The 57,671-nt window shown below is 71.8% G+C and carries 48 protein-coding genes (1 of these 48 only partly in view); 29 read left to right on the top strand and 19 right to left on the bottom strand.

Going from position 1 to position 57,671, the window contains the following annotated elements:
* From ACIRQ7_RS15530 to coxB, 4 genes are all read right to left on the bottom strand, one after another.
* Positions 1–622 carry the 5' portion of an Ig-like domain-containing protein gene (locus ACIRQ7_RS15530; RefSeq protein WP_401476074.1) on the bottom strand. Its footprint begins 653 nt before the window's first position, so 622 of the gene's 1,275 nt are visible here — the first part of the coding sequence; it begins with the start codon at positions 620–622; its stop codon lies off the left edge, out of view.
* A gap of 135 nt (positions 623–757) precedes the next feature.
* Positions 758–1,156 carry a cytochrome c oxidase subunit 4 gene (locus ACIRQ7_RS15525; RefSeq protein WP_401476077.1) on the bottom strand — a complete coding sequence of 133 codons (399 nt, stop codon included), beginning with the start codon at positions 1,154–1,156 and terminating at the stop codon, positions 758–760.
* The gene (gene ctaD / locus ACIRQ7_RS15520; RefSeq protein WP_401476080.1) at positions 1,153–2,889 is read right to left on the bottom strand and encodes a cytochrome c oxidase subunit I; all 1,737 of its coding nucleotides are present in this window, start codon (positions 2,887–2,889) and stop codon (positions 1,153–1,155) included. Before ctaD ends, ACIRQ7_RS15525 begins: the two co-directional genes overlap by 4 nt.
* Positions 2,886–3,848 carry a cytochrome c oxidase subunit II gene (coxB, locus tag ACIRQ7_RS15515; RefSeq protein ID WP_401476083.1) on the bottom strand — a complete coding sequence of 321 codons (963 nt, stop codon included), beginning with the start codon at positions 3,846–3,848 and terminating at the stop codon, positions 2,886–2,888. Before coxB ends, ctaD begins: the two co-directional genes overlap by 4 nt.
* A 350-nt stretch (positions 3,849–4,198) precedes the next feature.
* On the opposite strand from coxB, the gene ACIRQ7_RS15510 reads away from it, so the two are divergent.
* The gene (locus ACIRQ7_RS15510) at positions 4,199–5,611 is read left to right on the top strand and encodes a cysteine desulfurase/sulfurtransferase TusA family protein (RefSeq protein WP_404262802.1); all 1,413 of its coding nucleotides are present in this window, start codon (positions 4,199–4,201) and stop codon (positions 5,609–5,611) included.
* Positions 5,612–5,665: 54 nt separating this feature from the next.
* Here the strand turns inward: ACIRQ7_RS15510 and ACIRQ7_RS15505 are convergent, their stop codons facing one another.
* On the bottom strand, positions 5,666–6,640 hold the full coding sequence (locus ACIRQ7_RS15505; protein ID WP_401476089.1) for a carbohydrate kinase family protein: 975 nt from the start codon (positions 6,638–6,640) through the stop codon (positions 5,666–5,668).
* 141 nt (positions 6,641–6,781) lie between these two features.
* On the opposite strand from ACIRQ7_RS15505, the gene ACIRQ7_RS15500 reads away from it, so the two are divergent.
* Both ACIRQ7_RS15500 and ACIRQ7_RS15495 read left to right on the top strand, forming a co-directional pair.
* A complete protein-coding gene (locus tag ACIRQ7_RS15500; RefSeq protein ID WP_401476092.1) occupies positions 6,782–7,036 on the top strand; it encodes a hypothetical protein in 255 nt (84 codons plus the stop codon).
* A 105-nt stretch (positions 7,037–7,141) separates the two neighbouring features.
* Positions 7,142–8,668, top strand: a complete 1,527-nt coding sequence (locus ACIRQ7_RS15495) for a hypothetical protein (RefSeq protein WP_404262800.1) — start codon at positions 7,142–7,144, stop codon at positions 8,666–8,668.
* Positions 8,669–8,754: 86 nt separating this feature from the next.
* On the opposite strand, the gene ACIRQ7_RS15490 is transcribed toward ACIRQ7_RS15495, so the two are convergent.
* Positions 8,755–9,105, bottom strand: a complete 351-nt coding sequence (locus ACIRQ7_RS15490; RefSeq protein WP_401476097.1) for a HesB/IscA family protein — start codon at positions 9,103–9,105, stop codon at positions 8,755–8,757.
* Between the two features lie 300 nt (positions 9,106–9,405).
* On the opposite strand from ACIRQ7_RS15490, the gene nadA reads away from it, so the two are divergent.
* Entirely contained in the window at positions 9,406–10,593 is a 1,188-nt protein-coding gene (gene nadA, locus ACIRQ7_RS15485; RefSeq protein WP_404262798.1) for a quinolinate synthase NadA, read from the top strand.
* A gap of 205 nt (positions 10,594–10,798) precedes the next feature.
* On the opposite strand, the gene ACIRQ7_RS15480 is transcribed toward nadA, so the two are convergent.
* The 5 genes from ACIRQ7_RS15480 to ACIRQ7_RS15460 form a co-directional block, all read right to left on the bottom strand.
* Positions 10,799–14,002, bottom strand: coding sequence for an efflux RND transporter permease subunit (locus ACIRQ7_RS15480; RefSeq protein WP_404262797.1), 3,204 nt, complete (start codon positions 14,000–14,002; stop codon positions 10,799–10,801).
* 185 nt (positions 14,003–14,187) lie between these two features.
* Positions 14,188–14,874 (bottom strand): response regulator, encoded by a 687-nt coding sequence (locus tag ACIRQ7_RS15475; protein ID WP_404262795.1) that lies wholly within the window; start codon positions 14,872–14,874, stop codon positions 14,188–14,190.
* Entirely contained in the window at positions 14,871–16,163 is a 1,293-nt protein-coding gene (locus tag ACIRQ7_RS15470; RefSeq protein WP_404262794.1) for a sensor histidine kinase, read from the bottom strand. Before ACIRQ7_RS15470 ends, ACIRQ7_RS15475 begins: the two co-directional genes overlap by 4 nt.
* A gap of 95 nt (positions 16,164–16,258) precedes the next feature.
* Entirely contained in the window at positions 16,259–16,537 is a 279-nt protein-coding gene (locus tag ACIRQ7_RS15465; RefSeq protein WP_401476112.1) for a hypothetical protein, read from the bottom strand.
* A 56-nt stretch (positions 16,538–16,593) separates the two neighbouring features.
* The gene (locus ACIRQ7_RS15460) at positions 16,594–17,391 is read right to left on the bottom strand and encodes a PspA/IM30 family protein (RefSeq protein ID WP_401476115.1); all 798 of its coding nucleotides are present in this window, start codon (positions 17,389–17,391) and stop codon (positions 16,594–16,596) included.
* Between the two features lie 293 nt (positions 17,392–17,684).
* Between ACIRQ7_RS15460 and ACIRQ7_RS15455 the strand changes: the two genes are divergently transcribed.
* Positions 17,685–18,281: a DUF3043 domain-containing protein gene (locus ACIRQ7_RS15455; protein WP_401476118.1), complete on the top strand. Its 597-nt coding sequence runs from the start codon at positions 17,685–17,687 to the stop codon at positions 18,279–18,281.
* Positions 18,282–18,340: 59 nt separating this feature from the next.
* Positions 18,341–19,084, top strand: coding sequence for a class I SAM-dependent methyltransferase (locus ACIRQ7_RS15450; protein ID WP_404262793.1), 744 nt, complete (start codon positions 18,341–18,343; stop codon positions 19,082–19,084).
* Between the two features lie 76 nt (positions 19,085–19,160).
* On the opposite strand, the gene ACIRQ7_RS15445 is transcribed toward ACIRQ7_RS15450, so the two are convergent.
* Entirely contained in the window at positions 19,161–19,373 is a 213-nt protein-coding gene (locus tag ACIRQ7_RS15445) for a hypothetical protein (RefSeq protein WP_401476123.1), read from the bottom strand.
* 184 nt (positions 19,374–19,557) lie between these two features.
* Here ACIRQ7_RS15445 and ACIRQ7_RS15440 point away from each other — a divergent pair, with 184 nt between their 5' ends.
* From ACIRQ7_RS15440 to ACIRQ7_RS15420, 5 genes are all read left to right on the top strand, one after another.
* The gene (locus tag ACIRQ7_RS15440; RefSeq protein WP_404262791.1) at positions 19,558–20,829 is read left to right on the top strand and encodes a bifunctional adenosylcobinamide kinase/adenosylcobinamide-phosphate guanylyltransferase; all 1,272 of its coding nucleotides are present in this window, start codon (positions 19,558–19,560) and stop codon (positions 20,827–20,829) included.
* Between the two features lie 62 nt (positions 20,830–20,891).
* Positions 20,892–21,674: a class I SAM-dependent methyltransferase gene (locus ACIRQ7_RS15435; RefSeq protein ID WP_404262789.1), complete on the top strand. Its 783-nt coding sequence runs from the start codon at positions 20,892–20,894 to the stop codon at positions 21,672–21,674.
* A 16-nt stretch (positions 21,675–21,690) separates the two neighbouring features.
* Positions 21,691–22,737 (top strand): nicotinate-nucleotide--dimethylbenzimidazole phosphoribosyltransferase, encoded by a 1,047-nt coding sequence (cobT, locus tag ACIRQ7_RS15430; protein ID WP_404262787.1) that lies wholly within the window; start codon positions 21,691–21,693, stop codon positions 22,735–22,737.
* Between the two features lie 79 nt (positions 22,738–22,816).
* On the top strand, positions 22,817–24,568 hold the full coding sequence (locus ACIRQ7_RS15425) for a phosphatidylglycerol lysyltransferase domain-containing protein (RefSeq protein ID WP_404262785.1): 1,752 nt from the start codon (positions 22,817–22,819) through the stop codon (positions 24,566–24,568).
* The gene (locus ACIRQ7_RS15420; protein ID WP_404262784.1) at positions 24,565–25,272 is read left to right on the top strand and encodes a hypothetical protein; all 708 of its coding nucleotides are present in this window, start codon (positions 24,565–24,567) and stop codon (positions 25,270–25,272) included. The genes ACIRQ7_RS15425 and ACIRQ7_RS15420 overlap by 4 nt, the downstream gene beginning before the upstream one ends.
* Here ACIRQ7_RS15420 and ACIRQ7_RS15415 read toward each other — a convergent pair.
* Positions 25,247–25,984: a hypothetical protein gene (locus ACIRQ7_RS15415; RefSeq protein ID WP_404262782.1), complete on the bottom strand. Its 738-nt coding sequence runs from the start codon at positions 25,982–25,984 to the stop codon at positions 25,247–25,249. The two genes, ACIRQ7_RS15420 and ACIRQ7_RS15415, sit on opposite strands and share 26 nt — an antisense overlap.
* A 76-nt stretch (positions 25,985–26,060) precedes the next feature.
* Here ACIRQ7_RS15415 and ACIRQ7_RS15410 point away from each other — a divergent pair, with 76 nt between their 5' ends.
* The 7 genes from ACIRQ7_RS15410 to ACIRQ7_RS15380 all read left to right on the top strand — a co-directional run bounded on the left by ACIRQ7_RS15410 (position 26,061) and on the right by ACIRQ7_RS15380 (position 37,296).
* The gene (locus ACIRQ7_RS15410) at positions 26,061–26,864 is read left to right on the top strand and encodes an adenosylcobinamide-GDP ribazoletransferase (protein ID WP_404262780.1); all 804 of its coding nucleotides are present in this window, start codon (positions 26,061–26,063) and stop codon (positions 26,862–26,864) included.
* 325 nt (positions 26,865–27,189) lie between these two features.
* Complete coding sequence (locus tag ACIRQ7_RS15405; protein WP_401476147.1) at positions 27,190–28,728, top strand: leucyl aminopeptidase; 1,539 nt, start codon at positions 27,190–27,192, stop codon at positions 28,726–28,728.
* Between the two features lie 381 nt (positions 28,729–29,109).
* Positions 29,110–30,498, top strand: a complete 1,389-nt coding sequence (gene lpdA / locus ACIRQ7_RS15400; RefSeq protein ID WP_401476150.1) for a dihydrolipoyl dehydrogenase — start codon at positions 29,110–29,112, stop codon at positions 30,496–30,498.
* A 53-nt stretch (positions 30,499–30,551) separates the two neighbouring features.
* The gene (gene sucB / locus ACIRQ7_RS15395; RefSeq protein ID WP_404262778.1) at positions 30,552–32,285 is read left to right on the top strand and encodes a 2-oxoglutarate dehydrogenase, E2 component, dihydrolipoamide succinyltransferase; all 1,734 of its coding nucleotides are present in this window, start codon (positions 30,552–30,554) and stop codon (positions 32,283–32,285) included.
* 284 nt (positions 32,286–32,569) lie between these two features.
* A complete protein-coding gene (locus ACIRQ7_RS15390) occupies positions 32,570–33,193 on the top strand; it encodes a GntR family transcriptional regulator (protein WP_401476155.1) in 624 nt (207 codons plus the stop codon).
* 245 nt (positions 33,194–33,438) lie between these two features.
* The gene (gene aceE / locus ACIRQ7_RS15385) at positions 33,439–36,120 is read left to right on the top strand and encodes a pyruvate dehydrogenase (acetyl-transferring), homodimeric type (protein WP_404262776.1); all 2,682 of its coding nucleotides are present in this window, start codon (positions 33,439–33,441) and stop codon (positions 36,118–36,120) included.
* A 189-nt stretch (positions 36,121–36,309) separates the two neighbouring features.
* A complete protein-coding gene (locus ACIRQ7_RS15380; RefSeq protein WP_401476161.1) occupies positions 36,310–37,296 on the top strand; it encodes a helix-turn-helix transcriptional regulator in 987 nt (328 codons plus the stop codon).
* A gap of 36 nt (positions 37,297–37,332) precedes the next feature.
* On the opposite strand, the gene ACIRQ7_RS15375 is transcribed toward ACIRQ7_RS15380, so the two are convergent.
* Together ACIRQ7_RS15375 and ACIRQ7_RS15370 are read right to left on the bottom strand one after the other, a co-directional pair.
* The gene (locus tag ACIRQ7_RS15375; protein WP_404262774.1) at positions 37,333–38,280 is read right to left on the bottom strand and encodes an SDR family oxidoreductase; all 948 of its coding nucleotides are present in this window, start codon (positions 38,278–38,280) and stop codon (positions 37,333–37,335) included.
* A 180-nt stretch (positions 38,281–38,460) separates the two neighbouring features.
* Entirely contained in the window at positions 38,461–40,389 is a 1,929-nt protein-coding gene (locus ACIRQ7_RS15370) for a hypothetical protein (RefSeq protein WP_404262773.1), read from the bottom strand.
* A gap of 182 nt (positions 40,390–40,571) precedes the next feature.
* Between ACIRQ7_RS15370 and ACIRQ7_RS15365 the strand changes: the two genes are divergently transcribed.
* The 3 genes from ACIRQ7_RS15365 (at position 40,572) to ACIRQ7_RS15355 (ending at position 43,470) form a co-directional block, all read left to right on the top strand.
* Positions 40,572–41,090 carry a DUF4240 domain-containing protein gene (locus ACIRQ7_RS15365; RefSeq protein WP_401476169.1) on the top strand — a complete coding sequence of 173 codons (519 nt, stop codon included), beginning with the start codon at positions 40,572–40,574 and terminating at the stop codon, positions 41,088–41,090.
* Positions 41,091–41,157: 67 nt separating this feature from the next.
* Complete coding sequence (locus ACIRQ7_RS15360) at positions 41,158–42,045, top strand: TIGR01777 family oxidoreductase (RefSeq protein WP_404262772.1); 888 nt, start codon at positions 41,158–41,160, stop codon at positions 42,043–42,045.
* A gap of 144 nt (positions 42,046–42,189) precedes the next feature.
* Entirely contained in the window at positions 42,190–43,470 is a 1,281-nt protein-coding gene (locus tag ACIRQ7_RS15355; RefSeq protein ID WP_404262771.1) for an FAD-dependent oxidoreductase, read from the top strand.
* Positions 43,471–43,496: 26 nt separating this feature from the next.
* Here the strand turns inward: ACIRQ7_RS15355 and ACIRQ7_RS15350 are convergent, their stop codons facing one another.
* Positions 43,497–44,951 carry a regulator gene (locus ACIRQ7_RS15350; protein WP_404262769.1) on the bottom strand — a complete coding sequence of 485 codons (1,455 nt, stop codon included), beginning with the start codon at positions 44,949–44,951 and terminating at the stop codon, positions 43,497–43,499.
* Positions 44,952–45,275: 324 nt separating this feature from the next.
* Here ACIRQ7_RS15350 and lipB point away from each other — a divergent pair, with 324 nt between their 5' ends.
* The 4 genes from lipB (at position 45,276) to ACIRQ7_RS15330 (ending at position 48,361) form a co-directional block, all read left to right on the top strand.
* Positions 45,276–46,091 (top strand): lipoyl(octanoyl) transferase LipB, encoded by an 816-nt coding sequence (lipB, locus tag ACIRQ7_RS15345; protein ID WP_401476181.1) that lies wholly within the window; start codon positions 45,276–45,278, stop codon positions 46,089–46,091.
* A 164-nt stretch (positions 46,092–46,255) separates the two neighbouring features.
* Positions 46,256–47,206, top strand: coding sequence for a lipoyl synthase (gene lipA, locus ACIRQ7_RS15340; protein WP_401476184.1), 951 nt, complete (start codon positions 46,256–46,258; stop codon positions 47,204–47,206).
* Between the two features lie 215 nt (positions 47,207–47,421).
* On the top strand, positions 47,422–47,637 hold the full coding sequence (locus tag ACIRQ7_RS15335) for a hypothetical protein (protein ID WP_401476187.1): 216 nt from the start codon (positions 47,422–47,424) through the stop codon (positions 47,635–47,637).
* Positions 47,638–47,647: 10 nt separating this feature from the next.
* Complete coding sequence (locus ACIRQ7_RS15330; protein WP_404262768.1) at positions 47,648–48,361, top strand: DUF4191 domain-containing protein; 714 nt, start codon at positions 47,648–47,650, stop codon at positions 48,359–48,361.
* Positions 48,362–48,551: 190 nt separating this feature from the next.
* Here ACIRQ7_RS15330 and ACIRQ7_RS15325 read toward each other — a convergent pair whose 3' ends face one another.
* Positions 48,552–49,019, bottom strand: coding sequence for an RDD family protein (locus ACIRQ7_RS15325; protein WP_404262766.1), 468 nt, complete (start codon positions 49,017–49,019; stop codon positions 48,552–48,554).
* A gap of 248 nt (positions 49,020–49,267) precedes the next feature.
* On the opposite strand from ACIRQ7_RS15325, the gene glnA reads away from it, so the two are divergent.
* Both glnA and ACIRQ7_RS15315 read left to right on the top strand, forming a co-directional pair.
* Complete coding sequence (glnA, locus tag ACIRQ7_RS15320; protein WP_404262764.1) at positions 49,268–50,677, top strand: type I glutamate--ammonia ligase; 1,410 nt, start codon at positions 49,268–49,270, stop codon at positions 50,675–50,677.
* A gap of 183 nt (positions 50,678–50,860) precedes the next feature.
* Positions 50,861–51,727 (top strand): Fpg/Nei family DNA glycosylase, encoded by an 867-nt coding sequence (locus ACIRQ7_RS15315; RefSeq protein ID WP_404262763.1) that lies wholly within the window; start codon positions 50,861–50,863, stop codon positions 51,725–51,727.
* Positions 51,728–51,880: 153 nt separating this feature from the next.
* Here ACIRQ7_RS15315 and ACIRQ7_RS15310 read toward each other — a convergent pair whose 3' ends face one another.
* Positions 51,881–53,722, bottom strand: a complete 1,842-nt coding sequence (locus ACIRQ7_RS15310) for a choline/carnitine O-acyltransferase (RefSeq protein ID WP_404262762.1) — start codon at positions 53,720–53,722, stop codon at positions 51,881–51,883.
* A 66-nt stretch (positions 53,723–53,788) separates the two neighbouring features.
* Positions 53,789–54,658 (bottom strand): arpA protein, encoded by an 870-nt coding sequence (locus tag ACIRQ7_RS15305; RefSeq protein WP_404262760.1) that lies wholly within the window; start codon positions 54,656–54,658, stop codon positions 53,789–53,791.
* Between the two features lie 256 nt (positions 54,659–54,914).
* Between ACIRQ7_RS15305 and ACIRQ7_RS15300 the strand changes: the two genes are divergently transcribed.
* Complete coding sequence (locus tag ACIRQ7_RS15300; RefSeq protein WP_404262759.1) at positions 54,915–56,936, top strand: FAD-dependent oxidoreductase; 2,022 nt, start codon at positions 54,915–54,917, stop codon at positions 56,934–56,936.
* 62 nt (positions 56,937–56,998) lie between these two features.
* Positions 56,999–57,574 carry a PadR family transcriptional regulator gene (locus ACIRQ7_RS15295; protein WP_404262757.1) on the top strand — a complete coding sequence of 192 codons (576 nt, stop codon included), beginning with the start codon at positions 56,999–57,001 and terminating at the stop codon, positions 57,572–57,574.
* Positions 57,575–57,671 lie beyond the last annotated feature (97 nt).

Genomic DNA, 57,671 nt, shown 5'->3' with positions numbered 1-57,671 from the left:
GCGCCGGCCAGTACTCCTTCGGGCGGAAGTGCAGCGACTTGCCGTCCACCCAGTGCCAGGTGCCCTGGACCCGCGGTGTGGAGTCGACCTTGAGGGCGCTCTCGACGACGGCCCGCGCCTTCGCGTCATTGACCGGCTTGCTGAGTTCGGCGGTGACCGGCTGACCGACGCCGTACTCACCGGTTTCCGGGCCGAAGGTGACCCGCAGCCGGGAGTCCGCGTCCGTGGTGTCGACCACCAGGGTCTTGCGGCCGGGCGTGCCGTCCTCCTCCTCGGTGCTCACCCGCACCGTGTAGCGGGTGCCCGCGGCCAGCGGCACGGTGGTGTGCCACCGCTTGCCGTCGGCGGTCAGTTCGCCGCGGATGTACCGGCCGGAGGCGTCGGTGGCGGTCACGTCGGTGATCCGCGCCTCGTCACCCTTCGCGGTGACCTCAAGCGGCTTGTTGGGGTCCGCTTTCTGCTTGCCTTCGGGAATGTTGGCCGAGATCTGGTCGGCCGCGTCATAGGGCTGGGCGGAGAGCGGTTCCGACGACGAGCCCCCGCAAGCGGTGGCGCTCACCGCAAGGGGCACGAGCAGGAGGCCGCAGCTCAGCACCGTCCGGGTTCGAGGTCTGTAACTCATGCCCCAAAAATATGAAGAATCCCCCGTTTCAGCGCGCTGGAGGACTGCAAATGGGGACGGCCCCCACAACCAAAGGGGCGGGCCCGGACACCTGTTGAGGTGTCCGGGCCCGCCCCCTGAGCGCGTGGGCCGCGCTCACTGTGTGCGGTTCTCACCCCGGTAGTACTCGAAGACCCAACCGAAGAGGCCGACGAAGATGATCGGAGTCGAGAAGTAGAGCAGCCACCAGCCGAAGACGACGCCCAGGAAGGCGAGCGCGCCACCGATGGCCAGGGACAGCGGCTGCCAGCTGTGCGGGCTGAAGAAGCCCAGCTCGCCGGCGTCGTCCGAGACCTCGGCGTTCTCGTCGTCCTGTGCGCCCGCGTCGACCCGCCGGGCCGTGAAGGCCAGGTAGTAGCCGACCATGATGCACAGGCCGAACGCGAGGAACAGCGCGGTGGTACCCGCGGGCTCCTTCGACCAGACGCCATAGACGATCGCCATGGCGAGGACGAAGACAGCGAGCCAGATGAACATCTTGCCCTGGATCTTCACTTGCCCGCCTCCTTGCCGCCGGCGAGGGCCTTGTCATCCTCGGAGCCGTGGCCGTTCTGGAGTGCGTCCAGCGCGGCGATCTCCGGGTGGTGCAGATCGAATGCCGGGGATTCGGAACGAATACGCGGCAGGGTGAGGAAGTTGTGCCGCGGCGGCGGGCACGAGGTCGCCCACTCCAGCGAACGGCCATAGCCCCAGGGGTCGTCGACCTCGACCTTCTTGCCGTACTTCGCCGTCTTCCAGACGTTGTACATGAAGGGCAGGATCGACAGGCCCAGCAGGAACGAGCTGATCGTCGAGATCGTGTTCAGCGTCGTGAAACCGTCCACCGCGAGGTAGTCGGCGTAACGCCGCGGCATGCCCTCGGCGCCCAGCCAGTGCTGGACGAGGAACGTGCCGTGGAAGCCGACGAACAGCGTCCAGAACGTGATCTTGCCGAGCTTCTCGTCGAGCATCTTGCCGGTGAACTTCGGCCACCAGAAGTGGAAGCCGGCGAACATCGCGAAGACGACGGTGCCGAAGACGACGTAGTGGAAGTGCGCCACGACGAAGTACGAGTCGGAGACGTGGAAGTCCATCGGCGGCGACGCGAGGATGACGCCGGTCAGACCACCGAAGGTGAAGGTGATCAGGAAGCCGATCACCCACAGCATCGGCGTCTCGAAGGACAAGGAGCCCTTCCACATCGTGCCGATCCAGTTGAAGAACTTCACGCCTGTCGGCACCGCGATCAGGAATGTCATGAAGGAGAAGAACGGCAAGAGCACGCCGCCCGTCACATACATGTGGTGCGCCCAGACCGTCACCGAGAGACCGGCAATCGAAATCGTGGCCGCGATCAGACCGATGTAACCGAACATCGGCTTCCGGGAGAAGACCGGAATGACCTCGGAAACGATGCCGAAGAACGGCAGCGCGATGATGTACACCTCTGGATGCCCGAAGAACCAGAACAAGTGCTGCCAGAGCAACGCTCCGCCATTTGCCGCGTCGAAGACATGTGCCCCGAATTTCCGATCCGCCTCCAGCGCGAACAGCGCGGCGGCGAGCACGGGGAAGGCCAGCAGGACCAGGACACCGGTCAGCAGGACGTTCCAGGTGAAGATCGGCATCCGGAACATCGTCATGCCAGGGGCGCGCATGCAGATGATCGTGGTGATGAAGTTGACCGAACCGAGGATCGTGCCGAAGCCCGAGAAGGCCAGACCCATGATCCACATGTCGGCACCAACGCCCGGCGAACGCACCGCGTCCGAGAGCGGCGAGTACGCGAACCAGCCGAAGTCCGCCGCACCCTGCGGGGTGAGGAAGCCGGCCACGGCGATCAGCGAGCCGAAGAGGTAGAGCCAGTACGCGAACATGTTCAGCCGCGGGAACGCCACGTCGGGCGCGCCGATCTGCAGCGGCATGATCCAGTTCGCGAATCCGGCGAACAGCGGCGTCGCGAACATCAGCAGCATGATCGTGCCGTGCATCGTGAACGCCTGGTTGAACTGCTCGTTCGACATCAGCTGCGTGCCCGGACGGGCCAGCTCGGCCCGCATGAGCAGCGCCATCAGGCCGCCGATGCAGAAGAACGCGAACGACGTGACCAGATACATCGTGCCGATGGTCTTGTGGTCAGTGGTCGTGAGCCACTTCACCACAGCGATACCGGGTTGCTTCTGGCGTACGGGCGGTGCTGCCGGAGCCGTGTCGGCGGCGGCACCCTGAGGTTCGTTGAGGATGCTCACTTGTTTTTGGTCTCCGCGTTCCTGGCGTGATCCGTCTGCTTGATGCCGGACGGCAGGTAACCGGTCTGGCCCTTCTTCGCCAGGTCCTTGAGGTGCTCCCGGTACTTCTCGGGGGAGACGACCTTGACGTTGAAGAGCATCCGGGAGTGGTCGACGCCGCAGAGCTCGGCGCACTTGCCCATGAAGGTGCCCTCCTTGTTGGGAGTCACCTCGAAGACGTTGGTGTGGCCCGGAATGACGTCCTGCTTCATCAGGAACGGCACCACCCAGAAGGAGTGGATGACGTCACGCGACGTCAGGACGAACTGGACCGTCTCGCCCTTGGGCAGCCACAGGGTGGGACCCGGGTTGCCGTTCTGCGGGTTCCGTGAATTCGGCGTGCCCTGGTCGTAGACGCCGTCAGCGCCGGCCGGAGCACCCTTCTTCCACTTGTCCGGGATCCCGTCGAGAGCCGGGGAGTCGATATTCGTGGTCGACTTGCTGCCGTCCACGTTCTCCAGATAGTTGAACGCCCAGCTCCACTGGAAGCCCACCACATTCACGATGTGGTCCGGCTTTTTGGAAGTCTTGAGGATGGCGCTCTCATCACGCGCGGTGAAGTAGAAAAGCACCGCGATGATGATGAACGGGACGATCGTGTACAACGCCTCGATCGGCATGTTGTAACGCGTCTGTGCGGGTACCTCCACCTTGGTCCTGCTGCGGCGGTGGAAGATCACGCTCCAAATGATCAGGCCCCACACCAGCACGCCCGTTGCGAGGGCGGCGGCCCAGGAGCCCTGCCAAAGAGAGAGGATCCGCGGCGCCTCGTCGGTGACGGGCGTTGGCATGCCGAGGCGGGGGAAGTCCTTATATGTGCAACCAGTCGCGGTCGCCAGGACCAGGCCCGCAGCAAGCACCTGCGGCAGCTTCCGCCGCATCGGGCGCCGCGACGAGCGGTCGGAGCCGTTGGGACTCACGTAGCGCCTTCCCGAGAGTCTCGCCCGCGAGACCGGCTGCGGCCGTCTCGCTGGTCGGTCGCCGGCCCTGGCACGGGCAGGGGTTTGGATGTTTATGCGGACCAAACCCTACTGGACGCTATTTGGGGTCGCGCGGGGAGGGTGCCCAACGCGCCGCGTCGCACCCCGAAGGGGTGGCGGGAACCTCGCCGGCGACCCCTCCCGGACCCGATCGGCCGCTCCCACCTGGCATCTGACGGCGTGCCCGGCATCCTCTCCCCCGCGGCCGCCGGGCCCCTGCCGAGGACCCGGGGCCGGGCGCCGGGCCGGGGGCACCTGCGGCGCCGGCCAGGGGGGCTACCGTCTCGTACGTGCCCTACTTCGACGCCGCGTCCGCCGCCCCTCTGCACCCCGTCGCTCGGGAGGCGTTGCTCGCCTCGCTGGACGAGGGCTGGGCCGATCCGGCCCGCCTCTACCGCGAGGGGCGGCGGGCCAGGCTGCTGCTGGACGCCGCCCGGGAGGCCGCGGCGGAGGCCGTGGGCTGCCGCCCGGACGAGCTGGTTTTCACCCCGTCGGGAACGCGGGCCGTGCACACCGGAATTTTCGGCGCGCTCGCGGCACGTCGGCGTGTCGGCGGCCGGCTGCTGCACTCCTCCGTCGAGCACTCCTCCGTCCTGCACGCCGCCCAGGTGCACGAGGCGGGCGGCGGCACGGTGTCGGAGGTGGCCGTGGACCGTACGGGCCGGGTGGCGGCCGGTGCCGTCGCGGCAGCGCTCACCACGGACACCGCGCTGGCGTGTCTGCAGTCCGCCAATCACGAGGTGGGAACCGAACAGCCGGTCGAGGAAGTAGCCGCGCTGTGCCGGGAGGCCGGGGTGCCCCTGTTGGTGGACGCGGCCCAGTCGCTCCCCTGGGGTCAGGTGCCCGGCGCCTGGTCCCTGCTGACCGCGAGCGCCCACAAGTGGGGCGGACCGCCCGGCGTGGGGCTGCTGGCGATCCGTAAGGGCACCCGCTTCGCGGCCCAGGGGCCCCTGGACGAGCGGGAGTCGGGCCGTGCCCCGGGCTTTGAGGACATCCCGGCGATCGTGGCCGCCGCCGCGTCCCTGCGGGCGCTGCGCGCGGCGACGGAGAGCGGGCCGGACGAAGCGGGCCGGCTGCGGCAGCTGGTCGAGCGGATCCGCGGCCGGGTCCCGGAGCTGGTGCCGGACGTGGAGGTGGTCGGCGATCCCGTCCGCCGCCTTCCGCATCTCGTCACCTTCTCCTGTCTCTTCGCCGACGGGGAGGCCCTGCTGCACGAACTCGACCGTGCGGGCTTCTCGGTGTCGTCCGGCTCGTCCTGTACGTCCAGCACCCTGACGCCGAGCCATGTGCTGCGCGCGATGGGCGTGCTGTCCGAGGGCAATGTGCGCGTCTCGCTCCCCCTCGGTACGCCGGAGGCGGAGGTCGACCGCTTCCTGGAGGTGCTGCCGGAGGCGGTGCGTTCGGTGCGCGAGCGGCTGGGCGTGCCGGCCGGGGCGCCGGCCGCTCAGGAGCCGGCGGGGGCTGCCGGCCCGGACAGCGGGGAGCTGGTGGTCGACGCCCTCGGCAAGCGCTGCCCGCTTCCGGTCATCGAGCTGGCGAAGGTGATCGGCAGGGTGCCGGTCGGCGGCACGGTGACGGTGCTCTCCGACGACGCGGCGGCGCGGCTGGACATTCCCGCCTGGTGCGAGATGCGCGACCAGGAGTTCGTCGGCGAACGGCCCGCGCGGGAGGGCACCGCGTACGTCGTGCGGCGCCGGGCCTGAAACGGAACGGGCGGGGACGCGATGAACGCCCCCGCCCGCCGTGCATGGTGTGCGTCACGCCAGGTGGGCGCGGACCTCCTCGGCGGCGTCGTCGCCGTACGCCTTGGTGAAGCGGTCCATGAAGTGGCCGCGGCGCAGCTCGTACTCCTGGGTGCCCAGGGTCTCGATGACGAGGGTGGCGAGCATGCAGCCGAGCTGGGCGGAGCGCTCCAGGGGCAGGCCCCAGGCGCGGCCGGCCAGGAAGCCGGCGCGGAAGGCGTCGCCGACGCCGGTGGGGTCGACCTTGGCGTCCTCCTGGGGGACGCCGACCTCGACGGTCTCCTCGCCGGCCCGCTCGATGCGGACGCCCTGGGCGCCGAGGGTGGTGACGCGGGTGCCGACCTTGGCCAGGATCTCCTCGCCGCTCCAGCCGGTCTTGGACTCGATCAGGGCCTTTTCGTACTCATTGGTGAAGAGGTACGTGGCGCCCTCGATGAGGACGCGGATGTCCTCGCCCTCCATGCGCGCGAGCTGCTGGGAGGGGTCGGCGGCGAACGGGATGCCGCGCGAGCGGCACTCCTCGGTGTGCCGGATCATCGCCTCGGGGTCGTCGGCGCCGATCAGGACCAGGTCCAGGCCGCTGACGCGGTCGGCGACCGGCTGCAGCTCGATCTGGCGGGCCTCGCTCATCGCGCCGGTGTAGAAGGACGCGATCTGGTTGTGGTCACTGTCGGTGGTGCACACGAAGCGGGCGGTGTGCAGCACCTCGGAGATGCGGACCGAGGCGGTGTCGACGCCGTGCCGGTCGAGCCAGGCGCGGTATTCGGCGAAGTCGGTGCCGGCGGCGCCGACCAGGATGGGGCGCAGGCCGAGCAGGCCCATGCCGTAACAGATGTTGGGGGCGACTCCGCCCCGTCGGATGTCGAGGCCGTCGACCAGGAAGGAGAGGGAGACCGTATGCAGCTGGTCGGCGACCAGCTGGTCGGCGAAGCGGCCGGGAAAGGTCATCAGGTGGTCAGTGGCGATGGAGCCGGTGACTGCGATGCGCACGACGGGTCTGCTCCTGCGGATGGCGTAAGGGGCGGGCGGACGGTGTGCCACGCTACCCGGTCGCCCTGGAGCCTCCTACCTGGCAAATCTACCCAATAGTAGGGCTTTCTTCGCAGGCCGTGGGGTGCGTACGGTTCCGGTATGACCAAGCATGTGAAAGCCGTCACTCCCGCTTCGTCCGCCGGCAAGGCCACGTCCGGCTCCGCACGGCACCGCCCGGCGGCGGATCCGGAGTCGCTCGACCAGCTGCGCGGGGACTGCGCGCGGATGGCTCCGCACTGGAATTCCGGGCGGCAGGCGGGTCCGCCACCGGGCCGGGCGGCGGATCTGCACGGCATCAAGGTCTCGGCGTCCTCAGCTGCGCTTGTGGACGGTATGTCCGAGTACGGCGACTGAGGAATCACCCGCAGGGAACCGTAAGCACCCCCGGCCCGTCCCATCGGCGTCCACCTCACGGAGGATGGAACGTCAGATGTTCAGCGGAGCCGAAGGAGCGATGCGGTGAACACCGAGGACACCACCGACAACCCGAACCCCACGGAGCGCAGGCGGCGCACACCGTTGGTCGTCGCCTCGATGGCCGCTGCGGTACTCCTCGCCGGGGGCGGCGCGGCGTACTGGGCCTCGTCCGCGTCCAGCAGCGAGGACGCCCCGGCGGGCTCGGCGGCGAAGGGCGACCCGCCCCCGCTCGCGCTCGACGGCTACACCGGCGGCGGGATCGCCGCCGGTGAGCCCAACCCGCAGGGCGCCAGCTACCGCGCCGTGGAGAAACTGCCCCAGGGGCCGGACTCCGCGCCCGTCTACCGCCCGAAGGGGCAGATCGGCCAGGACGCGGTCATACGGCTGGCGAAGGCCCTGGATGTGGCCGGAAAGGTCCGCTCCGAGGGCAACACCTGGAAGGTCGGCGGGCTGACGCGGGACGCCCGCAGCCCCGTACTCCAGGTGAACAAGACCGGCTCGGGCTCCTGGACGTACTCGCAGTACGGCACCCCGGGCGGCACGAACTGCGCGCTGCCCGCCTCCCCGAAGGCCGGTTCGGGCAGCGCGTCCGGCGGCAACGGCCCGTCGTCGAGCAAGCCCGGCTGCCCGTCCTACCGCGGTGGCGGCGGCGACGCCTCGACCGAGGACGACGGCAGCGGCAAGGGCGCGGTGTCGCAGGAGAAGGCGAAGCAGGCGGCCGCGCCGGTCATGACGGCGCTCGGCCAGAAGGGCGCGAAGCTCGACGCGAGCGGGCTGTCCGGCGCGGTGCGGATCGTCACCGCCGACCCGGTGCTCGGCGCTCTGCCGACCTACGGCTGGCAGAGCGACCTCCAGATCGGTTCGGACGGTCAAGTGGTGGGCGGCAGCGGTCAGTTGGCGAAGCCCGTCAAGGGTGCCGTCTATCCGGTGCTGAACGCCGACAAGACGCTGGACCGGGTGAATTCGCGCGATGGCCGGAGTCCGGCGGGCGACTGCCCCTCGCCGCCGAACGGGAAGGGCGCCGACGGCAAGATCGCGCCGTGCGAGCCGTCCCCGACGAAGGCGCAGAAGCCGGCCGAGGTGACCGGCGCGGTCTTCGGGCTGGCGGTGCAGTACGTGGACGGCCGGCAGGCACTGGTGCCGTCGTGGCTGTACCAGGTGCGCCAGCCGGGCGCGGGCCAGGACACCGCGTCGACGGTCGCGCACCCTGCGGTCGACCCGAGGTTCCTGGCGCACCGGGACGGCGACAGCGCGTCGCAGAGCCCGGACCGGTCGCCGAAGAAGCCGTCCGGCAAGCCCGGGGCGATGGCGCTGGAGGCCTATGGCGTCAGTGACGGCGGCAAGAAGCTGACGCTGCACTTCTGGGGCGGCGTCTGCAGCACCTACTCGGTGAGCGCCGAGGAGTCCGGGAAGACCGTGCGGACCAAGGTCGTCGGCAAGGACAAGAAGCCGGGCCAGATCTGCGTGAAGATCGCCAAGGAGTTCACGAAGACGGTGACGCTGGACAAGCCGCTGGACGGCCGCAAGGTGGTCGATGTGTCGACCGGCGAGTCCGTGCCGAAGCAGTGAGCACGGGCGGCCCGGCGGACGCCTGAAACGACGAAGGCGGCGCTCCCCCATTCGGGGGGGCGCCGCCTTTTCGTACCCGCTGACTCTTAGCTGAAGGAGTCGCCGCAGGCGCAGGAGCCGCTGGCGTTCGGGTTGTCGATCGTGAAGCCCTGCTTCTCGATGGTGTCGACGAAGTCGATGGAGGCACCGCCCAGGTAGGGGGCGCTCATCCGGTCGGTGACGACCTTGACGCCGTCGAAGTCCTTCACGACATCGCCGTCGAGCGAGCGCTCGTCGAAGAAGAGCTGGTAGCGCAGTCCGGAGCAGCCGCCGGGCTGGACCGCCACCCGCAGCGCGAGGTCGTCACGCCCCTCCTGCTCCAGCAGGCCCTTCACCTTCGACGCGGCCGCGTCGGACAGGATGATGCCGTCGACCGTGGTCTCGTCCTGAACGCTCATCTACATCTCTCCCGGGTTGTACGGACCGCTTGTCATCGGATGCACCCTGCAACCTCAGACGTCCCGGATTAATTCCGGCTGGGCTCAACTTGTCGGGAAGCCGTCCGGTCACTGCCGACAGGCCTCTCGTACACGTTCTCTCCTCATGCTCGCACACCGGCGGCCGGACGCCGCGGGTCACCCGGAATCGCGGGGGTGCTGATGCGTCACATCGACATTATGGCCATCGTCAAAGTGACGTGAAGCGGCTATGATAGATAGCGTCAAATAGACGAGAAGGCTCCTTGCAGAAAAGAGAGGGTGCGTGTCGTGACCACCGCCCAGCCCCTGGACGTCCAGCCGAGCCCGTTGGCGCTGCTCCTGCTCGGCCGCGAGGCCGACCCCAGAAGCGAGCGCGGCGTGGAGTGCCCCGGCGACCTGCCGGCCGCGTCCGACCCCGGCCTCGTCGAGCGCGCCCGCGCGGCCAAGGAGAAGCTCGGGGAGAAGGTCTTCGTCCTCGGGCACCACTACCAGCGTGACGAGGTCATCGAGTTCGCCGATGTGACCGGCGACTCCTTCAAGCTGGCGCGGGACGCGGCCGCCCGGCCGGACGCCGAATACATCGTCTTCTGCGGTGTGCACTTCATGGCCGAGTCCGCCGACATCCTCACCGGCGACGACCAGCAGGTCATCCTCCCGGACCTGGCCGCCGGCTGCTCCATGGCCGACATGGCCAGCGCCGAGCAGGTCGCCGAGTGCTGGGACGTACTGACCGAGGCCGGCGTGGCCGAGCAGGTCGTGCCCGTCTCGTACATGAACTCCTCGGCGGACATCAAGGCGTTCACCGGCAAGCACGGCGGCACGATCTGCACCTCCTCCAACGCCAAGCGGGCCCTGGACTGGGCGTTCGAGCAGGGCGAGAAGGTGCTCTTCCTGCCCGACCAGCACCTGGGCCGCAACACCGCCGTCCGCGACCTGGGGATGTCGCTGGAGGACTGCGTCGTCTACAACCCGCACAAGCCGGGCGGCGGGCTGACCGCCGAGCAGCTGCGGAACGCCAAGATGATCCTCTGGCGCGGCCACTGCTCGGTCCACGGCCGCTTCTCGCTGGAGTCGGTCGAGGACGTACGGGCCCGGATCCCCGGCGTCAACGTCCTCGTCCACCCCGAGTGCAAGAACGAGGTCGTCGCGGCGGCCGACTACGTGGGGTCGACGGAGTACATCATCAAGGCCCTGGAGGCCGCGCCCGCCGGATCGAAGTGGGCGATCGGCACCGAGCTGAACCTCGTCCGCCGCCTGGCGAACCGTTTCGCCGCCGAGGACAAGGAAATCGTCTTCCTCGACAAGACCGTCTGCTTCTGCTCGACGATGAACCGCATCGACCTCCCCCACCTGGTGTGGACCCTGGAGTCGCTGGTGGCCGGCAAGGTCGTCAACCGCATCGAGGTCGACAAGGAGACGGAGAGCTTCGCGAAGCTCGCGCTGGAGCGGATGCTGGCGCTGCCGTAGGGCCGGCGAAGGACCGGGGCAGGGGGCCCGCACCGTGGGTGCGGGCCCCCTGCCGCGTCGGCGGGGGATGCCGCCGCTCCTTGCGCCTCCCGCTCCTTGCGCCTCTCCCGGCACGCGGGGAGCGCGCGGGCGGCGCGCACAGACGGGAGCCCCCGCAGCCGTTCTTCCGGCTGCGGGGGCTCCGTCCTGGGTACGGCGGGCCGGGTCAGACCCCCGCCGGCTCCGGTGTGCGCTCGCCGCCGGAGGTGCCGGACTCGTCCGGCGGTGCCGGGTCTTGGGCCTTCCTGGCGCGCTTGGCGGCCTTCTTCTTCGCCCGGCGCTCCTTGCGGAGTTCGATCATCGCGTAGAGCGTCGGGACGAGAAGCAGGGTCAGGAGGGTGGAGGTGATCAGACCGCCGATGACGACGACCGCGAGCGGCTGGGAGATGAAGCCGCCGTCGCCGGTGATGGACAGGGCCATCGGCAGCAGGGCGGAGATCGTCGCCAGCGCCGTCATCAGGATCGGGCGGAGGCGGTGCCGGCCGCCCTCGACGACCGCTTCGACCACGCCGTAACCCTGTGACCTGTACTGGTTGATCAGGTCGATCAGGACGATGGCGTTGGTGACCACGATGCCGATCAGCATCAGCATGCCGATCATCGCGGGGACACCCAGCGGGGTGCCCGTGGCGACCAGCAGACCGATCGCCCCGGTCGCCGCGAAGGGGATCGAGACGAGCAGGATCAGCGGCTGGATCAGCGAGCGGAACGTCGCCACCAGGAGCATGAAGACGATGGCGATGGCGGCGAGCATGGCCAGGCCGAGCGAGGAGAACGCCTCGGTCTGGTCCTGCGAGACGCCGCCGATCTCGGCGCTCGCACCGGCCGGCAGCTTCAGCGCCTTGATCTCGGACTGCAGCTTGGCGCTGACCGCGCCGGTGTTGTCGGCGGTCGGCTTGGCGGTGACGGTCGCCGAGCGCGCGCCGTCGATCCGGGTCATCTGGACCGGCCCGGGGACCGTCTTGACGGTGGCGAGGGAGCTCAGCTTGGCCGGGCCCGCCGGGGTCGCCAGGACCAGGTCCTTCAACTCGGCCTCGGTGGTCGCCGGGTGGGCCGCCTTGATGACGATGTCCCGCTCGGTGTCGTCCAGGACGGCCTTGCCGCTGGTGGTGCCGCGTATCGCCTGGGCGACGGCGCCGCCGAGCGTGGTCTGGTCGTAACCGGCGGCCGCCGCCTTGGCGTTGGGCTTGACGGAGATCCGCGGCACGCTCTGCGCGAGGTCGCTCTGGACGTCGGTGACGTCATCGAGGTCCGCGACGGTCTGCCGGACCTTCTCGGCGGCCGCCTTGAGGACGTCCGCGTCACCGGCCTTGACGACCACGCTCAGGTCCTGGCTGCCGAAGCCGCCGCCGGCGGTGACGGTGGTGTCGCCGATGCCCTTGCCGAGCTTGTCCAGGCCCGCCCGCAGGTCGTCGGTGACCTTGCCGGAGTCCGCGGCGTCCTTGAGCTTGAGCTGGTAAGAAGCCTGGTTGGCGCCGGTGCCGCCGCCGAAGGCCGCCATGAAGCCGGAGGAGCCGACGGTGACCTGGTAGTCGGCGATGTCGTCGTTGGCCGCCAGCAGCTTCTCGACCTTCCTGGCCTGGTCGTCCGCCGCGCCCAGGCTGGTGCCGGGCTTCAGTTCCTGCTTGAGGGTGAGGGTGTCCTGGTCGCCCTGGTCGAAGAAGTTGGTCTTCAGCAGCGGGCCCATGCCGAAGGTGCCGATGAGGATGACGACGGCGATGACGACGCTGGTGACCCGGCGGCGGGTGGCGAAGCGCAGCACCGGGACGTAGAGGCGCTGCAGCGGGCTGCGGGCCTCCTTCTCCTCGGCCTTGCGGCGCAGTTCCTCGACGTCGGTGCCCTCGGCGATCTTCGGGGCGCGCAGGAACCAGTAGGACAGCACCGGCACGACCGTCAGGGACACGATCAGGGAGGACAGCAGGGCGACGGTGACGGTGAGCGAGAAGGAGCCGAAGAGGGCGCCGACCATGCCGCCGACGACACCGATGGGCAGGAAGACCGCGACGGTGGTCAGGGTGGAGGAGGTGATCGCCCCGGAGACCTCCTTGACCGCGCCGATGATGGCCTCGCGGCGTTCCTCGCCGTAGCCCAGGTGCCGCTTGATGTTCTCCAGGACGACGATGGAGTCGTCGACGACGCGGCCGATGGCGATGGTCAGCGCGCCGAGGGTGAGCATGTTGAGGGAGAGGTCCTGGGTCCACAGCACGATCAGCGTGATGACGACCGAGAGCGGGATGGAGACCGCGGTCACCAGCGTCGAGCGCAGGCTCAGCAGGAACACCAGGATCACGATCACGGCCATGATCAGGCCGAGCAGACCCTCGGTGGTCAGCGACTCGATCGACTTGGAGACGGCCGGGCCCTGGTCGGAGGCGACCGTGACCGCGGTGCCCTTGCCGAGGTCCTGGCGGATCTGCGGCAGCTTGTCCTTGACCGCGTCGGAGATCGCGACGGCGCTGCCGTCCTGGTCCATCGTCACCATGACGGCGAGGCTGGGCTTGCCGTTGGTGCGGGTCAGGGAGGTCGGGGCCGCCGCCTCTTCCTTGACGGTGGCGACGTCGCCGAGCCGGACCGGCCCGGCCGTACGGCCGCCGCCCGCGTCCGCGCCCGGGGCGCCCGGCGCCGCGGCGGGGGCGAGAGGCAGGTCCCGGATCTGTCGCACGGAGGTGAAGCCCGCGCCGACCTGGACGGTCTTGCTCTGCCCGTCCTCGGCGAACGAACCTGCCGGTACGGACGTGCCGCCGGCCTGCAGCGCCTTGCCGAGTGCCTGGGCGTCGATGCCGGCCGCGGCGAGCTTCTTGGCGTCGGGGGTGACGGCCACGACGCGGTCCTGGACGCCGTCCACGGTGACCTGGCTGACGCCGTCGATGTTCTTCAGGTCCGGTACGACGCTGCGGTCCAGCTGGTCGGCGAGCGTCTGCTGGTCCTTGGACGAGGAGGAGACGGCGAGGACGACGGTGGGGATGTCGTCCGTCGAGCCGTTCACGACCTGCGGGTCGACGTCCTCGGGCAGCTTCGCGCGGGCGCGGTTCACGGCCTGCTGGACGTCGGCGACCAGGCGCTTGGAGTCATTGCCGTAGTCGAACTGGGCCATGATGACGCCCGAGCCCTCGCTCGACGTCGAGGTGACCCCCTTGATGCCGTCGACCGCCTGGATGCCGTCCTCGAGCGGCTCGATCACCTGCTTCTCGACGACATCGGGCGACGCGCCCTGATACGGCGCGATCACGGACACCATCGGGAGCTCGATGGAGGGCAGGAGCTGCTGCTTGAGCTGCGGGATCGCGATGGCGCCGAAGGCGATCGCGACGATCGACATCAGCGCTATCAGGCCCCGTTGTACGAGGCTGAGTCGGGACAGCCAGGACATGGGTGGGGTCTCTCTTCTGTTCTGAAAGGGCGGCGGAGGGCCTGTCTGGCAACGCGGACAGCCCGCGCGACCGGGTCATCAGGCCCACCTACACCTTCAGCCATGTCCTGGCCGGTTTTCCTCGCTCGCAGGTCGGTTATCCGACTCCGGTCAGTACAGCGTTCGGAGTACGGAGCCCTCCACTCTCACTGCACCCGTGGGCGTACGAGTCCGGATTCATACGCTATGACCACCAGTTGGGCGCGATCGCGGGCCCCCAGCTTGGCCATCGCGCGGTTGACGTGGGTCTTGACCGTCAGCGGGCTGACCGCCAGCTGCTCGGCGATCTCGTCGTTCGACAACCCGCCGGCCACCAGGGTCAGCACCTCGCGCTCGCGGCCGGTGAGCGTCGCCAGCTTCTCGGCGCCCCGGCCGCCGGGCCCGCCGTCGGCCGAACTGTCGCCCTGCGCGAGGAACTTGGTGATCAGGCCCTTGGTCGCGACCGGCGAGAGCAGCGCCTCACCGGCCGCCGCGATGCGGATGGCGCCCAGCATCTCGTCGGGCTCGGCCCCCTTGCCGAGGAAGCCGCCGGCACCGGCCCGCAGCGCCTGCACCACGTAGTCGTCGACCTCGAACGTGGTCAGGATGACCACCCGGACACCGGACAGTTCCGGGTCCTGGCTGATCATGCGGGTCGCGGCGAGACCGTCGACGCCCGGCATCCGGATGTCCATCAGGACGACGTCGGCGCCCGTCGTACGGCACAGCTCGTACGCCTGGGCGCCGTCGGAGGCCTCCCCGACGACCTCCATGTCGGGCTCGGAGTCGACGAGTATCCGGAACGCGCTGCGCAGCAGCGCCTGGTCGTCGGCGAGCAGCACCTTGATCGTCATGTGGTCTCCCCCGTACGGATGGCCTGGAGTGGAAGGGTGACACGCACCTGGAAGCCGCCGGCCGCGCGCGGGCCCACGACGATCGTGCCGCGCAGTGCGAAGACCCGCTCGCGCATCCCGATCAGGCCGTGGCCGCCGCCGCTGTCGGCCGCGTCGTGCTCCGCCGCGGCCCGCTCGCCGCCGCGCTGGCGGGGCACCCCGGCCCGCCCGGCGCCGTCGTCCTGCACGGTCACCGTCAGCGCGGCCTCGGACCGGACGATCCGCACCGTGGCACGCGCCCCCTCACCGGCGTGCTTGTGGACGTTGGTCAGCGCCTCCTGGACGACGCGGTACGCGGTGAGGTCGACCGAGGCGGGCAGCGCCACGGGCGTGCGCGGGGCGTCCAGATCGACGGGCAGCCCGGCCCGGACGAAACCGTCGACGAGCTGGTCGAGGTCGCCGAGGCCCGGCGCGGGTTCGGTCGGCGCACCGGGGTCGTCGGAGTGGCGCAGCAGGCCGACGGTGGTGCGGAGTTCCTCCAGCGCCGAACGGGACGCCTCACGCACATGCGCGAGCGCCTGTTTGGCCTGGTCGGGACGGTTGTCCATGACGTGCGACGCGACCCCGGCCTGGACGTTGACCAGCGCGATGTGGTGCGCGACGACGTCGTGCAGCTCGCGGGCGATCCGCATCCGCTCCTCGGCGACCCGGCGCCTGGCCTCCTCCTCGCGGGTGCGCTCGGCACGCTCGGCGCGCTCCTGGATGGCGCTGATGTAGGCGCGGCGGCTGCGGACCGCGTCGCCGGCGGCCGCCGCCATGCCCGTCCAGGCGATGATCCCGAGGTTCTCCTGCGCGTACCAGGGGCGGCTGCTGGAGAGCATCGCCGCCGCGGTCAGCACGACGATGGTCACGGCACCGATCCGCCAGGTGGTGGGCCGGTCGGTGCGGGAGGCGAGGGTGAAGAGCGCGATGACGGCGGAGGCGGCCACCGGGGCGCGCGGATCGCTGGTGCCGACGGCCAGCTCCACGATGGTCAGCGCCCCGGTGGCGGCGAGAACCGTACGGGGCAGCCGGCGGCGCAGCACCAGGACGGCACAGGCCAGGCCGGTCAGCGCCACGGTCATGGCCGACAGGTGCCTCTCGCCGAACCGCGGGGCGCCGTGCGGGCCGTGCGGATCGGCGACCGCGCCGATCAGGATCGCCATGAAGGCCGCCACCGCAAGGACCGCGTCGAACGCGAGCGGATGCGACCGGTGCCAGTGAAAGCGGCCGGTGCGGGGCGCGTCCTGTCCGGGGTCGAGGGGGGTCACAAGAGGAAACGGTAGCGCCCCGGTCCCACGAGGGGGCCGGGGCGCTACCGGTGCTGCGCTGGAGTGGAGACGTCGGTGCCGGGCGGCGGGGCGGCTCAGCCGGGGATGAGGCCGTCGTCGCTGAGCATCTCCTTGACCTCGTCGAGCGTCGCGTCCTCGGACGGCAGGATGAGTTCGGACGGCTCCAGGGAGTCGTCGGGCAGCGGCGAGCCCAGTCGGCGCACCGCCGCCAGCAGGCCGGCCAGGGTGCGCCGGAAGCCTTCTTCGTCGCCGCTCTCCATCTCGGCGAGCAGCTCGTCATCCAGCTTGTTCAGCTCGGTGAAGTGGGCATCGTCCAGCTTCACCTGCCCCTCCCCCATGATCCGTACGATCACGACGGTCTCCCTTTTGTCCGGTCCGGCGTCTCTGCGAGGCTAACCGCCGCCGGTCGTCACTGCTTGTCGAAACGCGGCTGGTCCTGCGGCGTGGACGGCTGGGCCTCGCCGCCCTGGCCGCCTTCGATGGCCTGCTTGCCGGCGGAGGGACCACCCGCGAGCTCGGCCTTCATCCGCTGCAGCTCCAGCTCGACATCGGTGCCGCCGGACAGCCGGTCCAGCTCGGCGGTGATGTCGTCCTTGGCCATGCCGGTCGGGTCGTCCAGCGCACCCGAGGCCAGCAGTTCGTCGATCGCACCGGCCCGCGCCTGCATCTGCGCGGTCTTGTCCTCGGCGCGCTCGATGGCCATGCCGACGTCGCCCATCTCCTCGGAGATGCCCGAGAAGGCCTCGCCGATCCGGGTCTGCGCCTGGGCGGCGGTGTACGTCGCCTTGATCGTCTCCTTCTTCGTGCGGAAGGCGTCGACCTTGGCCTGCAGCCGCTGCGCCGCGAGGGTGAGCTTCTCCTCCTCGCCCTGCAGCGTGGTGTGCTGCGTTTCCAGGTCGGAGACCTGCTGCTGCAGCGCGCTGCGGCGGGACAGCGCCTCGCGGGCGAGGTCCTCCCGGCCGAGCGCGAGCGCCTTGCGGCCCTGGTCCTCCAGCTTGGAGGACTGGCCCTGGAGCTGGTTGAGCTGCAGCTCCAGGCGCTTGCGGGAGGTCGCCACATCGGCGACACCGCGGCGCACCTTCTGGAGCAGCTCCAGCTGCTTCTGGTACGAGTAATCGAGGGTCTCGCGCGGATCCTCGGCCCGGTCCAGGGCCTTGTTGGCCTTCGCGCGGAAGATCAACCCCATACGCTTCATGACACCGCTCATGGGCCTCGCGCGCCCCCTTCTGACCGATTACATCGGGCGTGGACTCCAGCACATCTACAGACCCCACAGTACGGGCCCTGGTTCCATTACCGCACTGTTCGGAGCCGGATCGCTCCTCCTGCAGGACGATCCGGTGAGCCCGTCGTCTCCCGCGCAGGGAGTAGGGAGTCCGGGGAAAGCACCACCGCGCCCGTTCTGTCCTGTTACGACCCCGCTCGGGACGTGCCCCCGTTGCCGGATCGTGCCCCGTCGGGCGGCCGCTCACCCACGCCGACCCCGTACCCTTGGGTTTTGTGTTCCGAAGCCGTTCGAAGGATGAGCAGGCCGCGACCGCCAAGGTGACCGCGGACCAGCCCCAGCAGCCCCGCGACCCGCAGGCCCCCAAAGGCCGCCCGACGCCGAAGCGCAGCGACTCCCAGTCGCAGCGCCGATCGCGCGCGCATACGCCGACCAACCGCAAGGAGGCGTCGAAGGCCCAGCGTGAGGCCCGCCGCAACGACATGGCCAAGCAGCGTGCGGCCATGGCCAGCGGCGATGAGCGTTATCTGCCGATCCGCGACAAGGGGCCGGTGCGCCGCTTCGCGCGCGACTTCGTCGACTCGCGCTGGTGCGTGGCGGAATTCTTCCTGCCGATGGCCGTGGTGATCCTGGTGCTCACCATGATCCGGGTGCCGCAGCTGCAGAACATCGCGCTGCTGCTCTGGCTCGTGATCATCGTGCTGATCGTGCTCGACTCGGTGATGATCTGGGTCCGCCTCGGCAAGCAGCTGCGGGAGCGTTTCCCGAACGACAGCCACAAGGGCGTCAAGGCCTACGCGGTGATGCGCACCCTCCAGATGCGCCGGCTGCGGCTGCCCAAGCCGCAGGTCAAGCGCGGAGAGCGGCCCTGACCACGCTTCCGGCCGGCCTGTGCGGGGACACCCCGGACCGGCCGGGCGCCTCCGCCAGCGTGCGGGGCGCCGTACGCCAGGAGCTGGTCGCGCGGCAGATCGAGGAGCAGATAGCCGGGCGGTTCCCCGTCGGGCAGCGGCTGCGGGTGCTCGATGTGGGCCTCGGCCAGGGCACCCAGGCCCTGCGGCTGGCCCGCGCCGGGCACCACGTCACCGGCCTGGAGTCCGATCCGTCGATGCTGGCGGAGGTGCGCAAGGCGCTGGAGGGCGAGCCGGCCGGTATCCGTGAGCGGGTCCGGCTGATCGAGGGGGACGGCCGGGAGACCGGTGTGCACTTCCTGCCCGGCGCCTTCGACATCGTGCTCTGCCACGGCGTCCTGATGTACGTCACCGAGCCCGATCCGCTGCTGGCCGGTCTGGCGCGGGTGCTCGCCCCCGGCGGGCTGCTCTCCCTGGTCGTACGGAACGCCGACGCGCTGGCGATGCGCCCCGGCCTCTCCGGCGACTGGCGGGCGGCGCTCGCCGCCTTCGACTCCCCCGGCGAATCCGACCGTTCCGGGCAGCGGGTGCGCGCCGACCGGCTGCCGGCGCTGACCGCGACGCTGGCGGGCATCGGGGCGCCGCTGGCGAACTGGTACGGCATACGCGTCTTCACCGATCTCGCGGACGGCGCCGCCGACGCGGACGGACACCCCGCCGGAGCGGAGTGGGAGCGGCTGCTGGCCGCCGAGGACCGCGCCGGACGCACCGACCCCTACCGCGCGCTCGCGGGGCTGCTGCACCTGTGCGGCGTTCGCGGCTGAGCCCCCCGGCGACCACACACACACGGCCGCGCCCGCCGTCCCCCAGGGGGCGGCGGGCGCGGCCGTGCGTCGGGGCTCAGCCCTCGTCGGCGTGCAGGCTCATCGGGCCGGCGTAGATCTCCGTACCGTCCTCGAAGAGCCTGACCTGGTCGACGCCGCCGTCGAGCAGCGCCTTCCACTCCTCACCGACCCAGGACTCCGCGTCCCCCTGCGTCGTGAACTCCTCCGGTTCCACCGCGGGCGCCGTCTCCGTACCGTCCGCCGTCTCGAACCGCCACGTCCACGCCATGTCCGCCTCCTGGATCCCACCGGGTACGTGCCTGTGGCTCCGCGGACCGCATGCTGCGGTGGGCGGTCCGCCGGGCCGTGTTTCCGTGCTGATCCGCAGCCTAACGGGCGGGTCGGCGGCCTAACGGGTGTGTCGGGAGATCCCCCCGCGCGCCCGCCGGGCCCGGACGCGAGAAACTCGCCCTGTGGAACTGACTCTGCTGGGCACCGGAGCCCCCCAAGGACTGCCGCGACCCGGCTGCCCGTGCGCCGCCTGCGCCACCGCCGTGGGCGGCGAGGCGCGGGCGGCGACGGCGCTGCTCATCGACGGCGCGCTGCTCATCGACCTGACACCGGGTCCGGCGTTCGCCGCGGCCCGCGCCGGGCAGTCGCTCGCCGGGGTGCGGCAGGTGCTGCTGTCGCATCCGCACGACGGGCCCGCGATGGAGGTGCCGGCGGGACTGCCGCAGCCGGGCCGGGTCGCCGACGGCCGGGAGCTGGCGCTGCTCGACGGGCACCGGGTGCGGGCCATCGCGGTGGACATCCCCGGCACCGGCTACGAGGTCGGCGGCGGGGGCGGCGAGCGGCTGCTGTACCTGCCGCCGGGCGCGGCACCGGCGGGCCTCGGCAACGGGGGCGGCTACGAGGGCATGGGCGGCAGCGGCCCGTACGACCTGGTGCTGCTGGACGTCCTGGAGCGGCCGGACGCGCTGGCCAAGCTGCGCGCGAGCGGGGCCGTCGACGCGGCGACCGATGTGGTCGCCGTGCACATCGACCACACGGTGCCGCCGGGGCCCGAGCTGCACCGCAGGCTCGCGGCCGCCGGGGCGCGCACGGTGGTGGACGGCACCTCGCTGGTGGTGGGCGAGTACTCCGCCATCGCCGCTCCACCCGAACTACCGCGCCGCACCCTGGTGTTGGGCGGGGCGCGCAGCGGGAAGTCGGCGGAGGCGGAGCGGCGGCTGGCGGCCTTCCCCGATGTGCTGTACGTGGCCACCGGGGGCACCCGGGAGGGCGATACGGAGTGGGCGCAGCGGGTGTCGCTGCACCGCGAGCGGCGCCCCGGCAGCTGGCGTACCGCGGAAACCTGCGATCTGGTGCCGCTGCTGGAGGATTCCGGGCCCGGCGCCGATCCGGGCACCGGGCGTCCCGCCGACGCCTCGCCGCTGCTGATCGACTGTCTGGCGCTGTGGCTGACGCACGCCATGGACGAGGTCGGGGCCTGGGACGACGACACCTGGCAGGCCGGTGGCCGGCGGGCGCTCCAGGAGCGGGCCGACGCGCTGGTGGCCGCCGTCCGCGCGACCCGGCGGCCGGTGGTGGCGGTCAGCAACGAGGTGGGGTCGGGTGTCGTCCCGGCGACCGCGGCGGGCCGTCGGTTCCGCGATGAACTGGGGCGGCTGAACGCGGCGTTCGGCGCGGAGTGCGAGCAGCTGCTGCTGGTCGTCGCGGGGCAGGCGCTTGCGCTGCGTGGATGACACACGGCCCGTCGGGCCCGTGTCCGCTTGCCCGGGGGCGCGGTGGCGGGTGCTCTTGGAAGGTGACCGAATCCGAGCTGACCGTCATCGACGCACCGCGCGGGCCGGCCGCGGGGCCCGGCGTCGCGGTGCGCCGCACGCCGCGGGCCGCCCCGCGCAGCCGCTCCGGCCGGTGTTTCGACGCCGCCGTACGCGCCTATGTGGACCGGCATCCGGAGGCGACCGTGGTCGCGCTCGGCGAGGGCCTGGGGACCGGCTTCTGGCGGCTGGACAACGGGCGGCTGAACTGGCTGACGGTGCAGCCGCCGGAGTCCGCCGCGGTGCGCCGGATGCTGCTGCCGGACGGCTCCCGGCAGCGTACGGTGGCCCGCGCCGCGGCCGATCACGGCTGGCTGGACGCGGTGCGCGAGCCGCAGCGCGGGGTCATCGTCATGGCCTCCGGCGTGCTGATGCGGCTGCCGCCGCCGGCCGTGCGGGCGCTGCTGGCGGCCTGCGCCGAGCGCTTCCCCGGCGGGGCGCTGGTCTTCGACGCGCTGTCGCGGCGGGCGACCGCGCTGGCCCGCCGGGGCGCCGCACTGTCCGGCGGGCGGTGGCCGGCACCGGTGCGCTGGGGGCTGGACCGGTCCGATCTGCCGCGGGTGGCGAGCGCGCATCCGGGCATCGCCGGGGTGCGCGAACTGACGCTGCCGGCCCGCCCGGTGGCGTTGGTGGACCGGGTGCCGGGCGTGCGCGCGCTGACGCCGCTGGTGTGCGAGGTGCGGTTCGCCGCGCGGCAGGCGGAGTTCGACGACACCACCCGCGCCGCAGCTGATCGCGCCCGGGGCGGGTGGCCGGCACCGCGTTGACGGTAATCTGCGCCCAATGAGCGCCCTGAACCTGGATGACTTCGCCCATCTGATCGAGCGCCCCGATGGCGGTGCGCGCCGTGACGCCGAGGAGCGGCGGGCGCGGCTGGCCCTGCCGCCGGGGGCCCTCGGCCGCCTCGACGAGCTGGGCGAATGGCTGGCCGCGACCCAGCAGCAGGTGCCGGTGCGGCCCCTCGCGCGGGCACGCGTGCTGCTGTTCGCGGGCGATCACGGGGTGGCACAGCTGGGCGTCTCGGCCCGGCCGGCCGGATCCGCCAAGGACCTCGTCCGCGCCGTGCTGGACGGCGGGAGCCCGGCGGCCGTATTGGCACGGGGGCTGGGCGCGCCGCTGCGCGTGGTGGACATGGCGGTGGACTGCGACCCCGCGGAGCTGCCCGAGGACGTCACCCGGCATCGGGTGCGGCGCGGTTCGGGGCGCATCGACATCGAGGACGCGCTGAGCGCCGAGGAGGCCGAGCAGGCGTTCCGGGCGGGTATGGCCGTCGCCGACGAGGAGGCCGACGCCGGTACGGACCTGGTGGTGCTGGGCGATCTGAGCGTCGGTGGCACGACCGCGGCGAGCACCCTGATCGCGGCGCTGTGCGGGACGGACGCCTCGGTCGTCACGGGGCGCGGCGGGGCGCGGATCGACGACCTGGCGTGGATGCGCAAGTGCGCGGCGGTGCGGGACGCGCTGCGGCGGGCCCGGCCGGTGCTGGGCGACCAGCTGGAGCTGCTGGCCACGGTCGGCGGCGCGGATCTCACCGCGATGACCGGGTTCCTGCTGCAGAGCGCGGTGCGCCGGACGCCGGTGATCCTGGACGGGGTGGTCTCGGCGGCCTGTGCGCTGGTGGCGCAGCGGGTGGCGTTCCGGGCGCCGGACTGGTGGGTGGCCGGGCAGGCGAGCGGTGAGCCGGCGCAGGCGAAGGCACTGGACCGGATCGCGCTCAACCCTCTCCTCGATCACGGCGTCACTGCGGGTGAGGGGACAGGGGCGCTGCTGGCTCTGCCATTGGTGCAGGCGGCGGCGGCCCTGGCGGCAGAACTGCCCGTACGCGACTGAGCGGACCGTTCGCGGCTGAACGATTCGTTTTCCGGACCACCGGCGGCGCCCCGAGGAGCACACTCAGGGAGACGTCGTTTTGAGCCCGGATGAGAACCGCCCCCGCGGCACCTGGTCACAGCGCGGTGCCGCGTTCGGCATCTGGTATCTGCGCATCGTCACCTTCATCAATCTTCTGAGCGCGGTGTGGGTGTCGTTCGGCAACGGCATCCGGCGGCACAACGCCGCGGAGCTGCTCACCCCGTATCTGCTCACCGCGGGGTTCGCCTCCGGCGCTTTCTCGCTCTTCGTGGCGGTCACGATGCGGCGGCGCAAGCGGGCGGCGTGGATCCTGAATCTGGTGCTGTCGGGGATGTTCCTGCTGCTGAGCGGGTTCGCTTTGTGGGTGGCCCCGGAATTCCGCGGGCATCCGCAGAACTGGGCGTCGCTGGCGCTGACCGCGCTGTTCGCGGTGGCGCTGCTGGTGGGCCGCCGGGAGTTCTACGCCAAGGGCGACCGCGCCAACCCGACGCTGGCGGCGGTCACCGCCGTCGGCGGTCTGCTGCTCGCCTCGCTGCTCGCCGCGCTGCTGGTCACCGTCACCAACACCGCCCAGGACACCTCCTCGACGCTGGTGCAGCGCTGGCGTTACGGCGTGATGCGGCTGGTGTCGCTGGCGCCCGACGCCCGCGCGTTCCCCGGGATCTCCACCCCCACCTGGGTCGATGTCGCCATCAACATCCTGAGCACGCTGCTGCTGGCGGCGATCCTGTGGGCGGCGTTCCGTTCCGTGCGCAGCACCGACCCGATCACCGCGGAGGACGAGCGGAAGCTGCGCGGCCTCCTGGAGCGGCACGGCGACCGCGATTCGCTGGGCTATTTCGCGCTGCGCCGCGACAAGAGCGTCATCTTCTCCCCCAGCGGCAAGGCGGCCATCACCTACCGCGCCGTCGGCGGGGTGTCGCTGGCCTCCGCCGACCCGCTGGGGGACCCCGAGGCGTGGCCGGGCGCCATCGAGCGCTGGCTGGCCGAGGCCCGCGCGCACGGCTGGGCGCCGGCCGTGATGGGCGCGAGCGAGGAGGGCGGCACGGTCTTCGCGCGGCACGGCCTGGACGCGCTGGAGCTCGGGGACGAAGCCATCGTGGAGACCGGGGAGTTCACGCTCGGCGGGCGCGCGATGCGCACCGTCCGGCAGGCCTACCACCGCGTCGAGCGAGCCGGGTACACCGTCCGCATCCGGCGCCACGAGGACATACCGGCGGCGGAGATGGCGCGGCTGCTGGAGCTGGCCGACGACTGGCGGGACGGGGAGACCGAGCGCGGCTTCTCGATGGCGCTGGGCCGGCTCGGGGATCCCGGTGACGGGCGGTGCGTGATGCTCGAATGCACCGACGCGCAGGGGCGGCTCCGGGCGCTGCTGAGTTTCGCGCCGTGGGGCGCCAAGGGGTTGTCGCTGGACCTGATGCGGCGCGACCGGGACTCCGAGAACGGCCTGATGGAGTTCATGGTCCTGGAGATGATCCAGCGGGCGAAAGAGGTGGAGATCACGCAGATCTCGCTGAACTTCGCGATGTTCCGCTCCGTCTTCGAGCGCGGATCGCGGCTCGGCGCGGGCCCGGTGCTGCGCCTGTGGCGCTCGCTGCTCAGTTTCTTCTCCCGGTGGTGGCAGATCGAATCGCTGTATCGAGCGAATGCGAAATACCGGCCTATCTGGGAGCCGCGGTACATGCTCTTCGAAAAGAGCACGGATTTGCTGCGTATCGGCATCGCCGCAGGCCGGGCGGAAGGCTTCCTGGAAGCACCCGGTCTGCCGAAATGGCTGAACCGCAAGCACCTGGAGAACGTGAGATGAGCGAGCCGGCCCTGCTTCGCGTCGCGCGCGGCGAGTGGGGCCCTCTCCTGCGGACCGTGCGGTGCGCGCTGTCGGCGAAGAGGCTGCGCGCGATCCCGATGACGCTCACCGCGGTGTGTCTGACGCTGGCCTTCCAGGTGGTGCAGAACCAGTCCTGGGGCTACCGGACGGTCCAGAACATCGGGTCGGTGCAGGCCGATGAGCATCTGTGGCTCGCGCTGCTGCGCACCCCGCTGTCGCTCTTCGTCCCGGCGCTGGACCTGCCGGTCTGGGGGGCGCTGGCGCAGGTCCTGATCGTGTTCGGGATCGCCGAGATCTGCGTCGGCCGGTGGCAGCTGCCCGCGGTGGCGTATCTCGCCACGCTCGCCGGGACGATGTACGCCCGGATCGGCATCTGGATCGGCCCGGACAGCCCGCTGGGGCTGTCGGATGCGGACGCGTACGTCGTCGACACCGGCCCTTCGGCCGCCGTGGTGGGGCTGGCGGTGTTCGTGTGCTGGCGCTACCGCGCCTGGTTCACCTGCGCGGCGGTGGTGGTGGCGATGGTCGTCGAGGTGGTGTTCATCAAGAACAACCTGGCGGGCAAGGAGCATGTCGCCGCGGTGCTGGCGGTGCTGGTGGTGTGTGCGGTGCGGGAGGCCGTGGGGCGGCCCGCCGGCGCGGCCACCGGGCAGCGGGTCAGCGGCTCGGAGCGCCTCCGATGACGTGCTCGATCCTGCGGCGGACGCCGGTCCAGCGCTTGTCGTGGCGGTAGGCGCGGACCCGCGACCGCGCCCGCGCCTTGGGGCGACGGCGGTAGAAACGTCTGGCCCAGGGGGAGTTGGGCCGGGCCAGCCGGATGGCGCCGAAGAGCGCGACGAAGGGGATGAAGACCCCGATGACGGCGATCCGGCCCTTCCCCTTGGTGAGCGCGATCACCGCGAAGAGGAAGTTGATGCCGACGGTCCGTACGACCTGGAAGCGGTCATGGCTCTCGTTCGCGCTGAGTTCATTGACGCCGAAGGGCAGGAAGCCGCCGAGGATCAGGGCGACCAGCGCGACGGTGAGGATGACGATCTCGACGCTCTTGGTGCCCTCCTCGGTCCAGTACACGTCGTCCAGGTGCAGGATCAGCGCGAACTCGTCGAGGACCAGTCCGACGCCCATGCCGAAGAGCACGGCGGCGGTGCCCGCGCCGAATCCTCGCCGGTCGCCGGCGATCGCGATGAATCCGCCGACGACCATCAGGGCCACACCGGGGACGACGTGGTGGACGTGCATCCCGCCGGGGGTGAGGTTGCGGAACGGGCCCTTGCCCGCGCGGATGAGACGGGTGATGACCCGGGTCACCAGGAAGGTCAGGACGAAGGAGCCGAGGGCCAGCAGCAGGGGAAGTTTCCCCGGCTCGATGATGTTGCGGTACCACCAGTGACCCATCCCACGTGCTCCCGATTTGTCGCCCAAGGACACTTACCGGCAATTTACGCCGCGGGGCCCCGGATAGCCTGCCGCGGTGGACGACGACCCCGATTCCCCCGGCTCCCCCTCCCCCGCCGACGCGCTGCGTTTCGCGTTCGGCACGCTGACCGTGCTGCCCGTGCGGGTCACCCGCTGGGACCGCGGGGCGGCCCGCGGCGGGATGCTCTGCGCACCGCTCGCCGGGCTGGTCGTCGGCCTGGCCGCGGCGGCGCTCGGCGGGGCCCTGCTCCTGCTGGGCGGCGGCCCGTTGCTCGCCGCCGTCGCCACCGCCGCGGTGCCGGCGGCGCTCACCCGCGGACTCCACCTGGACGGGCTCGCCGACACCGCCGACGGACTGGGCAGCGGCAAGCCCGCCGAGGACGCACTGCGGATCATGAAGCAGTCCGACATCGGTCCCTTCGGGGTCCTCACGCTGCTGTTCACCGTGCTGGCCCAAGTGGCCGTACTGGCCGAGCTGTACGCGGCCGGCTGGGCACACGGCGCGTCGGCGGCCGCCGTCGCGGCGGTCACCGCCCGCTGCGCGCTGACCCTCGCCTCGCGCGCGGGGGTGCCGGCGGCGCGGCCCGAGGGGCTGGGCGCCGCGGTCGCGGGCGCCGTGCCGGTACGCGCGGCGCTGCTCTGCGCGGCACTGGTGACGGCACTGTGCGCGGCGGCGGGGGCGGCCTTCGGACCGTGGGGCGCCCTGCACGCCGCACTGGCCGCGCTGCTCGGACTCGGCCTGTCCGAACTGGTACTGGGCCACTGCCGGCGGCGGTTCGGCGGGGTCACCGGTGATGTGTTCGGGGCGCTCGCGGAGAGCGCCGGGCTGACGGCGCTGGTCGTCCTCGCGCTCGGCTGACCGGGCCGGGCCGCGCGAGCGCGCCGACGCACCCGGCGGGCCTGGAGGGTGACGTCGCCTCACCGGGAAGGTGTCACACGTCTCATACGGGTCGGTAAGACAGGTCGACGGGACTCTTGGTACGAAGGGTCCACCGTGCGCCGAAACGGTACAACTCCCGCCCCGGAACGGGTCGTTCAGCCGGGATGCGGGTCCGCACGCCTCGCCCTCGGGTGGTGCCGGTCGGAGAGCGGGCGGGTCCTTGCGGCGCCGCCGAGCGTAGGCTCGGCCGCAGCAGCGCCCTGGGCGCGAACGGATTCCCGGACGGAACAGGACCTTCATCACCGTGACTGCACTGACCCTCAGTACTTCTTCCGCCGCAGCGTTGCGCGCGGACGCCGTCGTCGTCGGCGTGGCCAAGGGCGCCAAGGGCGTCGTCGCGGCCCCCGGCGCCGAGGCCGTGGACAAGGCCTTCGGCGGCAAGCTCGCCGCCGTGCTGGAGACCCTCGGTGCAAGTGGTGCCGAGGGCGAGGTGACCAAGCTGCCCGCCGCCGACGGCATCAAGGCGCCGGTCGTGCTGGCGGTCGGCCTCGGCGAGGCACCGGCCAAGGACGACAGCTACACCAACGAGGCGCTGCGCCGCGCCGCGGGCAGCGCCGCCCGCGCGCTGGCCGGCACCAAGAAGGCCGCCTTCGCGCTGCCGCTGGAGGACGCCGAGGCCGCCGCCGCGGTGTCCGAGGGCGCTCTGCTGGGCGCGTACGCCTTCACCGCCTACCGCACCAACGGCGCGCAGGCCAAGGGCGGCAAGAAGAACGACGCCAAGTCGGCGCCGCTGGCGGAGGTCGCGATCCTCGGCGGCAAGCCGCGCGACAAGGAGTTCAAGGCCGCCGCCGAGCGCGCCCAGGCCCTGGCCGCGGAGATCAACCGCGCCCGCGACCTGATCAACATGCCGCCCAACGACCTCCACCCGAAGTCCTTCGCCGCCGAGGCGCAGGCCGCGGCCAAGGAGTTCGGCCTCAAGGTCGAGGTGCTCGACGAGAAGGCGCTCAAGAAGGGCGGCTACGGCGGCCTGCTGGGCGTCGGACAGGGTGCGGAGGCCCCGCCGCGGCTGGTGCGGATCGCGCACACCCACGCCAAGGCGACCAAGACCCTCGCGCTGGTCGGCAAGGGCATCACCTACGACTCGGGCGGCATCTCGCTCAAGCCGGCCGGCCACAACGAGACCATGAAGTGCGACATGAGCGGTGCCGCCGCGGTGTTCGCCGCGGTCGTGACCGCCGCCAGGCTGGGCCTGGAGGTGAACGTCACCGGCTGGCTGGCCCTCGCCGAGAACATGCCCTCCGGCTCCGCCACCCGCCCCGGCGACGTGCTGACCATGTACAGCGGCAAGACGGTCGAGGTGCTCAACACCGACGCCGAGGGCCGGCTGGTGCTGGCCGACGCGCTGACCCGCGCCTCGGAGGAGTCCCCGGACGCGATCGTGGACGTCGCGACGCTGACCGGCGCGATGGTGCTGGCGCTGGGCAACCGCACCTTCGGGATCATGGCCAACGACGACGCCTTCCGTACCTCGATCCACGAGATCGCGGACGAGGTCGGCGAGCAGTCCTGGCCGATGCCGATGCCGTCCGAGCTGCGCAAGGGCATGGACTCGCCGGTCGCCGACATCGCCAACATGGGTGAGCGGATGGGTGGCGGCCTGGTCGCCGGACTCTTCCTGAAGGAGTTCATCGGCGAGGGCATCACCTGGGCGCACCTCGACATCGCGGGCCCGGCCTTCCACGAGGGCGCACCCTTCGGCTACACCCCCAAGGGCGGCACCGGCTCCGCCGTCCGCACCCTGGTCCGGCTCGCCGAGCGGACCGCCGCGGGCGACCTCGGCTGACGTCTCTCCGCCCGCTCCTGTCATGTCCGTACGGCCCCGGGCCCGGCGCCCGGGGCCGTACGCGCGGAGGGCCGACCGGCACCGTGACACGTATCGCGTTCGCCCTCAACGAAATCCGCACAGCCGTCGCCCATCACCACCCTTCCCAGGCGACGCCTCGCACCTCCGCACATTTGTACGCACCAGTAACCCCCTTGGGGCAGCTGATCCGCCGCCCCCGAGCCCGGCCCGCCGTCCCGCCTTCGTTCAACAAGTGCGAAGATGGGTTCTCGGCAGGACAGGGCCCCCCTTACCCAGGGCCGAAGTTAAAGCGGCCGAACAACAGCCGCCGTCCGGTCATTGGAGACCGGCTCCGGCGTACCCATGCATGGAGGACGTGACGTGGCGAACGACGCCAGCACCGTTTTCGACCTAGTGATCCTCGGAGGCGGTAGCGGCGGTTACGCGGCTGCCCTGCGCGGGGCGCAGCTGGGCCTGGACGTCGCCCTGATCGAGAAGAACAAGCTCGGCGGCACCTGCCTGCACAACGGCTGCATCCCCACAAAGGCTCTGCTGCACGCCGGAGAGATCGCCGACCAGGCTCGCGAGAGCGAGCAGTTCGGTGTCAAGGCCACCTTCGAGGGCATCGACATCGCGGGTGTGCACAAGTACAAGGACGATGTGATCAGCGGCCTCTACAAGGGCCTGCAGGGTCTGGTCGCCTCCCGCAAGGTGACCTACATCGAGGGTGAGGGCAAGCTCTCCTCCCCGACGTCCGTCGACGTGAACGGCCAGCGTGTGCAGGGCCGCCATGTCCTGCTGGCGACCGGCTCCGTGCCGAAGTCGCTGCCGGGCCTGGAGATCGACGGCGACCGCATCATCTCCTCGGACCACGCGCTGAAGCTGGACCGCGTGCCGAAGTCCGCGATCGTGCTGGGCGGCGGCGTCATCGGCGTCGAGTTCGCCTCGGCGTGGAAGTCCTTCGGCACCGACGTCACCGTCGTCGAGGGCCTCAAGCACCTCGTGCCGGTCGAGGACGAGAACAGCTCCAAGATCCTTGAGCGCGCCTTCCGCAAGCGCGGCATCAAGTTCAACCTCGGCACCTTCTTCGACAAGGCCGAGTACACCGCCGACGGCGTCAAGGTGACCCTCGCCGACGGCAAGACCTTCGAGGCCGAGGTGCTCCTGGTCGCGATCGGCCGCGGGCCGGTCTCGGCGGGCCTGGGCTACGAGGAGCAGGGCGTCGCGATGGACCGAGGCTACGTCCTGGTCGACGAGTACATGCAGACCAACGTGCCGACCATCTCGGCCGTCGGTGACCTCGTCCCCACGCTCCAGCTCGCGCACGTCGGCTTCGCCGAGGGCATGCTGGTGGCGGAGCGGCTGGCCGGTCAGAAGACCGTGCCGATCGACTACGACGGCGTCCCGCGCGTGACGTACTGCCACCCCGAGGTCGCTTCGGTGGGTATCACCGAGGCCAAGGCCAAGGAGCTGTACGGCGCCGACAAGGTCGTCGCTCTCAAGTACAACCTCGCGGGCAACGGCAAGAGCAAGATCCTCAAGACCACGGGCGAGATCAAGCTCGTGCAGGTCAAGGATGGTGCCGTGGTCGGCGTCCACATGGTCGGTGACCGTATGGGCGAGCAGGTCGGTGAGGCCCAGCTGGTTTACAACTGGGAGGCCCTGCCGGCCGAGGTTGCGCAGCTCGTTCACGCGCACCCCACGCAGAACGAGGCACTCGGTGAGGCCCACCTGGCCCTGGCCGGCAAGCCTCTCCACTCCCACGACTGACCCCAGTCCCGGGCGCGACCACATCCGCACATTCGATAGGAGCAACTGAAACCATGGCGGTTTCCGTAACCCTGCCGGCGCTCGGCGAGAGCGTCACCGAGGGCACCGTCACCCGCTGGCTCAAGGCCGAGGGTGAGCGCGTAGAGGCCGACGAGCCGCTGCTCGAGGTGTCGACCGACAAGGTCGACACCGAGATTCCGGCTCCGGCCGCCGGTGTTCTGGCGTCCATCAAGGTGGCCGAGGACGAGACCGTGGAGGTCGGCGCCGAGCTGGCCCTCATCGACGACGGCTCCGGCGCGCCGGCCGAGGCCCCGGCCCCGGCCGCCGCCGAGGCCCCCGCGGCCCAGCCGCAGCCCGAGCCCACCCCGGCTCCGGCGGCCGAGGCCCCGGCCCCGGCCGCCGCCCCCGCCGGTGGCGCCCAGGGCACCGATGTCGTCCTCCCCGCGCTCGGCGAGAGCGTCACCGAGGGCACCGTCACCCGCTGGCTGAAGGAGGTCGGCGAGGAGGTCTCGGCCGACGAGCCCCTCCTTGAGGTCTCCACCGACAAGGTCGACACCGAGATCCCGGCGCCGGCCTCCGGCACCCTGCTGGAGATCGTGGTCGGCGAGGACGAGACCGCCGAGGTCGGCGCCAAGCTGGCCGTCATCGGTTCGGCCGACCAGGCCGCGGCACCCGCCGCTGCCCCGGCCGCCCCGGCACCGGCCGCGCAGCCCGAGCCCGCTCCGGCCGCCCAGCCGGAGCCCGCCCCGGCTCCCGCGCCCGCCGCCCCGGCTGCTCCGGCCGCCCCGGCACCGGCTCCGGCCCCCGCGCCGGCCCCGGCCGCCCAGGCCCCCGTCACCCCGGCTCCGGCCGCGGGTGAGGGCGACGGCGCGTACGTCACCCCGCTGGTGCGCAAGCTCGCCGCGGAGACCGGCGTCAACCTCGCCACGGTCAAGGGCACCGGCGTCGGTGGCCGCGTCCGCAAGCAGGACGTCATCGCCGCCGCGGAGGCCGCCAAGGCCGCCGCCCCGGCCGCTGCCGCTCCGGCCGCCGCTTCCAAGGCTCCGGCCCTGGAGGTGTCCCCGCTGCGCGGTCAGACCGTCAAGATGCCGCGGATGCGCAAGGTCATCGGCGACAACATGATGAAGGCCCTGCACAGCCAGGCGCAGCTGACCTCCGTGGTCGAGGTGGACATCACCGCGATCATGCGGATGCGCAACAAGGCCAAGGACTCCTTCGCGCAGCGTGAGGGCGTCAAGCTCTCCCCGATGCCGTTCTTCGTCAAGGCCGCTGTCCAGGCGCTGAAGGCCCACCCGGTCGTCAACGCCCGGATCAACGAGGACGAGGGCACGATCACCTACTTCGACACCGAGAACGTCGGTATCGCGGTGGACGCGGAGAAGGGCCTGATGACCCCGGTCATCAAGGACGCGGGCGACCTGAACATCGTCGGTATCGCCAAGAAGACGGCGGACCTGGCGGGCAAGGTCCGTTCCAACAAGATCACCCCGGACGACCTGGCCGGCGCGACCTTCACCATCAGCAACACCGGTTCGCGCGGCGCCCTGTTCGACACGGTCATCGTGCCCCCGAACCAGGTCGGCATCCTGGGCATCGGTGCCACCGTCAAGCGCCCGGTGGTCATCAACCACCCGGACCTCGGCGAGACCATCGCGGTGCGCGACATGACCTACCTCGCGCTCTCCTACGACCACCGTCTGGTGGACGGCGCCGACGCCGCCCGCTACCTGACCACGGTCAAGCAGATCCTGGAGGCCGCCGAGTTCGAGACCGAGATCGGTCTCTGATCCCAGCGCGCACCACGCAGTGAACGAGTGGCCCCGTCCGGATACGTCCGGGCGGGGCCACTCGCTTGTCGTACGGGCCTGCGCGCCGTCCGCCAACCGCCGCCCTCCGCCGGTGAGTTGGCCGGCAGCCGCGGCCCGAAAGGCGCTTCAAGGGCGGCCGGACGGGGAGTATGCATGCACGCACCGTGACGAGAACCACCCCACGGTGCGGGCCCTTGACGCGGCCGGCGGGCCCGGCCGCCCCGTATCGTCTCCGACACCACCCCACCCGCGAGGAGCACGTCATGACCCCGCCCGTCATCCATTCGCTGCGCGAGCAGATCCGCGAGCACATCCTCGAGGGGATCGTCAGCGGCCGGTGGCAGCCGGGTGAACGGATCGTGGAGCGCCGGATCGCGGTCGAGCTGGAGGTCAGCCAGACGCCGGTGCGCGAGGCGCTGCGGGAGCTGGAGTCGCTGCAGCTGATCGAGTCCGCGCCGAACAAGGGCGTACGGGTACGGAATCTGACCGCCGACGACCTCAAGGAGAGCTACCCGGTGCGGGCGGGCCTCGAGCAGGTGGCGGCGGAGCTCGCCGCGGGGCGGCTGACGCAGGACACGGCGGCGCTGGAGCGCGAGGTGGCGGCGCTGCGGGAGGCGGACCGGGCGGGGGACGGCGAGGCGCAGGTGCGGCACACGGTGGCCTTCCACCGGGTGATCGTGGAGGCGGCCGGCAACGCCGTGCTGCTGCACACCTGGGAGTCGCTGGGCATCGAGGTCTGGACGACGCTGTCGATCCGCTGGTTCAGCCCGGAGCCGCGCTCGCACGCCCAGGACCATCAGGAGATCGTCGACGCGTTCCGGCGGCGGGACCCGAAGATCGGAACGTTGCTCAAGGCACACGTCCTGAGCTGCGCTCCAAGGGTCTGAGGGGTCCGCGGGAGGGTCCCGCGAAGGAGTCGCGAGGAGGTTCCGGCGAGGGTGCCGGGGCCTCCTTTTTCGCTGGCACCGCGTGCCCATTTGCGCGGCACGCCGTGCCGACCTGCGGTTATTCGCCCGGAGACCGTTGATCGATCATCGATCAGAGGCGTATCGTCCTCTGTTGGGGCGCGACACCCCTGCCTGCCGAATGCCTGCCGAACTCGCATTCCCTCCCGTCCGGAAAGGGGCCACCCATGCCCGATCCCGTGCGCCTGCCGTACAGCCAGCTCGACCAGCTCCCGGACCGCGACCCCGAGGAGACGGCCGAATGGCGCGAGTCGCTTGACGCCGTCACCAAGGCAGCGGGCCCGCATCGCGCCGCCTACCTGATGCGCCGTGCCCTGGAGCACACCGCGCGCACCGCAGGCACCGAGCTTCCGTCCCTCCTGGAGACGGACTACGTCAACACCATCCCGACCTCCGCCGAGCCCGACTTCCCGGGCGACGAGGCGATGGAGGCCAGGATCACCGCCTGGAACCGCTGGAACGCCGCCGCCATGGTCACCCGCGGCTCCACACTCGGTCTGGGCGGCCACATCGCCACCTTCGCCTCCGCCGCCTGGCTCTACGAGACCGGCTTCCAGCACTTCTTCCGTGGCAAGGAGGACGACGGCAGCGGCGACCAGCTCTACATACAGGGCCACGCCTCCCCCGGCATCTACGCCCGCGCCTTCCTCGAAGGCCGGCTGACCGAGGAGCAGCTCGACCACTTCCGCCAGGAGGCGGGCGGCGAGGGCCTGCCCTCGTACCCGCACCCGCGGCGGCTGCCCTGGCTCTGGGAGTTCCCGACCGTCTCCATGGGCCTGGGCCCCATCTCCGCGATCTACCAGGCACGCTTCAACCGCTACCTGGAGCACCGCTCCATCAAGGACACCGCGAACTCCCACGTGTGGGCGTTCCTCGGTGACGGCGAGATGGACGAACCCGAGTCGACCGCCGCCCTGGCGCTGGCCGGCCGCGAGGGCCTGGACAACCTGACCTTCGTCATCAACTGCAACCTGCAGCGCCTGGACGGCCCGGTCCGCCCCAACTTCAAGATCGTGCAGGAGCTGGAGGCGCAGTTCCGCGCGGCCGGCTGGAACGTCGTCAAGTCGCTGTGGGGCCAGGCCTGGGACGAGGTCTTCGCGCTCGACACGGACGGCGCCCTGCTGCGGCGGCTGCGCGAGACCCCCGACGCGCAGTTCCAGACCTATGCCACCCGCGACGCCGCCTACCTGCGCGAGCACTTCTTCGGCGCGAACGAGTCGCTGCAGGCCATCGGCCGCACGCTGTCCGACGCCAAGCTGCTGGAGCTGTTCCAGACCTCCCGCGCCGGCCACGAGCCGCGCAAGGTGTACGCCGCCTACAAGGCCGCCGTCGAGCACAAGGGCGCGCCGACCGTCATCCTGGCGCAGACCGTCAAGGGCTACACCCTCGGCGCGGGCTTCGAGTCCCGCAACGCCAACCACCAGATGAAGAAGCTGACCGGGCAGGAGTTCCGCACCATGCGCGACCTCCTCGACCTGCCCATCCCGGACAGCGCGCTGGAAGGCGACCTGGTGCCCTACTGGCGCCCGGCCGACGACTCCCCCGAGATGACCTACCTGCGCGAGCGGCGTGCCGCCCTCGGCGGCCCGGCGCCGGCCCGCAAAGTCGTCGCCAAGCCGCTGCCGATGCCGGCGGACAAGAACTTCGACGCCCTGAAGAAGGGCTCCGGCAGCCAGGAGATCGCCACCACCATGGCGTTCGTCCGGCTGGTCAAGGACCTGATGCGGGACAAGGAGACCGGCAAGCGCTGGGTCCCGATCGTCCCCGACGAGGCCCGCACCTTCGGCATGGAGTCGCTCTTCCCGACGGCGGGGCTCTACTCCCCCAAGGGCTCGACGTACGACCCCGTCGACCGCGACCAGCTCCTTTGGTACAAGGAGGCCAAGGACGGCCAGATCCTGAACGAGGGCATCACCGAGGCCGGTTCGCTCGCCGACTTCACGGCCGCCGCGACGTCGTACGCCACCCACGGCGAGCCGATGATCCCCTTCTACATCTTCTACTCGATGTTCGGCTGGCAGCGCACCGCCGACCAGTTCTGGGCACTGGCCGACCAGTTGGGCCGCGGCTTCGTCATCGGCGCCACCGCGGGCCGTACGACGATGACCGGCGAGGGCCTCCAGCACGCCGACGGCCATTCGCACCTGATCGCCTCCACCAACCCGGCGGCGCTCTCGTACGACCCGGCCTTCGCCTACGAGGTATCGGTGATCGTCAAGGAGGGTCTGCGCCGGATGTACGGCGGGGCCGACGGGGAGGACGCGGACGTCTTCTACTACCTGACGGTCTACAACGAGACCAAGGTCCAGCCGGCCATGCCCCAGGGCGTCGAAGAGGGCATCCTCAAGGGCCTCTACCGCTACAAGGAGGCCGAGAACCCCGCCGCCGACAGCCCGCGGCTCCAGCTGCTGGCCTCCGGCACCGCCGTCCACTGGATCCTTCAGGCCCAGCAGCTGCTGGCCGACGACTGGGGCGTGGCGGCGGACGTCTGGTCGGCACCGTCCTGGACGGAGCTGCGCCGGGACGCGCTGGCCTGCGACGCCGCCCGGCTCGACGGCGAGGACCGGATCCCGTACGTCACCCGTGCGCTGGCCGGCGCCCCCGGCCCGGTCGTCGCGGTCAGCGACTGGATGCGGGCGGTGCCCGACCAGATCGCGCCGTGGGTCGAGCAGGACTGGGTCTCCATCGGCACCGACGGCTTCGGCCTCTCCGACACCCGTGAGGCGGCCCGCCGGCACTTCGGCGTCGACCCGCAGTCGGTGGTCGTCCAGGCGCTCGCCGCCCTCGCCCGCCGCGGCGAGGTGAAGCCGGAGACCGTCAAGGAGGCCAAGGAGCGCTACGGCCTGTGAGACGTGGGCGGCCCCGGCCGACACCGGGAGCCGCCCGCCCCAGCTCCCGTGCGGAGATCACCCACCGCGCCCGGGGTCTTCGCACGGGAACCCACCGGTCCGGTCCGGCCCTCGCCCCGCGCGTGGCCGGACCGGACCGTCCGGCCGGCGGCGCGTCACGTTGTCAGTGCCTCCCCGCATGATGGCTTCATGCGCGCTGCCCGGCTGATCAAAATGGTGTTGCTGCTCCAGTCGCGGCCGTCCATGACGGCCGCCGAGCTGGCGGCCGAGCTGGAGGTCTCCGAGCGCACGGTCGCCCGGGACGTACTGTCCCTCTCCGAGGCCGGGGTCCCCGTCCACGCCGACCGCGGCCGGGCCGGCGGCTACCGCCTGATCGGCGGCTACCGCACCCGGCTCACCGGCCTCGGCCGCAGCGAGGCGGAGGCGCTCTTCCTGTCCGGAGTGCCCTCCGCACTGCGCGAAATGGGCCTGGCGGACGCCGCCTCCGCCGCCCGGCTGAAGGTCTCCGCCGCCCTGCTGCCCGAGCTGCGCGATGCCGCGTCGGGCGTCGCCCAGCGCTTCCATCTCGACGCCCCCGGCTGGTATCAGGAGCCCGCGACCCCCGCCCTGCTGCCCGCCGTCGCCGACGCCGTGTGGGACGACCGCCGGCTCGCCACCCGCTACCTCCGCAAGGGCACCGAGGTGTGCCGCGAGCTGGATCCGTACGGCCTCGTGCTGAAGGCGGGCGTCTGGTATCTGGCCGCGCGGGTGGGCGACGACCTGCGGGTCTACCGCGTCGACCGCTTCACCGCCGTCGAGGCCGGCCCGGACCGCTTCACCCGCGACCCGCAGTTCGACCTCCCCGGCTTCTGGCACCGGCGGGCCGCGGAATTCACCCGCTCGCTGCTGCGCGAGGAGGTGGTGCTCCGGCTCACCCCGTCCGGCGTGCGCCAACTCCCGTACGTCACCGAGCCGATGGCGGCCCGGGAGGCGGTGGAGGGGGCCGGGCCGCCCGACGAGCGGGGCCGGCTGACCGTCACCCTCGCCGTGGAATCCCCCGATGTCGCGTTCTCCCAGCTGCTGGGGCTGGGCCCGGAGGCCGAGGTGCTGGCACCCGCCGGGCTGCGCGCACGCTTCGCGGCGGCCGCCCGGCGAACGGCAGAGCTGTACGGGAGCGCGCAGGGAAGCGCCCCATGAGGGGTGCCGGGCAGGGCGCCGCCCGTGCGGCAGGGCTCAGCGGTAGTCCGCCGCCGTCCCGTCCTTCCCCCCGAAGACGACCTCCTCGAAGTAGCCGAAGGCGTCCGGCCGGGAGCCGTCGGTGTCCGTGAAGTCGTAGGCCTTGGCCAGCTCGCCGCTGGAGAGCGACCGGCCGCTCCAGCGCTCCTTCGCGGGGTCGGCGGCCAGCGCGGCCAGCGCGCGGGCGATCAGGGCCGGCGACTCCGCGATGGCGAAGTGCGGTTCCTGCGCCACCGCGTCGCGCCAGGTCTCCTCCGTCACCCCGAAGTGGTCCAGCATCTCCTCGGACCGCAGGAATCCGGGGGTGAGCGAGACGACCGTGCCGCCGTATTCCTTGACCTCCTTCGCCAGGCCGAAGGCGATGCGGTGCGGGGCGTTCTTCGTCAGGTCGAAGCAGAGGTTGTCGCGGTAGGTGCGGTTGAAGGCGGCGGTGCCGTCGGTGATCTCGACGAGCAGCGCGCCGGGCCGCCTGATCAGCAGGGGCAGCGCGTAGTGGCTGGTGATGACGTGGCTGTCGATGCCCAGGCGGAACATCCGCAGGCCCTTGTCCAGGTCCGCGTCCCACCACTTGGTGTCGAACTCGATCAGGCGGTCACCGCCCCACAGGCTGTTGACCAGCACATCCAGCCGGCCCTGCTCCCGGTCGATGCGTTCGGTCAGCGCCTTGACCTGCGCCGGCTCCAGATGGTCGGTGGGGACGGCGATCCCGGTGCCGCCCGCTGCCGTCACCAGCTCCGCCGTCTGCTCGATCGTCTCCGTGGCCCGGCCGACCTCGCTGACCCGCTCCCGGGTCGTCCGCCCGGTCACATACACCAGGGCACCGGCCCGGCCCAGCTCCACGGCCATCGCCCGCCCCGCGCCCCGGGTCGCGCCGGCGACCAGCGCCACCCTCCCGGTCAGATCCGCCACTGCCGCCCGGTCGGCCGCTTCCGCGTGTTCCGTCACGTCCACCACTCCTCGCTGTGCCCGGCGCGCCGATCACGCTCGCTGCGCGCCGCCGGCTGTTCGTCATGCGTTGACGACGACACTGACAGCGAAACCCGACACCTTCTGTCCGGATTCAGGGACGGATGTGCGCGGCCCGGGTACGAGGGCTCCTCGCGGGATGCACGCGGCGTCGCTGCCTCACGGCCGGATCGCGCGGACGCTCCCGCCGCCCGGCAGCCGGCCGGTGACCTCGGCCGGTGCCTGCCGGCCGGCCCGTACGGCGAGGGTCGCGTCCCCGGTCGCCGCCCGTACCCCGCCGGTGACCTCGATCCCTTCGACGGCCCGGCTGCCGGCCGCCAGCAGATACCACTTCCCGGATGGGGCCTGCCAGCGCAGCTCACCGACCACCTGGTGGCCGAAGCGGCTGCACGCGGCACCGCCGGCGGCCCGGCCGGCGATCCGCCCGGGGTCGGCGCGGTGCGCGGCCGGCGGCTGGAGCTCCACGGTGACCCGGCCGGGGCCGCTCCAGGTGTCGGCGCGGGTGCAGACCCAGGTCGCGAGGCCGGCGTCCTCGGGGAGACGCTGCTCGGCGAACGCCCAGTTGTTGACGGACCGTACGCCGGTGCCCCGCAGGGCGCGCAGCGAACAGGCCGTACGCGCCCAGCTCAGCAGCGCGGGGGTGCCGGTCGCCTCGCGCGGGGCGCGGGGCGGCTCACCGGCGGACGGCGGCGGCAGGTACGTCAGATGGACCGGCGCGAGGTCACCGAGGTCGGTCAGCAGGAAGGCGTGGTTCTCCACGATCCGTGCCGAGGAGCGCAGTTGGACCACCGGCCACCGCCCGCAGCCGGCGCCCGCGGCGGGCGGGGTCGGCACCCGGTCGGTGACCCCGTCCGGGGCGAGGTGCAGCCCGCGCGCCGGGGCGTCCGGCGCCAGCAGGTCGCGGGTGGTCGTGTCGGAGACCCACGGCGCGACCAGATAGCGCATCCAGCCGTTGCCGCGCCCGATCACCAGTGCGGCGCCGGTCGTCACATCCGTGTCGTCGACCCGGGCGAAGTGCAGCGTCGGGGTGGCCTCCTCGGGCTCGGCGTAGCGCACCAGCCGCTCCCCGTCGTGGAAGACCACCACCATGACGTTGTCGATCAGCCCCGCGTACAGCAGCCGGGGCGGGTGGTCCGGCGGACGGGTGGAGGTGTCGGCGGACGCGGTGATCCGGGCGTCGGCGGGCGGCGCCGCCCAGACCCGCAGTGCCCGCGCCAGCAGCTCCTTGTCGCCGGCCTGCCTGCCGCGGGCGGGCCAGGCGGTGAAGTCGACCCGGGAGGTGTCCGCCCACTGGTCGTTGGGGGTGTGCAGCAGCCGGTCCGGGTCCAGTGCCTGCCGGGCGGCGGCGACCGGCTGCCCGTGGGCGGCGGTGGCGGGCGGCGCCGCGTCACCGCCCGGCAGTCCCGCCACCACGGCGACGAGCGCCAGCACCGCCCCGGCGACGAGCGACACCCGCGTCCGCTGGCGGCGGCGCAGCAGATCCGTCGGGCGGGTCTGCACCGTGCAGGGGTCGAACTCGCCGGAGTTCAGCAGCGCCGCCGCGCCCGCTCCGGTGTCCCGGTCGAGAAGCTCGGCCTCCCGCTGCGCCGCGTCCGCGCCGACCACGCCGGCCTCCTCCAGCACCGCGCGGGCCGTCTCCTCGTCGAGCCCCTCCAGATGCCACAGCCCGACGGCGGCCCGCACCGGCGACCCGACGGCGGACAGCGCCCGGTCCAGGGCGAGTTCATCGGCGCCACCGGCCAGCGGGAAGAGCCGCAGCCCCCAGACGACGGGCACCGAGGGCAGCAGCCGGGTGGGCGGGCGGCCCGAGCGCCCCTCGTACGACAGGGCCAGCCGCAGGGTGCGCAGCCGGACGAGTTCGTAGCTGTCCTCGCCGGAGGGGCCGCGCTGCGCGGGCAGCGCGCCGTCGGGCCGGCGCGGGCCGGTCCACGGCAGCGCCCGCTGTACCAGACCGTGCGCGGTGAGGACCCTGCGGTGGCGGCCCATTGACGGTGGCAGCACGAGGTAGGCGAGCCGGACGAGCCGTGGGTAGTGCTCGACGATGGCCGCCTCTGCCCGTTCGACATCGGCCCGGGTTCGTTCGTCCATGGGCATGGCCTGCAACAGCCCTTCGCGGGAGCGGATCTGCCGTCATTGCATGCCTTCCAACGAGTGAATCTCGGCACGGTCACCACCCTCACCGGGCCGGTCGGCGGCACGGATAACAACCGTGTCGCATCCGGGGTACTCCGCGTGCGGGGCGCCGCGGCAGGGCCGATGCTGGAGCGGTGATGGACGAGACGGAGTTCTGGGAACTCATCGACGGTTCCCGCGAGGCCGCCGAGGGCGACCCCGAGGAGCAGGCCGACGCCCTGGTCGAGCGGCTGCTCGGGCGCGACCCGGACGCCGTCCTGGACTTCGCGCGGCACTTCGAGGCCCGCTACAACCGGGCGTACGCGTGGGAGGTGTGGGCCGCGGCCTCGGTGATGCTGGGCGGGGCGAGCGACGACGCCTTCGACTTCTTCCGCTGCTGGCTGATCGGCCAGGGCCGGGAGGTCTTCGAGGGCGCGCTGCACGATCCGGACCAGCTCGCCGATCTCGTGGACGACTTCGACGAGGCGGTCGACGGCGACGCCGAGGAGCTGGGCTACTCCGCCGACGAGGCGTACGAGCAGCTGACCGGCGCCGTGATGCCGGACCTGGGCCTGGCCCCTCCGCCCCGCGAACCGCTCGGCACCTACGTCGACTTCGACGATGACGACGCGCTGGCGGAACGCTTCCCCGCGCTGTGGGACCGCTTCAAGCCCTGAGGGCCGTCCCGGGGCGGACGCGCGTCCTGGATGCGCCGCCCGGCGGCGCTGCGGGCAGTATGGCCTCATGCGGATCGCGATCACCGGCTCGACCGGTCTCATCGGTACGGAACTCCTGCGGTCCCTGCGGGAGGAGGGCCACGACGTCCTGCGGCTCGTACGGCGGCCGCCGCGGGCCGCGGACGAGGTGCGCTGGGATCCCCGACGCCAGGAGATCGACGCCGCCGGGCTGCGCGGCTGCGAGGCCGTCGTGCACCTCGCGGGCGCGGGCGTCGGCGACCACCGCTGGACCGAGGCCTACAAGCGCGAGATCCGCGACAGCCGGGTGCAGGGCACCGCGACCCTCGCCGCAGCCCTCGCGTCCCTGGACACGCCGCCGCGGGTCTTCGTCTGCGGCAGCGCGATCGGCTACTACGGCGACACCGGCGACCGGCACACGGACGAGAGCGCGCCGGCCGGCGAGGGCTTCCTGCCGGACGTCTGCGTCGACTGGGAGGCGGCGGCCGAGCCGGCGCGGAAGGCCGGCATCCGTACCGTCTTCGCCCGCACCGGCCTGGTCGTGGCGCGTTCCGGCGGTGCCTGGGGGCGGCTCTTCCCGATCTTCCGGCTCGGTCTGGGCGGCCGGCTCGGTGACGGCAGCCAGTACTGGAGCTTCATCTCCCTCCAGGACCACATCGCGGCGCTGCGCCATGTCCTCGACACCGGGAGCCTGACGGGGCCGGTCAATCTGACCGCTCCTGAGCCGGTCACCAACCGCGAGGTGACCGCGGTGATGGGCAAGGTCCTGCACCGGCCGACGCTGTTCCCCGTCCCGGCGGCCGCGCTGCGGATCGCGCTGGGCGAGTTCGCCGGCGACGTGCTGGGCAGCCAGCGGGTGATCCCGCGCCAACTCCTGGACTCCGGCTTCGTGTTCCGCCACCCCCGCATCATGGAGGCGGTACGCGCGGCGGCGTGACTGCTCCGACGCGCCCCCCGGCGCCCCCTGTCGAGCGGAGCGCGGCGCTTTCTAGGGTCCTCGGACACATCACTCGGCATCCCGTGGTGGCGCACCGGGCATGAGTCCGGTGCGCCACCGCTGGGACCGACCTGGGGAGGGCTCGTGCCGCGCACCGCTACGACCGTGGACGTCGTCATCGTGGGGGCCGGTCCGGCCGGTCTCGCCGCCGCCCGACATCTGACCGACGCGGGAGTGTCCGTGACGGTTCTGGAGGCGGCGGCGCGGATCGGCGGCCGGTCCGCCACCGACGACATCGACGGATTCCGGCTGGACCGCGGCGGCCGGCCGCTGGTCCTGACCGCCGCCGAGCTCCGCCGCACGCCGGGCCTGGGCGACCTGACGCTGCGCCCGTTCGCACCCGGCCTCTGTCTGCACAACGGGCAGCGGGCGCAGCGCATCAGCGGGGCGCGGAGCACACGGGGCGCACTCACCGCCGCGCGCGCCCTCTCGCGCGCCGAACGGCGTACGGACCGTTGTGCGGACCTGCGTGCCGACCGGCCCGCGAGCGAGGCCCTGGCGAGCCGGCCGGTCTTCCCGCCACGGGTGCATGACGCGTTCCTGCGGCCGCTGCTCGGGGCGCTGCTGTCCGATCCGCAGCTGCGCGGATCCAGCCGTGGTGCCGCGCAGGCACTGCGGGCCTTCGCCGCGGGCCGGCTGTGTCTGCCGGCCGGCGGCGCCGTTGCCGTTCCCGAACTGCTCGCGGCCGCGCTGCCGCCCGGCACGGTCCGTACCTCGGTGCGGGTCACCTCGGTGTCCACCACCGGCGTGAGCACCGCGGAGCACGGTGAGATCCCCTGCCGGGCGGTGCTGGTGGCGACCGGCGCGCGTGATGCGGCCGAGTTGCTGCCGGGGCTGCGGGTGCCCGCCTTCCATCCGCTGACGGTGCTGCACCACACCGCGGGCACGGCCACCGCCGCGGCCGCCGGAGCCCGCGGGGTGTCGTCCCGCGACGCGGCGCTGGTGCTGCCGGTGGAGGGGCCGGTCGCCTACACCTACGTCGCCGGCACCATCGACCCGTCCCGCACCCCGCCGGGCCGCTCCTTGATCACCACGACGGTGCTCGGCGCGGCGTCGACGCTGCCGCTGTCCGTTCTCGACAAAACGGTCCGGCCGCAGCTCGACCGGATCTACGGCACCCGGACCGACGACTGGCAGCTCCTGACGGTCCATCACGATCCGTACGCGGTGCCCGCGATGACGGCGCCGCACGATCCGGAGCGCCCGGTGCGGGTGCTGGCGGGGCTCTACGTCTGCGGCGACCACCGGGACACCGCCACCTTGCAGGGTTCACTGCACTCGGGCCGCCGGGCGGCCCGCGCGCTCCTCCAGGACTTCGGCCTGCCGGCCCTCGCCGAGCCGGACACGCTGCGTACGGCGGCCTAGGGCCCGGCCGCCGCCCGGCCCCTCGCTCACCCCAGGGCGGCCACCCGGTCCCGGTAGCCGCGCACCGGAGCGGCGTCGCGGTAGGGCTCCAGTCGGCGCTCGAAGTCCCGGACGTATTCGTGGGCACGCACCGACCGCATCTCCGCCGCCTGCGCGGCCGCCTCGGCGCCGAGTGTGCAGGCCGCCTCCAGCTCGCCCAGGCCGAGCCGGGCGGTTGCCAGCACGACCCGGCAGAAGAGCCTGCTGCGGGCGTAGCCGGCCGCCCGCAGCTGGAGGGAGCGCTCCGCGTGCTGGGAGGCGGCGCGGTACTGCTGGAGGTCGCGGTGGCAGTGCGCCAGCTCGTCGGCGAGCTGGGCCTCGTCGAAGAAGAGGGCCCAGTACGGGGTGTCGTCGCCGGGCCGGGCGCTCTCCAGCGCGCGTTCGGCGCGGGCGAGCGCCGCCGTGCAGGCCCGGACCTCGCCCATCAGACCGTGGCCGCGCGCCTCGGCGGCGTGCAGCAGCGCCTGGACCACGGGCGGCGCGCTGCTGCCGACGCCCTGCTGGGCGACGCGCGCCAGCTGGACGGCCTCCCTGCCGTGGTTCAGATAGACGGCCTGCCGGCTCATCGTCACCAGGACATAGGAGCCGTACGCCCGGTCGCCGGCCGCCTGGGCCAGCCGCAGCGCCTGGACGAAGTACCGCTGGGCCAGGCCGTGCGCGGCGATGTCGTACGAGGTCCAGCCCGCGAGCCGGGTCAGGTCGGCGGTGGCCGCGAACAGCCGGCGGCCGGTCGTCTCGCCGTAGGTGCCGCGCAGCAGTGGTTCGGCCTCGTGTTCCAGATAGCGCACCAGCGCCTGCCGGGCGTGGCCGCCGCCGTAGGCGTGGTCCAGGGACCGGAAGAGTTCGCCGACCGAGCGCAGCGCGGCGATGTCGCCGGCGCCGACCCGGGCGCCGTGGGCGCGGTCGAAGCGGTCGGTACGGCGCTGGCGCGGCAGCGGGACACGGCCCTGGAGGGGCACCCGGTCGGTGATGCCGTCGCCGGGCTCGCCATGGGCGACGCGGTCGTCGGCGCGGCCGATGAGCCAGTCCCGGCTGGGCACGACCAGGCCCGCGGGGGTGAAGGCGATCTTGCGCAGCTCGGCGTGGCTGCCGGAGTCCTTGCGCCACAGGCCGCTGACGATGTCCACCGCCTCGCTGGGGGTCGCGGCGAACTCCAGCCCGGCGTACACCGGCGCGCAGGCGTCCAGGCCGAGGTCCTGGGCGGACAGCCGGCGGCCCAGCCGCCGGGTGAACACCTCAGCGATCAGGGCGGGGGTGGTGCCCCTGGGCTGCTGGCCGCGCAGCCAGCGCGTCACGGAGGTCTTGTCGTAGCGCAGGTCGAGGCCGTGCTCGACGCCGAGCTGGTCGACTCGTCTGGCCAACCCTGCGTTGGAGAATCCCGCCTCGGCGATGAGCGCGGCGAGCTGGCGGTTGGGCGTGTGGTGCGGGGGTCGTTCCGTCATCAGCTTTACCGGTCTCCTGCCTTCCGGGCCGGGCCGCCGGGCTCGGCTGACCCTGCTCCGGCGCGCTCATCGCCCTTGTGGAACGGCGTGAATGTAACGGCCTGCGGCACCTTTCTCGGCGCCTGCGCCTCTCGTTCATCCGATCGTGTGAGCAGGGCACACGTGGTACGGAGGGCGGCCGGCGGCGGCCCGCGTCCCGGTTGCGGTCCGGGCCCGGAACCGGCCGCCTTCGGGCACCGCCGGGTGCGGTCGTACAGTTGCCTGGGCGCGAAGTGGCATCAGACGTTGCAGCGAAATGCAACAGAAGTTCGAAGAGGAGCTGCCGTGACTGCGATCTCTCGGGGGGAGACCCCCACACCCGAGGGGCTGCGCTTTGTGCATCTGGGCTTCGGGACCCACGCCGTGGACTACGAAACGGCGTGGCAGGAACAGCGCCGGGTGCACGCCGCCCGGTTCGCCGACGAGGTACCCGACACCTGCCTGCTGCTGGAGCACCCGCCCGTCTACACCGCCGGCCGGCGCACGGCCGATGACGAGCGTCCGCTGGACGGGACCCCGGTCATCGACGTGGACCGCGGCGGGAAGATCACCTGGCACGGGCCGGGCCAGCTGGTCGGCTATCCCATCCAGAAGCTGCCGCGCCCCGTCGACGTCGTCGCCCATGTCCGCCGCCTGGAGGACGCCCTGATCCGCGTCTGCGCCGAGTTCGGCGTCGAGGGCTCCCGGATCGAGGGCCGCAGCGGCGTCTGGGTGCTGGGCGACCCGGTCGAGGAGCGGGCCGCGCTCGGCGGCCTGGACCTGGACTTCGACCCGCGGCTGGCGGACGAACTGTTCGACCCGCGGCTCAACGGTCCCGAGTACGCGCCGTCCAACGCCGGCCAGCGCCGCGAGGACCGCAAGCTCGCCGCGATCGGCATCCGCGTCGCCAAGGGCGTCACGATGCACGGCTTCGCGCTGAACGTGAACCCGGACAACACCTCGTTCGACAAGATCGTGCCGTGCGGCATCCGGGACGCCGGGGTGGCCTCGCTCTCGAACGAGCTGGGCCGCGAGGTCACCATCGCCGAGGTACTGCCCGTCGTGGAGAAACACCTGCGCGACGTCCTGGAGGGCGCCGACCTCCTGCCCCGTGCGGTCTGAGAGGTCCGGCCGTGCTGACGACCGGGCTCCGGAAGGCACGAAACCCTTGGGAATGCTGACCTCGCATACGGGGTTGGCCTGCACGTAAAGACGTGCGAATTATCGGGCGTACCCTGGTGTGCGCCGCAGAATCGAATGCCGCGAGCGCAGAAAGGGGCGCCGACGTGTCCGCTGTCGCACCCGACGGACGCAAGATGCTGCGCCTGGAGGTCCGGAACAGCCAGACCCCCATCGAGCGCAAGCCCGAGTGGATCAAGACCCGGGCGAAGATGGGTCCCGAGTACAACCATCTGCAGAGCCTGGTGAAGAGCGAGGGCCTGCACACGGTCTGCCAGGAGGCGGGCTGTCCCAACATTTACGAATGCTGGGAGGACCGCGAGGCCACCTTCCTCATCGGTGGCGACCAGTGCACCCGTCGCTGCGACTTCTGCCAGATCGACACCGGCAAGCCGCAGGAGCTGGACCGCGACGAGCCCCGCAGGGTCGCCGAGTCGGTCGAGAAGATGGGCCTGAAGTACGCCACGATCACCGGCGTCGCCCGTGACGACCTGGACGACGGCGGTGCCTGGCTCTATGCCGAGACCGTCCGCCAGATCCACGCCGCGATGCCCGAGACCGGCGTCGAGCTGCTGATCCCCGACTTCAACGCGGTCCCCGAGCAGCTCGCCGAGGTCTTCTCCTCGCGCCCCGAGGTGCTCGCGCACAACGTCGAGACGGTGCCGCGGATCTTCAAGCGGATCCGCCCCGGCTTCCGCTACGAGCGGTCGCTGGAGGTCATCACCAAGGCCCGCGAGGCCGGTCTGGTCACCAAGTCGAACCTCATCCTGGGCATGGGCGAGGAGCGCGAGGAGATCAGCCAGGCGCTGCAGGACCTGTACGACGCGGGCTGCGAGCTGATCACGATCACGCAGTACCTGCGCCCCTCCGCGCGGCACCACCCCGTCGAGCGCTGGGTCAAGCCCGCGGAGTTCGTGGAGCTGAAGGAGGAGGCCGACGAGATCGGCTACGCCGGTGTGATGTCCGGTCCGCTGGTCCGCTCCTCCTACCGCGCCGGCCGCCTTTACCAGCAGGCGATCGAGCGCCGCGAGGTGGAAGCGTCCAGTCAGGCGGTCTGAGCCTCCCGGCGCGACGCCATGTGAATCCTGGCACATGCTGAGAGGACGCGGCCCGTACACCCCCAGGCTGGGGACGTGCGGGCCGCGTCAACGTTTCATAGGTGTTTGACCGGCCGGTCATCCGTTGGTAACACCCTTCAGTGACGATGGATGCACGCACCGCTTCCGCTCCAACGCCTCCCGCTCCTCCGACCTCCCCGAGGGAGACCCACACCATGCAGGCCGCGCAGCTTGGCGCCACCGCGCGCCCCACCCCGTCCGTCACCGGTGCACTGCGTGCCGTCGAGGCCGTACTGCTGGGCGGCGGGCAGCGCACCGCCCGCCGTAACGCCTGGACATCGGTCCTTGAGGACCGCCGCCGGGCCAACGACCGACGCGAGGCCCAGTACGTACTGGAGGCCGCGGCGACCCGCCGCCCACAGGCCACGTAAACTTCGCTGTATGGCGAGGAAGGCAAACACAGACGGCGCTGCCGGCGCTGAGAACTCCGGGCGACTCAAGCAGATCGCCCAGACCTACAAGATGACCCGTCGGGTCGACTCCAAAGTCGGTCTTGTCGTCGCTGGCGTAGGCATCGTCGTATTCGGCGTTCTCCTTGCCATCGGCTTCGCGATCGGCCACCCCATCTATGCGGGCATCCTGGGCTTCGTGCTGGCCTTCCTCGCGATGGCGATCGTCTTCGGACGGCGCGCCGAGCGGGCTGCCTTCGGGCAGATGGAAGGCCAGCCCGGTGCGGCGGCAGCCGTGCTGGAGAACGTCGGCCGCGGGTGGACGGTCACCCCTGCCGTGGCGATGAACCGCAGCCAGGACGTGGTGCACCGCGCCGTCGGCAAGGCCGGCATCGTGCTGGTCGGCGAGGGCAACCCGAACCGCCTGCGCGGCCTGCTGGCCGCGGAGAAGAAGCGGATGGCGCGCACCGTCGCCGACGCCCCGGTCCACGACATCATCGTGGGCGACGGCGAGGGCCAGGTGCCGCTGAAGAAGCTGCGTACGACCCTGCTCAAGCTGCCGCGGGTGCTGCCCGGCGCCCAGGTGACGGCGGTCAACGACCGGCTCAAGGCGCTCGGTGACCTGATGAGCAACATGCCGGTGCCGAAGGGTCCGATGCCCAAGGGCATGCGGATGCCGAAGGGCGGCGGCGGCAAGATGCGCTGAGCGGCCGCCCGCCGCTCCTTTCAGCCGACGCCGTCGACCGAAGCCGACCCCGACCGACCACAACGCCCCGGAGCCGAGAGCTCCGGGGCGTTCTGTATGCGAGGGGCGTCGTTCTGCATGCCAGGGGCGTTCTGTATGCGCGGGGTGTTCCGTATGCGATCCGCGGACGGACCGGGCGGGGCAGGGGCCGTCAGATCCGTACCTGGACCGAGCGGGCGAGACGGTCGTGAAGGCCCCGGCCGTCGCGGTCCCAGATGGCGGCCGGGATGACGACGACGAGCAGGAGGGTGCGCGCCAGCACCCGCGGCAGCGAGACGCGGCCGCCGCTCTCGGCGACCACCCGCAGGCCCAGCAGGCGCTTGCCGGGCGTGAACCCGACGGTGCCGACGGTCAGCAGGCTGAGCACGGCGAAGACGGCCAGCGCCCAGTTGCTCGCGGCCGGCATGCTGCCGCCGCTGAGCAGCCCGTAGGCGATGAGCAGGCACAGTGCCCAGTCGATGAAGAGGGCGGCGAGGCGGCGTCCGGGGCGGGCGAGGGAGCCCGGCCCCTCCTCCGGCAGCCCGAGCCGCTGCCCGCGATGGCCGAATTCGACGCCCATGTCCTCGGCTGCCGCGCGGGGCCCGGAGATCCACGATCCGATTGCTTGCCTGTTGTCCACCCGTCCACGGTACTGCGACCGCATACGTTCCCTCCGCGGAGGGTTCGTGAAGGGGCTCGCAGGGGGCGCCCGCGGGCGCACACGGTGGGTGACAGGGACCGCGCGCCGGTTAACCTCGGCGAAACAAATGGGTCATGCTTGGGAAATCACGCCTGCCTAAGGTCGGGCAAGCGCGCCACCGCACATGGACGCGCTCCGAGTAGCAATCCCGCGTCCGCCGACCGGTGACCGGGCTAGGAGGAGTTGGGATGTTCCAGAACGCCGACGAGGTAAAGAAGTACATCGCGGACGAAGACGTCAAGTTCGTCGACGTCCGATTCTGCGACCTGCCCGGTGTGATGCAGCACTTCACGATCCCGGCCAAGGCGTTCGACCCGGATGAGGAACTCGCCTTCGACGGCTCCTCGATCCGCGGCTTCCAGGCGATCCACGAGTCGGACATGTCGCTGCGCGCGGACCTGTCGACGGCCCGGGTGGACCCCTTCCGCCGCGACAAGACCGTCAACATCAACTTCTTCATCCACGACCCGATCACGGGCGAGCAGTACAGCCGCGACCCGCGCAACATCGCCAAGAAGGCCGAGGCCTACCTCGCCTCCACCGGCATCGCGGACACCGCGTTCTTCGGCCCCGAGGCCGAGTTCTACGTCTTCGACTCGGTGCGCTTCGAGACCTCGGCGAACCAGTCCTTCTACCACATCGACTCCGAGGCCGGCGCCTGGAACACCGGCTCCGAGGAGAACAACCGCGGCTACAAGGTCCGGTACAAGGGCGGCTACTTCCCGGCCCCGCCGGTCGACCACTTCGCCGACCTGCGTGCCGAGATCTCCCTGGAGCTGGACGCGGCCGGCCTGCAGGTCGAGCGCCAGCACCACGAGGTCGGCACGGCCGGCCAGGCGGAGATCAACTACAAGTTCAACACGCTGCTCGCCGCGGCCGACGACCTGATGCTGTTCAAGTACATCGTCAAGAACGTCGCCTGGCGCAACGGCAAGACCGCGACCTTCATGCCCAAGCCGATCTTCGGTGACAACGGCTCCGGCATGCACGTCCACCAGTCGCTGTGGTCCGGCGGCAACCCGCTCTTCTACGACGAGCAGGGCTACGCGGGCCTCTCGGACACCGCCCGCTACTACATCGGCGGCATCCTCAAGCACGCCCCGTCGCTGCTGGCCTTCACGAACCCGACGGTGAACTCCTACCACCGCCTGGTCCCCGGCTTCGAGGCCCCGGTCAACATGGTCTACTCGCAGCGCAACCGCTCGGCCGCGATGCGTATCCCGATCACCGGCTCGAACCCGAAGGCCAAGCGCGTCGAGTTCCGCGCCCCCGACCCGTCCTCGAACCCGTACCTGGCGTTCTCCGCCCTGCTCCTCGCAGGCCTGGACGGCGTCAAGAACAAGATCGAGCCGCCGGAGCCGATCGACAAGGACCTCTACGAGCTGGCCCCCGAGGAGCACGCGGGCGTCGCCCAGGTCCCGACCTCCCTCCCGGCGGTCCTCGACGCCCTCGAGGCGGACCACGAGTACCTGCTGGCCGGCGGTGTCTTCACCCCCGACCTGATCGAGACCTGGATCGACTACAAGCGGACGAACGAAATCGCCCCGATCCAGCTGCGGCCGCACCCGCACGAGTTCGAGCTGTACTTCGACCTCTAAAGAGCGGCGCCGGGTGAGCCCGGCAGAGGTCACACCAGTGTGTTGAGGGCGGCTTCCCCGGGTCCGGGGGAGCCGCCCTCGGTGTTTTCCGGTGTGCCGGTGCCGGCTGCGCCGGCCGGTCGGTCGGCGGCGACCGGCCGGCGGCTTGCCGCGTGCGGTGGCGTTTCGAGGCAGACTGACGGTATGCCTGAATTGCCGGAGGTCGAGTCGCTCAGCCGGTTCCTCGCCGAGCATGTTGTGGGGCGGTCCGTGGCGCGTGTGTATCCGGTCGCCTTCCATGCGCTCAAGACCTACGACCCGCCGCTCACGGCGCTGGAGGGCGCGACGTTCGACGGGGTGCGGCGGCACGGGAAGTTCCTCGACCTGGGGGCCGGGGAGGTGCATCTGGTGATGCATCTCGCCAGGGCGGGGTGGGTGCGGTGGAAGGACCGGCTGCCGGAGGCGCCGCCGCGGCCCGGGAAGGGGCCGCTGGCGCTGCGGGTGCGGCTCGCCGAGCCGGACGGGGCCGGGTTCGACGTGACGGAGGCGGGCACCCAGAAGCACCTCGCGGTGTATGTCGTACGGGATCCGCTGGAGGTGCCCGGGGTGGCGCGGCTCGGGCCGGACCCGCTGTCCGAGGACTTCACGGCGGAGGCCTTCGCCGCGTTGCTGAAAGGGGAGCGCCGGCAGATCAAGGGGGTGCTCCGCGACCAGAGTGTGCTTGCCGGGATCGGGAACGCCTATTCGGACGAGATTCTGCACGCGGCCCGGATGTCGCCGTTCAAGCTGGCCGCCACGCTCTCCGAGGAGGATGCGGCCCGGCTGCATGCGGTGATCGGCCGGACGCTCACCGATGCCGTGGAGCGGTCGCGCGGGCTGGCGCTGGGCGATCTCAAGGCGGAGAAGAAGAACGGGCTGCGGGTGCACGGGCGGACCGGCGAGCCGTGTCCGGTCTGCGGGGACACCATTCGCGAGGTGTCGTTCAGCGACTCGTCGCTCCAGTACTGCCCGACCTGCCAGACCGGGGGCAAGCCGCTCGCCGACCGGCGGATGTCCCGGCTGTTGAAGTAGGTGAAGAAGGTGAAGTAGGTGGAGTAGGTGGAGTAGGTGGAGTAGGTGGAGTAGGTGGAGTAGGTGGAGTAGGTGGAGTAGAGCCGCCGGAGCGGGAGCTGCCACCCCGGGCGGTACCGGGGTGGCGGCTCGGCGCGTACGCCGGGGCGTGGGTCAGGTCGCGGGCTGCCCTGAGGCCAGCAGTTCCCGGAGTTCGGCGACCGCTTCGCGGAGCCGGTCGGCGAAGGTGTGCATCGCGTCGGCGACCGGCTCGGGCGTGCTCAGGTAGAGGTGGAAGCGGTCGGGCAGCAGGACGTAGGCGACGCCGATGCAGCGGCTGCTGGTCGAACCGAAGCCGAAGTACTGGATGTGGGCGGACGGCGCCGAGCTGGTGCTCAGGTAGTCGTCGCGCATGGTCAGCCAGCCGGGGGTGCGGTACAGCGCGGGCTGTTCGGTCACGCCCAGTTCCGCGCCGCGCCGCCGCTGGATCAGCTCCAGCTCCCACAGGTGCTGCTCGGGCGCCTGCCCTGCCTGGCATTCCTTGGCGCGCGCCACATGCTGTGCGGCGGCGGCCCGGACTGCGGCCCGGCGGGTGTCCGGGGTGGCCGCCGGGTCCTCCATGGCGGCCACGAACGCCTGGATCCCGGGGGTGACCACCCGCATCGCCTCGGTGCGGCCGCGCCGCCACTGCCGGGTGGCGATCGATTCGTACGTGGCGCCCAGGTGGCCCTTGGCGCGCTGGTGGGCGAGCTGGTAGGCGAGCTGCACGAACGCGTCGGGCGAGATGCCGAGGGCCTTGGCGGTGTTGCCGCCGAAGTCGTCGAAGGCGACGGTGCGGGTGGCGGTGTCCCGCCCGTAGGCGGCGAACGCGTCGGCGGCGGCGCGCACGTGACCGGTGAGGGCGTCGTTCAGCTCGAAGCGCAGCGGCTCGGGCTCCGGTGCGCCCTGGGAGCGGGCGCCGGACAGGCGGGACTGCTCCTCGGCGGGGGCGCTCAGCAGCGCGTCGACGAAGCTGAGGATGGTGGTCCCGTCCAGCTCGCAGTGTTCGACGTTGATGCCGGCCCGGCCGTCGGCGAAGACGATCAGGGACACGGCCTTGTCGAACCAGCGGTTGCCGCCGTCGCCGTACAGCAGGTGGTCGCAGGCCTCCTGGGTGCCCGCGGGGGCGAAGTCCTCCAGGCAGACGCAGAACAGCGCGGTCTCGATGTCGTCGACGGCGGCGGCGTTGCCGGGGTGGCCGATGAGCTCGGCCCGGGTGGCCGCCCATTCGGCGCGGGCCATGGTGGTGAGGTGGCCCACCGAGGTGCCCGGGGCGGCCGGTTCGGCGCCGGCTTTCAGGACGGCGCGCAGTCCGTCCTGGAGGTCACCGAGGCTGTGCGGGACGCCGTCGGGGCCGAGGACGTCCAATCGGAACATGGCGCCCCGGAAGAACACCACGATGTGCCGTGCGTCGGACGGGCCGGGCCAGGCGTCGCTGTACGGGCTGCGGACGGTGTCCTGTTCGGCGCCGGGGATCCTGGTGGTGGAGAAGAGGAACTTGTTCTGCACCATCGACTGCGGCCGGCCGCGCTGCACCAGCGGCGGCATGCTCTCCTCGTCGAGCTTGCCCTTGTGGTGGAGAGCCCCGGCGATGAGGCCGGCCGCCCGCTCGATCTGCGGCTGCGGCCCGTCCGGGACGGTGTCCTGGAAGAGGAAGAAGAAGTTGGCGTTGAGCGCGATCCGGTCGCGGCGGCCCAGGTAGCGGTACGGCCAGAAGGTGTCGAGCCAGCTTTGCACGCCGTCCGTGGCGTCGTATCCGGCCAGCGCCGCCTGGAGGATCGGGCCGGGGCCGTCGGGCTGCTGGAAGGCGGCCACCTCCGCCTCGGTCGCCGCCCGCTGCTCGGGCGTCAGCAGGGGCGCGGACCAGGCGAGGAACCGCTCGCAGCTCTCCTGGAGCGAGGGCAGCGGCACGCGCGGCAGGCTGTCCTCCAGGGAGAAGGTCGTGGCGGCGGCCGCTGTTTCCTGACTGGTGGTCACTTGGCTTCTCGATTCAGGGGTTGGGGCCTGTGATGCACGGGAGAAGGGACGGTTCGGGGCCTGTCCTCAGTCCAGCAGACGGTCGCCCCGGACGGCGCGGCCCTCGGCCGCGGTGTGTTCGGGCAGGACCCGGCCGAAGAGCTGCCGGGTGCGGGCCACGCTGCCGATGACGCCGGGGCGCTCGCTGTAGGCGAAGATCGCGGAGTGCCGTGGGTGGTCGCCGCCGACGGGGCTCACGCGGTGCAGGGCGTAGCGGCCCTTGAACAGCTGGACGTCGCCGGAGCGCAGGGGCAGCCGCCGGACCAGCCGCTCGCCCCGGCCGTCCAGGACGTCACGGACGTCGTCGAAGCGTTCGTCGTGCGCGGACCGGATGTGGGGGCAGAACTCGAAGATGCCGCCGGTCTGCGCCTGCCGGGTGAGCATGCTGACGGTGAACTCGTTGGTGTCGAAGTGCCATGGATGCTCCATGCCCGGTTCGACGACGTTGAGCACCAGCCCGGAGAGTGGATCGGCCAGCTCGTGCAGCTGCGGCAGTCCGAAGCAGCGGGCGATGAAGGCCTGGAAGACCTGGTGGGAGTAGAGCCGGCTGATGAGGGAGGCGGCGGGGATGCGGTCCCGGGCGACGAAGGCGTTGCCCCGCTGGAAGGTCCGGTGGCCCGGGTGGTCGGCGGGCAGCGACGGGTCGGGCGCGGTGTTGTAGACGTTGACGGTTTCGACGTCGAAGTGGGCGCGGGGGGCGAGGGCCGAGCATTCTTGCTCCAGGTCGTCGCGGAGCGCCGGGCGGATGAAGGCCGGCAGTACGGTGCAGCCGGAGGCCAGCAGCTCGCGCCGGGCGCGGGACACCACGGCCCGCCCCTCGGCGCTCTCCGGTTCCGACAGCGGGTACCGGGCCGTGTCGATCACCTGGTCCAGCGCGATCGCTTCCACAGTGCTCAATTCGATCCTCTCCACGTGCGGGCAGACCGCCCCGGGGGTCCTTGGTTCCGGGCAACTCTACTGAGAAGTAACAGAGTTGAAGTTCCCATAGGGGCGATCGATTGTCTGTGACACGTCACACTGCGCAGGCCCCTCGGGAGTCCGTACGCCACCCGCCCCTCACGTCGCCTGGGTCACTCTTTTATGCAACTTGTTGCACAAGCTGCTCCGTGTGCCTTAGAACATCCCTGACGACCGCTGTGCAAGGAGGCGCACGATGAGCCAGTACCCGCACCTGATGAGCCCCCTCGACCTGGGCTTCACCACGCTGCCCAACCGCGTGCTGATGGGATCCATGCACGTCGGGCTGGAGGAGGCGCCCCGCGGGTTCGAGCGGATGGCGGAGTTCTACGCGACCCGCGCCCGCGGCGGCGTGGGCCTCATGGTCACCGGCGGGATCGCGCCCAACGAGGCCGGACGCCCCTGGGAGGCGGGCGCGGCCCTCACCACCGAGGCCGAGGCCGCACAGCACCGGATCGTGACCGACGCCGTGCACCGCGAGGGCAGCCGGATCGCGATGCAGATCCTGCACTTCGGGCGGTACGCGCACCACGCCGGGCTGGTCGCGCCCAGCGCCCTCCAGGCGCCCATCAGCCGGCACACCCCGCACGCCCTGACGGACGACGAGGTCGAGCAGACCGTCGAGGACTTCGTACGGGCGGCGGCGCTGGCGCAGAGCGCGGGCTACGACGGCGTCGAGATCATGGGGTCCGAGGGCTATCTGATCAACGAGTTCATCGTGTCGGCGACCAACCGGCGCGAGGACCGCTGGGGCGGGTCGTACGAGAACCGGATGCGCTTCCCGGTCGAGATCGTCCGCCGGGTGCGGGAGCGGGTCGGCGAGGACTTCATCCTCATCTACCGGCTGTCGATGCTCGACCTGGTCCCCGGCGGTTCCTCACTGGACGAGGTGATCACGCTCGCCCGTGCGGTCGAGGCGGCCGGCGCGACCATCATCAACACCGGCATCGGCTGGCACGAGGCCCGGATCCCGACCATCGCCACCTCGGTGCCGCGCGGCGCGTGGGCCTGGGTGACGAAGCAGGTCATGGGCGCGGTCTCGGTGCCGCTGGTGACCAGCAACCGCATCAACACCCCCGAGGTGGCCGAGCAGTTGCTCGCCGACGGCCATGCGGACCTGATCTCGATGGCCCGGCCGCTGCTCGCCGACCCCGACTTCGTCGTCAAGGCGCAGGAGGGCCGGGCCGACGCCATCAACACCTGCATCGGCTGCAACCAGGCCTGCCTGGACCACACCTTCAGCGGGAAGATCACGTCCTGCCTGGTCAACCCGCGGGCGTGCCACGAGACGGAGCTGGTCCTCGCCCCGACGCGGCGCCAAAAGCGGATCGGCGTGGTCGGCGCGGGCCCCGCGGGGCTGGCCTGCGCGGTGGCGGCCGCCGAACGCGGCCACGAGGTCACCCTCTTCGACGCCGCGGACCGGATCGGCGGCCAGCTGAACATCGCCCGCAAGGTGCCCGGCAAGGAGGAGTTCGACGAGACGCTGCGCTACTTCCGGCAGCAGCTGGAGCAGTGGAAGATCGACGTCCGGCTGGGCGAGGCCGTGACCGCCGAGACCCTCGCCGCGCACGGCTTCGACGAGACGGTGCTGGCCACCGGCGTGACACCGCGCGATCCGGGGATCCCCGGCAGCGACCACCCCAGCGTCGTCAGCTATCTGGACGTGCTGCGGGACGGGGCACACGTCGGCGAGCGGGTGGCGGTCATCGGCGCCGGTGGCATCGGATTCGACGTGGCGGAGTTCCTGACCGACGGCGGGAGCGGCACCGGCCAGGACCCGGCGGAATTCTTCCGGCAGTGGGGCGTGGACACCGGCTACGGCACACCGGGCGGCCTCGCCGCACCCCGCAGGCCCGCGCCGCCGCGCGCCGTCCACCTGCTCCAGCGCAAGGCCAGCAAGGTGGGCGCGGGGCTGGGCAAGACGACCGGCTGGATCCACCGGACGGAGCTGCGGCACCGCGGCGTGACCATGGTCGCCGGCGCCGAGTACCACCTGATCGACGACGCGGGGCTGCACCTGAGTGTCGACGGCGAGCGGCGCGTCATCGAGGTCGACACGGTGGTGCTCTGCGCCGGACAGGAGCCCCGCCGGGAGCTGTACGACACGCTGTGCGCGGCAGGGCTCGCCGTCCATCTGATCGGCGGCGCGGATGTCGCGGCGGAGCTGGACGCCAAGCGCGCCATCGCGCAGGGCACCGAGCTGGCGGCTGCCCTGTGACCGGCCCCGGCGCCCCGGATCCCGCGCCGCCGCGGCTCCCCCGCGCTGCCTAGGATTCCCCCATGTCACTCCCGCACGCGATCCTCACCGCCCTGCTCGAAAAACCCTCGTCGGGGCTGGAGCTGACCCGCAGGTTCGACCGGTCCATCGGCTACTTCTGGTCGGCCACGCATCAGCAGATCTATCGCGAGCTGGGGAAGCTGGAGCTGGCCGGATTCATCCGGGCGCTGCCCTCGGCGCAGCCCTCGCGCGGGCAGAAGAAGGACTTCGAGGTGCTGCCCGCGGGCCGGGCCGAGCTGACGCAGTGGGCGTCCCAGGCTCAGGACCCCAAGCCGATGCGGGATGCGCTGCTGCTGCGGATGCGCGCGGCCGCAGTGGTCGGGAGCACCGGGCTGGACGACGAGCTGCGCCGCCATCTCGCCCTGCACCAGCGGCAGTTGGACGAGTACGCCGAGATCGAGCAGCGCGATTTCGGCGCCCCGGCCACCTCCGACGACCGGTTGCGGCGGCTCGTCCTGCGGGCCGGGATCAGCCTGGAGACGTTCTGGGTGGAGTGGCTCACCGAGGCGCTCGACGAGGTGGCGGGCATGGCGGCGGAGGCGGGAGACGGGGCGGACCCCGGGGGCGGTACGCGGTAAGGCGCCGCGCGGCGGCGAGAACGGCGGCGGGCGGGGGGGGGGGGGGCCCCGGGCCGGCCGCCGCCGCCGCCCCCGGGCCCCGGCCACGGTGGGTGGT

Origin of the sequence: Streptomyces sp. NPDC101393 (genome assembly GCF_044767385.1) — a bacterium.
Taxonomy (GTDB): domain Bacteria; phylum Actinomycetota; class Actinomycetes; order Streptomycetales; family Streptomycetaceae; genus Streptomyces.
This window is presented reverse-complemented; position numbering and strand designations above follow the sequence as displayed.

Bases quoted from the DNA above. Each gene is read 5' to 3' on its own strand.
- ACIRQ7_RS15500 (WP_401476092.1), top strand. From the start codon at position 6,782: ATGACCAAGCATGTGAAAGCCGTCACTCCCGCTTCGTCCGCCGGCAAG.
- ACIRQ7_RS15490 (WP_401476097.1), bottom strand. From the start codon at position 9,105: ATGAGCGTTCAGGACGAGACCACGGTCGACGGCATCATCCTGTCCGAC.
- ACIRQ7_RS15480 (WP_404262797.1), bottom strand. From the start codon at position 14,002: ATGTCCTGGCTGTCCCGACTCAGCCTCGTACAACGGGGCCTGATAGCG.
- ACIRQ7_RS15475 (WP_404262795.1), bottom strand. From the start codon at position 14,874: ATGACGATCAAGGTGCTGCTCGCCGACGACCAGGCGCTGCTGCGCAGC.
- ACIRQ7_RS15460 (WP_401476115.1), bottom strand. From the start codon at position 17,391: ATGAGCGGTGTCATGAAGCGTATGGGGTTGATCTTCCGCGCGAAGGCC.
- ACIRQ7_RS15445 (WP_401476123.1), bottom strand. From the start codon at position 19,373: ATGGCGTGGACGTGGCGGTTCGAGACGGCGGACGGTACGGAGACGGCG.
- cobT (WP_404262787.1), top strand. From the start codon at position 21,691: ATGAGCGCCCTGAACCTGGATGACTTCGCCCATCTGATCGAGCGCCCC.
- ACIRQ7_RS15420 (WP_404262784.1), top strand. From the start codon at position 24,565: ATGAGCGAGCCGGCCCTGCTTCGCGTCGCGCGCGGCGAGTGGGGCCCT.
- ACIRQ7_RS15415 (WP_404262782.1), bottom strand. From the start codon at position 25,984: ATGGGTCACTGGTGGTACCGCAACATCATCGAGCCGGGGAAACTTCCC.
- sucB (WP_404262778.1), top strand. From the start codon at position 30,552: ATGGCGGTTTCCGTAACCCTGCCGGCGCTCGGCGAGAGCGTCACCGAG.
- ACIRQ7_RS15390 (WP_401476155.1), top strand. From the start codon at position 32,570: ATGACCCCGCCCGTCATCCATTCGCTGCGCGAGCAGATCCGCGAGCAC.
- aceE (WP_404262776.1), top strand. From the start codon at position 33,439: ATGCCCGATCCCGTGCGCCTGCCGTACAGCCAGCTCGACCAGCTCCCG.
- ACIRQ7_RS15380 (WP_401476161.1), top strand. From the start codon at position 36,310: ATGCGCGCTGCCCGGCTGATCAAAATGGTGTTGCTGCTCCAGTCGCGG.
- ACIRQ7_RS15370 (WP_404262773.1), bottom strand. From the start codon at position 40,389: ATGGACGAACGAACCCGGGCCGATGTCGAACGGGCAGAGGCGGCCATC.
- ACIRQ7_RS15365 (WP_401476169.1), top strand. From the start codon at position 40,572: ATGGACGAGACGGAGTTCTGGGAACTCATCGACGGTTCCCGCGAGGCC.
- ACIRQ7_RS15360 (WP_404262772.1), top strand. From the start codon at position 41,158: ATGCGGATCGCGATCACCGGCTCGACCGGTCTCATCGGTACGGAACTC.
- ACIRQ7_RS15350 (WP_404262769.1), bottom strand. From the start codon at position 44,951: ATGACGGAACGACCCCCGCACCACACGCCCAACCGCCAGCTCGCCGCG.
- ACIRQ7_RS15335 (WP_401476187.1), top strand. From the start codon at position 47,422: ATGCAGGCCGCGCAGCTTGGCGCCACCGCGCGCCCCACCCCGTCCGTC.
- ACIRQ7_RS15330 (WP_404262768.1), top strand. From the start codon at position 47,648: ATGGCGAGGAAGGCAAACACAGACGGCGCTGCCGGCGCTGAGAACTCC.
- glnA (WP_404262764.1), top strand. From the start codon at position 49,268: ATGTTCCAGAACGCCGACGAGGTAAAGAAGTACATCGCGGACGAAGAC.
- ACIRQ7_RS15315 (WP_404262763.1), top strand. From the start codon at position 50,861: ATGCCTGAATTGCCGGAGGTCGAGTCGCTCAGCCGGTTCCTCGCCGAG.
- ACIRQ7_RS15300 (WP_404262759.1), top strand. From the start codon at position 54,915: ATGAGCCAGTACCCGCACCTGATGAGCCCCCTCGACCTGGGCTTCACC.
- ACIRQ7_RS15295 (WP_404262757.1), top strand. From the start codon at position 56,999: ATGTCACTCCCGCACGCGATCCTCACCGCCCTGCTCGAAAAACCCTCG.